Origin of the sequence: Agrobacterium sp. CNPSo 2736, assembly GCF_004005385.1 — a bacterium.
Classification (GTDB): Bacteria; Pseudomonadota; Alphaproteobacteria; order Rhizobiales; family Rhizobiaceae; genus Agrobacterium; species Agrobacterium leguminum.
Genome location: NZ_RZTX01000005.1, coordinates 225745 through 283415, shown reverse-complemented (window position 1 = coordinate 283415; position 57671 = coordinate 225745). Strand labels below are relative to the sequence as shown.

The following is a 57671-nucleotide window of genomic DNA, read 5'->3' as shown; positions in this document are numbered from 1 at the left end:
ACCTTCTTCGAAGAACTCGCCTTCCTCATCCGACACTTCGGCCGCAATCGCGGTGCCCATGATCGGGCGGCCGGACATGAAATGTTCCATGATGGAGCCGAGAATGGCGGGCTTCAGATGCTGCCATTCCGCGCCGTCCTTGGTGACGGTGATGAAATCGAAACCGAAATAAACGCCGGTCACGCCCGGAATGGTGAAGAGGCGTTCCGCCAGTGGCGAAGCCTGCGCCTGCGACGGGTTGAGAAACTCAGCCGTACCGCTTTCCAGCACCACTTTGCCCGGCAGGAACTTCAGCGTCGTCGGGTTCGGCGTGGCTTCCGTCTGAATGAACATCGTCTTCTCCTTCGAGGTCGCCGTTCACGCCCCGTAATTTAGAATTCTTCCAAAAAATACGCCCGGCGAAGCTGCACTTCAAGCCCTGACATGATAATTACATTCAAGAAATCGTCAGCCCCTAAATCTTGTCCGGGACCCGGATCAGCAGAGCGCGTCGATTTCCTCATCCGACAGCGTATCCGGCAGCACGGTGACGGGAATGGGAAAGGCTGCCCCGCGTCCGGCGATGGAAGAAACAAGCGGTCCCGGCCCTTCCTTCGTCGAGCCTGCTGCCAGAACGAGAATCGCGATGTCGCGGTCTTCCTCGATCAGCCCGTGGATCTGCTCGGTGGCGCTGCCTTCGCGGATCACCGCTTCCGGCTCGATGCCGATGGTCTCGCGCACCTTCTGGGCGATCTTGGCAAGCGTGGCTTCCGCCTCCTCACGCGCCTCGGCCCGCATGATCTGTTCGACACCCAGCCATTGCTGGAAATCGCCTTCCGGGATCATGTAGAGCAGCACCAGCCCGCCATTGGAGTTCTTGGCGCGACGACCGGCATAGTGCACGGCCCTCTCGCATTCCGGTGTGTCATCGATAACTGCAAGAAATTTGCGACGATGCCCTTCCAGACGCGACAGCCGTTTTGAAACCATTCTGCACTCCCTAGGTCCGCCGTGATCCGTAAAACCGCCCGACGGTTCGGGCGGAGATTATATCAAATCACGGCAGACGCAAACCGCCCGCCGCATTCGCGCAGCAGCGACCTGTCAGCGCAGGAAGCCGATGATGTCGCGCACCTCGTTCATCGTCTTTTCGGCGATGGCACGCGCCCGCTCGCCACCCTGTTTGAGGATGGCGTCGATATGGGTCGGGTCATCGAGAAGGCGGCGCATCTCATTGTTTACGGGAGCCAGCACATTGACCGCAAGCTCGACGAGGGCCGGCTTGAAGGCCGAGAACTGCTGTCCGCCGAATTCAGAAAGAACATCCGCCTTGGTCCTGTCGGACAGCGCGGCATAGATGCCGACGAGGTTTTCGGCCTCGGGGCGACCCTTCAGGCCTTCCACTTCGCTCGGCAGCGCATCCGGATCGGTCTTCGCCTTCTTGATCTTCTTCGAGATCGCATCGACATCGTCCATCAGGTTGATGCGCGACAGGTCGGAGGGATCGGACTTCGACATCTTCTTGGTGCCGTCCTTGAGCGACATCACGCGCGGTGCAGGACCGCCGATCAACGGCTCCACCATCGGGAAATAGGCGTGCACCGGCTCATCGCCAACGGTGATATCGAGGCCGAGGCCCGCCTTGCGGATATGATCGCCGAAATCGATATTGAATTTCTGGGCGATATCGCGGGCAAGTTCCAGGTGCTGCTTCTGGTCGTCACCGACGGGAACATGCGTGGCGCGATAGACGAGAATGTCGGCGGCCATCAGGCTCGGATAGGCGAGCAGGCCGAGCGAGACCTGCTCGGCATTCTTGCCGGACTTGTCCTTGAACTGCGTCATGCGTTCCATCCAGCCGATGCGCGCCACGCAGTTGAACACCCATGCGAGTTCCGCATGCTGCGGCACGGCCGACTGGTTGAAGACGATATGTTTTACGGGATCGATGCCCGAGGCGATGAAGGCGGCCGCAATCGAGCGGGTCTGCGCCTTCAGGTCCGAGTGAACGAGCTGGGCGGTGATGGCATGCATGTCGACGACGCAATAGATGCAGTCGTTATCTTCCTGCAGCGCCACGAATTTGCGGATCGCGCCGAGATAATTGCCGAGATGCAGATTGCCGGTCGGCTGGACGCCCGAGAAAACCAGCGGCTTGAATGCGTTCATTGTCGTCCTCGAAAAGGCTTGTGGAGGGCCCCGCCCCATGGTTGGAATTGCACGCGCGCTTATGCACCCGCAGCCCCCGGCAATCAAGCGGTTTCAGGGCCTGTCAGCCGCGCGGCTCCAGAAGATCCCAGCGATTTCCATAAGGATCGGCAAAGACCGCAACGGAACCGTAAACCTCGTGGCGCGGTTCTTCCAGAAAGCGCACGCCGCGGGCGAGCATGGTCTCATAATCGCGCTGGAAATTATCGGTATGCAGGAAAAACCCGACACGCCCGCCGGTCTGGTTACCGATGGCAAGCCTCTGTTGTTCACCGTCCGCCTCGGCAAGCAGCAGTCCTCCGCCATCGATTCCTTGCGGCTTCACCACCAGCCACCGCTTGCCGTCGCCAAGCGGCTGATCGGAAAGGCATTCGAACCCGAGAACGTCGCAATAAAACGCCTTCGCCAGATCGTAATCATCCACGACAAGCGTGACGAGCGCGATGCGGCGGTTTTCGGCAATGGACATCAGCCCACCTCCGTCTCGATGTTCTTCTTGCCGCGCTTGCGGATGGCTCGTTTGACTATGCCGATATCGGCACCGCCGGAAACGAAAGCGAGCCCGAAATAAACCAGCATGGCCGCAAAGACGAGAGCCATGATGGTGCCGGCCCGCACGAGAATGGACGAGCCGGAAGACAGTTCGAAAGTCAGCCAGGTCAGCGCATAGTGCACGAAACCGGCCATCAAGGCCGCAGCCAGCAGCAAACGCGGAATGCGGGTGAGCAGCGGAATATCCACATGCCAGTGTCCACGCCACAAAAGCATGCCGAACAGCAGGGCGGCATTGACCCAGCCGGCAGTGATTTCGGCAATGGCGATGCCCGGACCGCCAAGGCGCGGGAAGAGCGTCAGCGCCAGGGAGACGTTCACGACGACGGAAATCGCCGCGAAGATCATCGGTGTGCGCGTATCCTCGCGGGCGAAGAAGCCCGGAATAAAGGCCTTGATCAGCACAAAAGCCGGCAGGCCAAGACCATAGATGCCGAGGATTTGCGCGACGGTGACAGTGGCCGAAGGCGAGAAATTGCCGCGCTCATAAAGAAAACGAACGATAGGCTCCGCCATGACGAGAAGTGCTGCGGCAGCCGGCAATGTCAGGAACAGCACGAATTCCACCGAGCGGTTCTGCAGGCTTCCGGCCTCCACCATATGCCCGCCGCGTAACGCCCGCGCCAGCTCCGGCAAAAGCACGGTGGCCACCGCGATGCCGACCACGCCGAGCGGCAGCTGGTAGATCCGGTCCGCATAGGCAAGCGAGGAGATTACGCCTTCTCCGGCAGATGCGATATTGGTGTTGATCAAAAGATTGATCTGGGTGATGCCGCCGGTGATGGCCGCCGGCAGGGCAAGAACCAGAAGGCGCTGCACATTCTTCGTCAGCCGGGGCCTGCGGAAACCGATGCGCATGCCGGCATTGCGCACGGCGATCCACACGATGGCGAGCTGCACCACGCCCGCCGCCATCACGCCCCAGGAGAGCGCATAACCTACCTGAAGCGGATCGTAATTCTTCCACCATGCCAAAGCGAGCACGCCGATGAGGATGATGTTGAGGAATACGGGCGCGATTGCCGCTGCGAAATAACGATGCAGCGAGTTCAGCATGCCGCCCATCATCGCCGCCAGAGACATGCAGGCGAGATAGGGAAACATGATGGTGGCGAGATGGACGGTGTTTTCGAACTTCACGGGGTCTTCCAGAAAGCCCGGCGCGATCACCGTGCGCACGATGAAGGGCATCGACAGTTCCATCAGGATCGTCAGGGCCAGAAGCACGGTGAAGAGAACGCCGAAGACCTCTTCGGAAAAGCGTCTGGCGCCCTCCATGCCATTCGCCTCGATTTCCTTGGCGAAAAGCGGCACGAAAGCCGAGTTGAACGCGCCTTCGGCAAACAGGCGCCGGAAGGTGTTCGGAAAACGGAAAGCGGCGTTGAAAGCATCCGCCACCGGACCGGTGCCGACGGCGGCGGCCATCAGGGTTTCGCGCAGGAAGCCGAAAATGCGGCTGCCGAGCGTGGCGGTGCCGACGGTGGCGAACTTGCCGATCAGGCTCATAATCTCAAGCCTTTGCCGTGCGCGCGGCCGGCAGGGCCGCCACGTCTGGGTGGGCGATGATGCCGTTGGGCATACGGTCTCGCAATTCGTCTTCCTGCTCGCTCATCACCGCCTTCAGGCGCGTGGCGATGCTGGCCTGCCGGTTGTCATTCGTCACCTTCTGGCCGAAGAGGTCGGTCACATAGAAGGTATCGATGACCTTTTCGCCGAAGGTGGTGATGCGGGCGGAGTGAATATCGAGCGACAGATCGGCGATCACAGCCGTCATGTCAGCCAGAAGACCCGGCCGGTCAAGGCATTCCACTTCGATGACGGTGAACTTGTTCGACAGCCCGTTGGAGATGATGACCGAGGGCGGAATGGTGAAGGCGCTCTTCTTCTTGCGGCTTTTGGTGCGCGTGGCGATCATTTCCGGCAGGCGCTGCTTGCCGGAGAGAACCTCCTCGATCAGCTTGCCGACATTGTTGCCGCGCCGCGTCTCGTCCTCATCGATCGGAAATTCGCGGTTGATGAGGATCGTATCCAGCGCCCGCCCATCGGACGTCGTGAAGATTTGCGCATCGGCGATATTGGCGCCGGCGGCCGCACAGGCGCCGGTGATGATGGACAGCAGACGCGGATGGTCCGGCGCCAGCACGGTGATTTCGGTGATGGCATGGAAGGAATGGGTGCGCACCATGGTCGACAGCGCTTTTTCCTGCTTGTCGGCCTCGCGGATGAAGCGGGTATGGCGCACCTGGTCTTCCAGCGCCACCGTCAACAGATAGGGCTCGTAGTGCAGCTTGGTATATTTGCGCCGCGCCTTCTGGCCCCAGTCGTCGAGGGCGTCGTAAAGCGCCTGCCGGGCGATCTGCGCGCGCTCCTTGCGGGAGACCTCCGAAAAGCCGCCCGACAGCAGCAGTTCGGTCTCGTAATAGAGCGAACGCAGCAGCTGTCCCTTCCAGCCGTTCCAGACGCCCGGACCGACGGCGCGGATATCGCAGACTGTCAGGATGAGCAGCATCTTCAGCCGCTCCATGGACTGCACCTTGTCGGCGAAGTCGGTGATCGTCTTGCGGTCGTGCAGGTCGCGCGTCTGGGCGACCATGGACATCAGGAGATGTTGCTCGATCAGCCAGACGACGGTTTCGGTCTGCTTGCCGGTAAGGCGAAAACGCTGGCAGAGTTTGCGGGCCACGCGCGCGCCGGCAATCGAGTGGTCTTCCTGCCGGCCCTTTGCCACATCGTGCAACAGAACGGCGACATAAAGCGCCTCACGTTCCTCGACGCTCGGCATCAGCTGGTTGGCGAGCGGGTGGGCATCGACAGCCGTTCCCTTGTCCACTTCCGAGAGCACGCCAACGGAGCGGATCAGATGCTCATCCACCGTATAGTGATGATACATGTTGAACTGCATCATCGCGACGATCTTGCCAAATTCGGGGATGAACTTGCCGAGCACGCCTGCCTCGTTCATGCGGCGCAGGGTCAGCGCCGGATCGCGCCGAGACGTCAGAATCGACAGGAAAAGCCGGTTTGCCTCTTCGTTCTCCCGCAGCTCGTCATTGATGAGCGAAAGCGAACGCGTGACGACACGCAGCGCATCGGGATGCAGTTCCAGATTGTTGATATCGGCAATGTGGAACAGCCGGATCAGATTGACCGGGTCGTTCTTGAAGACATCCGGCTTGGCGAGCGCGATGCGGCCGCGATCCTCGACGAATTCCACCGAGCCGGGAATCTTGCGCACGCGGTGGGCGAAGCGGCTGAGGACGCCGGAAAGGCCAGGCACGTCCTTCGCCTGCCGGTCTTCAAGTGCTGCGCAAACGATGCGGGTCAGGTCACCCACATCTTTCGCCACGAGGAAATAATGCTTCATGAAACGCTCGACGGCGGAAAGGCCGGGGCGCGGCTGGTAGTTCAACGCATCGGCGATCTCGCGCTGAATGTCGAAGGAAAGGCGCTCTTCCGCCTTGCCGGTGATGAAATGCATCTGGCAGCGGACGGCCCAGAGAAAATCATCGGCCTTTTCGAACAGCCGGAGTTCAGGCCGTGACAGGACACCAAGCTTCACCAGATCGGCCGTATCGCGGACATGGTAATAATATTTGGCGATCCAGAACAGCGTGTGCAGGTCGCGCAACCCGCCCTTGCCTTCCTTGACGTTCGGCTCCACCAGATAACGCGTGTCGCCCGCCTTGCGGTGGCGCTGGTCGCGTTCGGCCAGCTTTGCGGCGATGAATTCCGGGCCGGTGCCGGTGACGACTTCCGACTCGAAACGTTTTTCGAGATCGTCGGTCAGGGATTTTTTACCGCAGATCGCCCGCACTTCCAGAATGGCGGTGCGGATCGTCATATCGGATTTGGACAGGCGGATGCATTCATCCACCGTGCGGGTGGCGTGGCCGACCTTGAAACCGAGATCCCAGAGCAGGTAGAGCACGAACTCCACGGCCTTGTGCATGTCCGGCGTATTCTTGGCCGGCAACAGGAACAGGAGGTCGATATCCGATCCCGGCGCGAGCGTGCCGCGACCGTAACCGCCGACCGCAGCAACCGCTATCTGCGGTGTATCTTTCGGATAGACATATTGGCAGGCGAGATCATAGAGGATTTCAATCAGGCGATCCTGAAGCCAGGAGATGCGTCTGGCGCAGTCGATGCCGCTGCCATCGGCTTTCAGCAGTTCCCTGGCCTTTTCCCGGCCTTCCGTGCTGGCCTTTCGAAAGATCGGCAGCAGATCGGAGCGAATATCGGCAATACGTTTGCCGTCTTCCTTGAAGATGATGTCGCATTCGCGCTTCAGTGCCGATACATCGAGAATGTCGGAAAAATCCAGGTCCTTGATGGCCATCTATGCCGGTATCCATGTCCTGTGGGAAATCCCACCACTTGCGATGGGAGTGTCCTATAGCGAGTTTTAAAGGCGATGGACAGGCAATCTATCCCCTCAAGCCTTGCCAAGTTCTTTCTTCAACGCATAGAGCGCGTCCAATGCCTCACGCGGCGTCATTTCGTCGGGGTTGAAGCCTTTCAGAGCTTCCTCCAGCTTCGACGGTCCGGCCTTGCGGGTTTCCTCGCGGCGAACCGCTATCTGGAACAGCGGCAGGTCGTCGATCAGCTGGCTCGCCGGGTTCTTGCGGTCGGCATCTTCGAGCTTCGTCAGCACTTCGCGGGCGCGCTCCACCACCGAGGCAGGCAGGCCCGCAAGCCGTGCGACCTGAATACCGTAGGAACGATCCGCAGCGCCCGGTCCGACTTCGTGCAGGAAGATGACGTCACCTTCCCACTCCTTCACCCGCATCGTGGCATTGGAAAGGCGGCCGAGTTTTTCCGACAGCACGGTCAATTCGTGGAAATGGGTGGCGAAGAGACCACGGCAACGATTGACCTCGTGCAGATGCTCCACCGCCGCCCAGGCGATGGAAAGGCCGTCAAAGGTTGCGGTGCCCCGGCCGATCTCGTCCAGAATGACCAGCGAACGATCCGTCGCCTGATTGAGAATGGCGGCGGTTTCCACCATTTCCACCATGAAGGTCGAGCGGCCGCGCGCCAGATCGTCCGATGCGCCGACACGGGAAAACAGCCGGTCGACGGTGCCGATATGGGCGGCTTCCGCCGGAACGAAGGAGCCGATCTGCGCGAGGATGGCGATCAGCGCATTCTGGCGCAGGAAGGTCGATTTACCGCCCATATTGGGGCCGGTGAGCAACCAGATCGCGCCGTTCTTGCCGCCATTGACGGCCGACAGGTCGCAATTATTAGCAATGAAAGGTCCAGCCGACTGCCGCCGCAGCGCCTGCTCCACCACCGGATGCCGCCCGCCTTTGATCGCGAAGGTCATGGAGGCATCAACGATCGGTCGGCAATAGGCCTGTTCGGTTGCGAGATAGGCGAGGCTCGAGGCGACATCGATCACCGCCAGCGCCAGCGCGCCGGCCTTGATCGCTTCCGCCTGCTGCACCACAGCCTTGACCATGCGCTCGAAGGCTTCCAGTTCCATGGTCAAAGCCTGCGCAGCGGCATTGGCGATGCGGCTTTCGAGATCGGCAAGCTCGGTGGTGGTGAAGCGCATGGCGCCTGCCATGGTCTGACGGTGGATAAAGCGCGCCTTGGCCTCGTCCGTCGCCGTCATCACATCGGCATTGCCAGCTGTCACCTCGATGAAATAACCCAGCACATTGTTGTGCTTGATCTTGAGCGACTTGATGCCGGTCTCATCGGCATATTTCAGTTGCAGCCCGGCAATCACCCGGCGTGACTGGTCGCGCAGCGCCCGCACCTCGTCGAGTTCGGGATTGGCGCCTTCTCGCAGGAAACCGCCATCACGCTTCAGAAGCGGCAGATCGTCGGCAAGCATCGAGCCGAGCATGGCTTCGAGACCGCCGGGCAAGGCTTTCAAATCCGCGAGCGCCGCCGCGAGTTCATCCGGCAACAATCCCTGATCCAGAATCGCGGCGATGCTTTCGGCCGAAGCCAGCCCCTGCCTGATGGCACCGAGATCGCGCGGGCCGCCGCGCTCCAGCGCAAGGCGGGAGAGCGCACGCGGCATATCCGCAACCTGTTTCAGCGCATCACGCAGGCCATCACACAGCGAGACGTCATCGATGAGATAGGCCACGGCATCAAGGCGGGCGTTGATCCTTTCCGGATCGGTCAAGGGCGACATCAGTCGCTCCGCCAGAAGCCGCGCGCCACCGCCTGTTACCGTGCGGTTCAGGGCATGCAGCAGCGATCCGTCTCTTTCACCGGACAGCGTCTTCACCAGTTCCAGATTGGCGCGGGTGGCCGGATCGATGAAAAGCGTGGAGGCGGCACTTTCGCGCTCCGGTGCACCGAGCGGCGGGCGCTCGGCGATCTGGGTCTTTTCGACATAGGCGACAGCAGCGGCGGCGGCCGCCATTTCCACGCGCGAAAAGGCGCCGAAACCATCCAGTGTCGAGACGTTGAAATAACGGGCAATGCGCCCTTCCGCCGTAGCGCTGTCGAAGAGGATCGCCGGCTGCGGCACCGCCACGCGGCCAAGCACATCGAAGACCGGCCGCAGTTCCTCGTCATGGAACAGGCTGTCGGCGACGATCAGTTCGCGCGGATCGATGCGCCAGATATCGGCGAGCAGCCGCGTCAGCGTGGTTTCCGCCAGACGGAAGACGCCGGTGGAAATATCGATCCAGGCGAGCGCAAACTGCGCCTCGGCACTGCCGCGAATGCGGGCAAGCGCCATGAGATAGTTGGATTCCGTCGGCGACAGCAGTTTTTCCTCGGTCAGCGTGCCGGGCGTGACAAGCCGCACCACATCACGCTTGACCACGGATTTCGATCCGCGCTTCTTGGCTTCCGCCGGATCTTCCACCTGTTCGCAGACGGCGACGCGATAACCGCGCAGGATGAGTTTCTGGAGATAATCATCTGCCGCATGGACGGGAACGCCGCACATGGGGATATCGTGCCCCATATGCTGGCCGCGTTTCGTCAGCGTGATGCCGAGAGCACGGGAAGCCTCAACCGCATCGTCGAAGAACAATTCGTAAAAATCGCCCATGCGGTAGAACAGCAGCGAACCGGGATTGTTCGCCTTGATCTCGATATATTGCTCCATCATCGGAGTGGCCGTCGCGCGGCTCTCTTCCGAGATCAGGGAAGCGGTTGTCAGAACGTCCGTCAATGGCCTGCCGATGTCATATCGTGTTGCGGAAAAGGAGCGCCGACACTAGCGGCAATCTCCACCTTAAGACAACACGCGCGGGGACGCTGCCCACAGGAACATCCCGCGCGGCTGCGCCAAAACCCGGTCAGCCGTTGATGCGCTCGGCCTCGCCGCCGTAATAGCTGATGTAACGGCCGGCGATGGACGAAACCGGCAGGACCACGAGGACGTCTGTGGTGTTGAAGGCATGGTCCACGACCGCGCCGGAACCGAACATGGCGCCAAGGCGCATATAGCCCTTGATCAGCGGCGGCATGGCGTTCAGCGCCTTGCGGGCGTTCAGCGCTTCGGCCGGGACGAGATCCATCTCATGGTAAAGCTCAGGAAGGGCGGAAGCTTCCCACTCGCCCTTGGCCACGCAATTATGGTGCAGGAAAGACAGGGCAAGAGCGTGGGCTTCCGGCTGCACGCCGGGGAAGGAGGCGCAGCCGATCATCGCGTCCATGCGGTGTTTCACGGCATAGGCCCAGTTGCCCTGCCACAGAAGCTCTACGGTGCGCTTGGTGCGATATTCGGGCAGCACGCAGGAACGGCCAAGCTCCATGAAGCGCTTGCCGGGATGGCGCGCAACGAGACCGGCGATGTCGAATTCGCTGGCGGAATAAAAACCGTTATTGGCAAGCGCGATTTCCTGCCGCAGCAGGCGATAGGTGCCGACGATCTGGTCTTCGCTGTCGCCTTCGATCGCCTTGTCGAGCACGAGCAGATGGTCGCAGACGCTGTCCCAGGCATCGATGTCGCGCTTGCGGCGCATGGCTTCCGCGGGAAGCCTCGCCTTCATTTCCTCGACGAAAACCCGGTAACGCACGGATTGCGCGGCATCGATCTCGCGTTCATTTCTGGCGAGCCGTGTTTCCAGCGTGCCGATACGGCCGAAAAGACCCTCATTGTCCTGAGCTGCCTCGGGACGAGGATTAATGACAACATTGTTTTCACAAATGTCGTGATTGAGGATTTCGGCAACCATGGGGAATCGCTCCGCCACCAAAGAATTTTCCTGTCATAAATCACTAATTGACGACAGAATAGTGACAAAATGCCGCCAGCGCGAGTCTGTCAAGTTATGATAGCGACAGGCGTTTCGCCTCCAGCAGACGGCGAATTTCCTCAACCAGCCGTCGCGGGTCGGCAGGCTTGGTCAAAACCGCACCGACACCGGCCCCAAGCAGGATTTCGGCGGTCGCGTCACTCGCATCTGCGCTGAGCACGATGACGGGAATATTTCTTTCGCCCTTCAGCATATGGAGAAGGTCGGGAAGCACATCGAGCCCCTCACCGCCCGGCATGTTGAGATCGGAGACGATGAGGTCAGGCAAGCGGGATGCGCCCGGCTCCACAGATTGCCGCAACGCCTCAAAGTCCTCGACAGCGCGGACGATGTAGCCGCTTTTTTCCAGAACGGCGCGGATGATGCGCTGATTGACGGCATCGTCTTCGGCCACGAGTATCTCGATACCGCTCGCCCCTTCCGCCACCCGCGAGGAAAATCCCACATCCGGGTGGTTGTCGTTGATGGCGTCGCGTCGCTCAATGCCGCGCAGACGGCCGCACAGGACGTCGATCAGGGATTTTTCCCGCAATGGCCGGATCAACCAGGCGTCGAAGGCCACATGCATGGTCGACGGCCGCTCTTCGGGGCTGACCAGCAGCGTGCGGCGGACATTCTGTTGCGGCCAATCCTTCAGGGCGTCCCTGAACAGCGGCGAAATGCGCCGGTCGACGATGATATCGGTAAGGTCGGCCGCTCGCGTGGCAGAACCCCTCCTCAGCTTTTCCAGATCTTCAGGCTGATGGATGAGAGTGCATTGACCGCCGAAAGCCTCGACCGCCTCCATCGTCACCGCCGCCGCCACGCCCTTCGGGGCGATGAGCAGGACATTTGTATGCCGCAGACAATGACGCCTTGCCGGATCCGCCATTTCGGCCGGGGCGCCCGCCGGGCGAAATGCCAGTTTGAAAGTGCTGCCCTTGCCCTTGCGGCTCGAAACCGTGAGGCGGCCGCCGAATTCCCGCACGATACGGGCGGAAATCGCAAGTCCAAGGCCCGTGCCGGCACTCCGCTGCGACAACGGGCCCGCCTGCTCGAATTCCCCGAAAATACGGGCCTGTTCCGCCCGGCTCATGCCCGGGCCGGTATCCTCGACGGCAATGTGCAATTCGTCGTCGGCCATGCGCGCCCGGATGACGACGCCGCCTTCCTGCGTGAATTTGACGGCATTGCCGAGGAGATTGAAGAGGACCTGACGTAGCCTCGCCGGGTCGAAATCGAGATGATCGGGCACATTCGGCGCAACGAAGGAGGTAATTTCTATGCCTTTTTCATGGGCGCGATGGGCCAGCATCTCCACGATGCTCTCGATCAGCCGGCGCAGGTTTTCCGCCCGCGGGTTGAGCCTGAAGCGGCCGGCCTCCATGGTCGAATAATCCAGCAGATCCTCGACAAGCTGCACCAGCGACTGGCCGGATTGCCGCATGCCATCGAGATAATTTCGCTGCTCCTCGTTGAGCCTCGTCTGCGACAGAAGATGGTTCATGCCCAGCATACCGGAAAGCGGCAGGCGGATTTCATGGCTTACCGTGGCAAGCAGCCGCGCCTTTTCGGCATCGGCCTTTTCGGCGCGCAGCCGGGCGTCTTCCCTTTCGGCCAGCGCAAGCCGCTCCTCGGTCACATCCCGGGCGATACTGCTGATGAGGAGACGGCTGCTTGCCAGATCGCGGGTCACGACATCATGCCAGGAAAAGATGCGCTGACCGAACGGGGTCGCGATCTCCACATCATAGGCATGGACCTTGTCGCCCGGACGGAAAGCGATGCCGATTTCCTCGCAGCTCAGCCCTTCGGGCGCCGCACAGCCGGTCATTTCACGAAAGACCCGGTTCGCCTCGACAATGCGCCGGTTCATGTCGCGGATCACGACGATATCGCCCATGGATTCCTGCATTTCGGCAATCAGCGAGCGGTTTTGCGTTTGCCGCAGCCGAAGATCGGAATCTGCAGCCCGCACGGTGGGCTGATGGAAAGATTCATCAAAGAGTGCATAGAGCAGGACACCGACGAGCACGGCGCCAAAAAAGGTCGCCAGCGCAACGGTAACCGCATAGGGCACAGCAAGCGCGATCAGGGCTGCGGAAAAAGCCCCGACCGATAACGACGCGGCGACATAGAGCGCAATTGACCTGGTATCGGTCGCATGTTCTTCATCCGCATGGTGCGTTGTTGTCTCGACACGATCCGCCGGCTGCGCCGCCGTGGCGGCCAGGCCCAGCTCATCTGAAACTTTTTGCCGAAGTCTTGCCAGTTCGCTCATAGGCAACCGCTACCACGGCAGCGGTTTTGATATGTTTGGCTGAAACCCTAAAATTTTACTTTTTAGCCGTCCGGGCGTGCAAAAACTCGTCGAGAATGACGCAGGCTGCGCCGATGGTTATGAAACTGTCAGCCAGATTGAAGACCGCGAAAGACCATGTCTGCGTATGAAACAGGATATAGTCGATGACATGTCCATAAAAAAAACGGTCGAGCAGATTGCCGGCCGCACCCGCGATGATGAAGGCAAAGCCGAGATGGGCAAAGGTGCGGTCCGCCGCCGTCTTGCGCCACAGCCACAAGACGAAGACGACGATGACGAGCCGCATGCTGACAATGAACCAGCCATGCATGTCCTCCAGCATCGAAAAGGCCACGCCGAGATTGTAGGTGCGATAAAGCGCCAGGAACGGGGCAACGGGAACCATCTCCTGCAACGGCAGATAGGCTTCGACCAGCTGCTTGACGATCTGGTCCAGCACCAGTGCGGCGACGATCAGCGCGAAAGCCGGACCGAATTTCGAGAACAGAGCCGCTTTGGCCATTACGTCACCGGTGCGAGTTCGAGGAGATGTCGCCGTGCTTCAAACAGCATGACGGCAGTTGCGATGGCGAGATTGAGGCTGTCGGCGCGGCCCTGCTGGGGAATGCGCGCCAGCTGGTCGGCCTTGCCGGCGAGTTCCGGCGGCAGGCCGGATTGTTCATTGCCCATCAGGAGCACGACCGGCTTTCCGGCATAGTCGATCTTCCGATAATCCACCGAGCCGGCCAGATGGGTGGCAACAACGCTGACCTGCGCCGATTTTTTCCAGGCCAGGAATTCCTCGACCGACGCGCGGGCGACGGGGGTGGCGAAGACCGAACCCATGGTGGCGCGCACTGTTTCCAGCGAAAACGGATCGGTGCAGTCCCCGACGAGAATGACACCCGAAGCACCCGCCGCATCCGCCGTGCGGATAATGGTGCCGAGATTGCCGGGATCACGGACCCGGTCGAGCGCGATATAGGTCTCGCCCTTTTCCGGGCGGATCTCCTTCAGCGGCTTCCATTTCTGTTCGAAAATGCCGACGACCATCTGCGGATTGTCGCGGCGGGTGATCGAGGCGATAACCTTTTCGCTGACTTCGAGCACCAGTCCGCCCGATGCGACCGTCTTCACCGCCGCCTGCTCCACCAGCGGTTTGCCCTTCGCGGCCTTGGCGTAAACCAGTGTCTTGATCGTCCAGCCGAGTTCGAGCGCGTCGATGACCAGCTTCAGGCCTTCCGCCATGAAGGTGCCGGTCTCTTCCCTGCCCTTTTTCTGGGTGAGCGCCTTGATATCCTTGATGATGGGATTGGCAAGGCTGGTCACTTCCTTGACCTGGCCAACCCGGCGCGTGGTATTTTCGCGCATATCTTTCATCATTTCGGCTCCCAGCGGCTGAACAGCGATGTGGAAAGCACACGGCCCGGCGTCTTGCCATCAAGCCCGGCCTCGCGAATGACGAGTTCGCCGGACGCGACGACGCCACCGGCGCCGCGCATGGTTTCACGCATCAGCTCATGCATCGAATAGAAGCTGGCCCTGATCGAATAGGCCGTCAGCACAAGGCCAAGCGCCTTGGGCGACAGGATTTCCCGGCAGATATCCAGCATCAGCGGCAGATGGTCGAATAATTGCCAGACTTCGCCATGGGTGCCTCGGCCGAATTTCGGCGGATCGGTGAGGATGATATCGTAGGTGCTGCCGCGGCGTTCCTCACGCTGAATGAACTTCATCGCGTCTTCGCAGATCCAGCGGATGGGCGCCTGCTCGAGCCCGGCGAGCGCCTGATTTTCCTTGGCCCAGCCAATCGCCTTCTTGGAGGCATCGACATGGGTGACTTCAGCGCCTGCGGCCGCCGCGACCAGCGACGCGACGCCGGTGTACCCGAAGAGGTTCAGCACTTTCAGCGGACGGTCGGCCGTTTCGATGGCATGTTTCAGCCATTCCCAATGCACGATCTGTTCCGGAAAGACGCCGACGTGACGAAAGGCCGTGAAGCGGCCGAGAAATTCGATGCCGAGCAGGGAAAGAGGCCAAGTTTCGCCGAGTGCCGCCTTCGGAAAGCGCCAGCGGCCCATGCCGTCTTCATCGGTATCGCCGGTAAAGACGGCGTCGGCATTCTGCCATACACGGTCGGGAACCGACGGTTGCCACAGCGCCTGCGCCTCGGGACGGACGACGCGATATTCGCCGTATTGTTCGAGCTTCAGGCCGTTACCGCTGTCAATCAGGTGAAAATCGCCAGCACCGCTCGATTCCAGAATAACCGGAACCTGTTCAGCGGGACGGTCGCCGGTGCGGGGCTTGAGCGGTCGCGCAGGCACCTGCTCAACGGCTGTCGCCGGAGTAACCTTTTCCCTCGGCGCAGGTTTTGGCGCGCTGCGGACAGCGTCCGGCTCGCGCTTTTTCGGTGCCACTTCCGCCCGTCGTGCCGGCTTTGCGGCATGAACCTGTTTTTTCTCGCTCCCGGCACGTGCACGATTGCCCGGCCGACTGTCTTTTTTCTTCAATGGAAATCTTTCCGCTTCTGCCCGCGTCTTATGGCGCAGCAAATAGCATTCCACGCGCCGCTCGCCTAGAGCCGGAACGAATGTCGGCTACATCACTTTGCCGGGAGTTGTCCGGCATTTGGAAGATGGCCTGTCGCAGCGGCTTTCTGCCGGTTCGCTTCGTCATGCCAGCGAACGGCTTCCTTCGCCTCGATACGGGCGCGTTTGCGATGTTTGCCCTGGGCGAACCATGTGGCCGCCGATCCCAGCAGAACACCGAAAATGACCGCCAGAAACAGGAATACGAAAAACGGCGCGGTGAAGGACAGAACGCCATCTTCCGGTCGAAACGGATTGAGCGCCAGCGTCACGGACTGGCGGTTGGCCACGCACAGGATGACGAGGATGATCGCCAGCGGAAGCAGGATGATGAGGTTGATGATTTTTTTCGACATCCGAGAATACTCCATCGCTGCGGGGCTCCGCTAGCTCCGTTTCCGGCGCGGGCAGTGAGGACGATTAATCGTCCTCTTCGTCACCCATGCCGGGGTTCAGGCGCTCGCGCAGTTCCTTGCCCGTCTTGAAGAAAGGCACCCATTTTTCCTCGACGAAAACCGATTCACCCGTGCGCGGGTTCCTACCGGAACGCGACGGACGGTTTTTCACCGAAAATGCGCCGAAACCACGAAGCTCGACACGATTTCCTGCCGCCAGGGCGTCGGTGATTTCATCCAGCACCGCATTGACGATGTTTTCCACGTCACGGTGATAAAGGTGCGGGTTACGCGCAGCAACGATCTGCACCAGTTCAGACTTGATCACGGTTGCCCCCTGAAAGAATTGGATTTTTAACGCGGCTCAACCTGCCAAACGGAAACAAGACCGTCAAGAAACAACTTGTCCGTACCGAGCTGGCCGGGGCCTGCGAAGGGAATTAAATCGTCATATCCCAGAAACTTCGCTATTTGCGCAACACTGAAAAGCGCAAAAGGCGAGCGGGATGACGGCGCGCGCCATTCGACGATCGGCAGATCCTTGGCAACACCGCGTGTTTCGAAATAGCTGCGAATTTCCTTTTCGCCGCCCAGGGTATCAACCAGCTTGTTGGCGAACGCCTGCCTGCCGGTGAAAATCGATCCATCCGCCAGTTTCAGCACGTCTTCGCGCGGCAGCTTGCGGCGATCGGCCACAAGGTCGACGAACCAGCCATAGCTGTCCATCACCATCGCGCGGATCATCGTCTTCGCTTCCTCCGGTGCCTCGTGGAACGGCGAAGGCTCCGCCTTCATCGGCGACGACTTGATTTCCTGCAACGAAACGCCGAGCTTTTCCATCAACGGGCCAAGCTGGGGATACTGGAAGATCACGCCGATCGAGCCGGTGATCGAGGTCTCGCCGGCAACGATGACATCGCCTGCCGATGCGATCATATAACCTGCGGAAGCGGCGAGCGTGCGCACATCCGAGACGACCGGCTTCTTTTCCGCGACGCCTCGAATGGCCTTGAAGATGCGCTCACCGCCATAGGTGGTGCCGCCTGGCGAGGAAATCGACACGATCAGCCCTTTGACATTCTCGCTCTTGGCGATCTTGTCGAGCCGCTCGAGAAGTTCGGTATTGTCGGTGATCAGGCCGGAGACCTCGACGCGGGCAATGTGGGGTTTCGCACTTTGCTGCGGTCCATCCCATAAGAACCGGTAAAGACCGAAAGCGCCGGCGACAAGCAGGAGAACGGCGGCAATCCGCCAGAAAGTCAGCTTGCGGCGCAACCGCCTGCGATCCGCTATCGCCATATTATCCATAAAAACCTCTGTCATCCGCTTTTGCGCTTCAGGCCATATGGTTCTTCTAACGCGAAGCCGCAAGGAAACAATAAGGAAACCAGAATTACGATAAAATTCGCATTTCCCTTGCACCTCTCCAGACAAAAACCATATTGGCAGGACAAAGCACTCATGCCAAAGACATTTAGATAGAGACACAAGCTTCGATTGTGCGCCAGAATGGCGCCCTAGAAGCATTCCGGACCCACTCTTATGCTCGAAAGACTCCGCGAACCCGCGCCAGCATTTTCGCTGCCCAATGACCAGAACGGCGCCTATGACACCGCGCTGCGGCATTCTGCGCGCGTGAAGCGGCTGAAAATCATTCTGCCGCTCGGCGCGGCAATCATTTCGCTCGCCTTCATCGCCGTTTCGGTTATTCGAACCTGGGCGCCCGACGAGGTTTCTCTTGAGAGCGCGCGAATTGAAGACGGCAAGATCGTGATGGAAAAACCCGCTGTTGCCGGCCGCAACGAGAAGGGGATCGATTATTCCATGAACGCCGACCGTGCGTTGCAGGACATCGCCAACCCCAATCTCATGACCCTTGAGAAGGTTCTGGCGGCAGTGCCGGTAAACGACAGCGTCGCGCAGGTGATCGCCCAGGAAGGCATTTTCGACCGGGCGACTAACAAGCTGAAGATGACCGCCCCTTTTGACATCAATCTCAGCAATGGCATACAAGCGAAGTTCCAGTCTGCGGATGTCGATCTGAAGGCCGGGAAAATGAGCAGCCAGGAGCCGGTTTCGATCAAAACAAACGACGGCTCGATTGTTGCGCAATCGATTGACATCGCCGATAATGGCAAGACAATTACATTTTCGGGGCAGGTACGGGCACGTATCGCTGCATCCAATATCAAGAATGAAGGCAAGTGAGAGCCCGGTCCAGATGATGCAAATTTCCCGTCCCGTTTCCCTTGGCAAATCCGCCGGCCTTGCAGCCGCAGGCCTTGTCTTTTCGTGTCTTGCAACTGTGGCTTTCGCCCAGAACACCACCAGCAACATGCAGGGCGTCAAGCTTTCCGGCGACCAGCCGATCGCGATTGAAAGCGACCAGCTCGAGATTCGCGATCAGGAGCGCAAGGCCTATTTCACCGGCAATGTGAAAGTGGTGCAGGGAACGACCACCCTTCAGGCCGGCAAGATGACCGTGAATTACAAGGGCGAGGGTTCTTCGCTTACCAGCGGTGACGCCAATATCGAAAAAATCTTCGTCGACAATAATGTCTATCTGACGTCCGAGACCCAGAAGGCGACGGCCGATCACGGCGAATTCGACATGGCGGCGCAGACCTTCATTCTGACCGGCAAGCAGGTCGTGCTGTCCGAAGGCACGAATGTGTTCACCGGCTGCAAGCTCACCGTTCTGATGAATACGGGACAGGCCAAGCTCGAAAGCTGCGGCGGTCCTGTCCGGATCATGCTCGATCCGAAATCGCAGAAAAAACAGTAGTCTTTCCTCGTGAAGATACCCTCGATCTCAAAGATATTCGGCGGCGGGCGCAGCCGATCCGCGGACGCGGCCTCGCCGGCGGACAAGACCCCCTATCAGGGCACGCTGATCGCGCATGGCCTGACGAAGACCTACAATACGCGCCGTGTCGTCAACGGGGTTTCGCTGGTCGTGCGCCGTGGCGAGGCCGTGGGACTTCTCGGCCCGAACGGTGCAGGCAAAACCACCTGTTTTTACATGATCACGGGCCTGGTGCCCGTGGATACCGGCAAGATCGCCATCAACGGCAATGATGTCACCACCATGCCGATGTATCGACGCGCGCGTCTCGGCGTCGGTTATCTGCCGCAGGAAGCATCGATCTTCCGGGGCTTGACGGTCGAGGAAAACATCCGCGCCGTGCTGGAAGTGCATGAGCCGGACGCTGCCAAGCGCAACCGCAAGCTCGATGAGCTGCTGGAAGAGTTTCATATCGCGCAACTGCGAAAGTCCCCTGCCGTGGCGCTTTCGGGTGGTGAGCGGCGGCGTCTGGAAATCGCGCGCGCACTCGCGACCGATCCAACCTTCATGCTGCTCGACGAACCTTTCGCGGGCGTCGATCCGATTTCGGTCAGCGATATCCAGAATCTGGTGAGACACCTGACTGCGCGTGGCATCGGCGTTCTCGTGACCGACCACAATGTCCGTGAAACGCTCGGTCTCATCGACCGCGCGTACATCATCCATGCCGGCGAGGTTCTGACGCATGGACGTCCGGACGATATCGTCAACAATCCGGATGTACGCCGTCTCTATCTCGGCAATAATTTTAGCCTTTAAACGCCTAGAGCGGGATAGCGAAAAGTGTGTGCGGTTTTCGCTTGAAATCCCGCTCTAATTATATGATCTAGATCATGATTTAAGATTTTAGGTCGTTTCGACCTAAAATCATCATGATCGGCGCGCGAAAGATTCTTCATCGCGCCCCACCCTGACGCTTGACCAAACAAGATAAAAAAGCAATTTTTGGGCCAAGTTCCGTCGTCTCAGTAAAATTTCTGGAAAATCAGGCGACGGAGAAGCTGTAAGGGGAGTTTCGCGTCCGCCATGGCATTGTCTGCCAGCCTTTTGCTGCGTCAAAACCAGTCTCTCGTAATGACACCGCAACTGATGCAGTCCATCCAGCTGCTTCAGATGACGCATTTCGAGCTGACGCAGTTCATCGCGCAGGAGGTGGAGCGCAATCCGCTGCTGGAAATTGCGGCAAACGATGGCGATTTGAGCAGCGATGCCCCGGCAGAGACCGAGAGTTTCGGTGACGCGGACGGCGAAGGCTCGGAGAGATCCGCCACGGTGACGCCCGACAGCGACGACTGGTATGGTGATCGCGCCGCAAATCTCGGCGAGCAACTGGACACCAGCTTCGAAAACGTCTTTCCCGACGATACCGAGCCCAGAAAGGCCGATGCGCCCGAACTGGCTGGCCAATGGAAATCCATGCCCGGCCAGGAGTCGGGGGAAAGTTACGATCTCGACGATTTCGTCGCGGCCAGACAGAGCCTCGGCGACCATCTCAATCAGCAACTGCCGCTCGCCATATCCGCCGCCGAGGACCGGATGATCGCCGATGCGCTGATCGGCCAGCTTGACGAGACCGGTTATATTGCGACGGATGCCGTCGACGACGTGGCCGAACGGCTGGGAGCGGCCCCATCTGCGGTCGAGCACGTTCTGAAGACACTTCAGGGCTTCGACCCACCGGGTGTATTTTCCCGTTCTTTAAGCGAATGTCTGTCGATCCAGCTTGCCCAGAAGGACCGGCTCGACCCGGCCATGCGGGCTTTCGTCGACAATCTGGAACTTCTTGCGAAACGCGACTTCGCCTCCTTGAAAAAAATCTGCGGCGTCGATGAGGAAGACCTCCTCGACATGCTGGCGGAAATCCGCACGCTCAATCCCCGCCCGGGCGCAGGCTACGATTCGATGGTGTCCGAAACCATCGTTCCCGATATTATCGTTCGCCCCTCCTCCACCGGCGGCTGGCTGGTGGAAATCAATCCCGAGACGCTGCCGCGCGTGCTCATCAACCAGAGTTATTTCGCAGAGGTGTCGAAACACAAGGCGCGTGCAGGCGAGGATCAGGATTTTCTGACTGAGTGCATGCAGACGGCACATTGGTTGACCCGCAGCCTCGACCAGCGCGCCCGGACGATCATGAAGGTGGCGACGGAAATCGTGCGCCAGCAGGACGCCTTTCTCGTCAATGGCGTGGATCATCTGCGCCCGCTCAACCTCAAGACGGTGGCCGACGCCATCAAGATGCACGAATCCACCGTCAGCCGGGTGACGTCGAAAAAATACATGCTGACGCCGCGTGGTCTGTTCGAGCTGAAATATTTCTTCAGCGTGTCGATCAGCGCCGTGGAAGGCGGCGACAGCCATTCGGCGGAAGCGGTGCGCCACCGCATCAAGGCCATGATCGCGCAGGAGGCCGCCGAGGCGGTTCTTTCAGACGATGATATCGTCGACAATCTGAAAAAGAGCGGTATCGATATCGCCCGCCGCACCGTAGCCAAATATCGCGAGGCGATGAACATCCCCTCCTCCGTGCAGAGACGTCGGGAAAAGAAGGCGCTGGCCAAGCTATCCGCCTTCTGAGCGGCGGCCGCGATCACGTTTATGGCGGTTTTTTGCCGCACCATTGACTCTTGCCACGGCAAGGGCTAGAAGCCCGCCGCACACGTAAGCAAGGTCATTTGTAACGGATTCATCTCCACCGTCCATGGGCGTAAAATTCGAATGAGGGCTTTTTAAGGTCTTCGAAACGCTTGGATGCGCGCGCGGCTTGACGTAAGCTGGTACTCGCAAATCACTACAAAAAGGAAAATTTCCATGAGTGTGCGTGTATCTGGTAAACATATGGAGATCGGTGAATCTTTCCGTCAGCGGATCGAGGACAATATAGGTCTGGCGGTTACCAAATACTTCGATGGGGGGTATTCAGGCCAGGTGACCGTGGAGAAGTCCGGATCGCGTTTTGCCGCGGACTGCAAGCTGCATCTCGATACCGGCGTTGTATTGCATGCCGCGGGTCAGGCAAATGATCCGCAGGCGAGCTTCGATGCCGCCGCAGAGCGGATCGAGAAGCGCCTGCGCCGCTACAAGCGCAAGCTTAAGGACCACCACAATGGTGCGAATGGCGTGTCGCAGGAAATCGCCTATACGGTGATGGATGCTATTCCCGATGAGGACCACGAGGTTCCTGAAGATTACGCACCCACCATCGTAGCGGAGAGTTCGAAACAGATTAAGACAATGTCCGTCGCCAGCGCCGTGATGGCGCTCGACATGACGGACGAACCGGTTCTGCTGTTCCGCAGCCCGGGCAAGGAATATCTCAACATCGTTTACCGGCGTCATGACGGCAATATTGGCTGGATCGACGCGGAAACGATCAAGAGCTGAACAGTCTGACAAGACGTGGGAGGCAGAGCGCGAAAGCGTAGCTGCCTCCTGCATCGTCTCGATGGCATGAAGGAAAAAGAGAATGGCGTTGGCAGATTTGCTGCAACAAGATGCGATTATTCCCGCCCTCAAGGTGAATTCCAAAAAGCAGTTGCTTCAGGAGCTGGCCGCAAAGGCAGCCAGAATTACCGGAGTCTCGGAACGGGAAGTTTTCGACGTCATCCTCCAGCGTGAGAAACTCGGCTCCACCGGTGTGGGCCACGGCATCGCCATTCCGCATGGCAAGCTCAACAGCATCCATCAGATCACCGGCGTCTTCGCACGTCTTGAAACACCGGTCGATTTCGAAGCGCTGGACGACCAGCCGGTCGATCTGGTTTTCCTGCTGCTCGCGCCCGAGGGCGCCGGCGCGGATCACCTGAAGGCCTTGTCCAGAATTGCACGCGCCCTGCGCGACCCTGAACTGGTCGCCAAGCTGCGCGCCACCGATTCCGACACCGCAATCTACGCTTTCCTCAATCAGGAGCAGGCGACGGCGGCCTGATCGCGGGCTAACTCCCTCAGTTTAACCGCAATAAAAAACGCGCCCTGAAGGCGCGTTTTTTATGACGTAAGACAGATGCCTTACGCGTCTTTTTCATTGAGAGACGAGGTGCCCGGCTCGGCCGATGCGGCAACTTCCGCCTTGGGGCCGCCCTTGGCGACGCCGACCATTGCCGGGCGCAGGACGCGGTCGCCGATGGTGAAACCGGCCTGAACCACCTGCAGCACGGTATTGTTCGGAACCGCCGGATTCGGAATTTCGAACATGGCCTGATGGAAATTCGGGTCGAACTTCTGGCCTTCGGCATCGATCTTCTTCACGCCGTGGCGTTCAAGCGTCGACAGCATCGAACGTTCCGTCATCTCGACGCCCTCGATCAAACCATTGAGACCGGCTTCGCCATTGGTCTTGAGTTCATCGGGAATGGCTTCAAGCGCGCGGCGAAGATTATCGGAAACGGCGAGCATATCGCGCGCGAAACCCGCGAGCGAATAGGCTTTCGCATCCTTGACATCGCGCTCCGTGCGACGACGAAGATTGTCCATTTCGGCCGCAAGGCGCAGGAACTTGTCACGCAGGTCGGCATTTTCAGCCTTCAGCAGCTCGACCGGATCGGGTTCGGCAGCGTCAATCGGCTCTTCCCCGGCGAGCGCGGGTTCGACAAACTCTTCGGCGACGTCCGCGTCAGGTCCGGGCTTTTTTGTATCGTCGGTCATGACGTTCTCCAGATTTGAATATGTTGGTTGCGCCCGATATCGAGCTTTGACGGGCAAAAATCAAGGCTTGCGGCGAAAAGCTTGCCGCATTCCCTGACCCTGCGGGTTTGTCCTATCTCTGCTTGCGGGAAAGGCGGGCCATGATCTGCGCCGTGTAGTCCACCATCGGCACGATACGGGCGTAATTCAGCCGGGTCGGGCCAATGACGCCGACCGCACCCACGACACGATTGTCCTCATCACGATAGGGCGCGACGATCAGCGACGAACCGGACAGCGAAAACAGCTTGTTTTCCGAGCCGATGAAAATCCTGACCCCCGAGCCGCTTTCCGCGAGATTGAGGATTTCAATGAGATTTTCCTTGCGCTCCAGGTCGTCGAACAGCAGGCGCACCCGATCGATATCTTCCTCACCGGCGAGACCTTCGAGCAGGTTGGAGCGACCGCGAACGATGAGACGGCCGAGCTTGCCCTCCTCATTGTCTCCCGCCCATACCGCCAGACCACGCTCCACGAGGTCCTGCGCCAATATACCAAGTTCCGATTGCAGCTCCGCCCGCTGCGTCTGAAACTGACCGCGCAACTCATGCAGCGTCTGACCGGAGAGATGGGCATTGATGAAATTCGCCGCTTCGGTCAATTGCGACGAGGAGATGCCGGCCGGCAATTCGATAATGCGGTTTTCGACCTGATTGTGGTCGCCCACCAGCACGGCGAGCGCCTTGGTGGGCTCCAGCCTTATGAATTCGACATGCTTGAGGATGACGTCGTTCTTCGCCGTCAATACGAGGCCGGCGCCGCGCGACATGCCGGACAGCATGCGGCTCGCCTCCGTCAGCAGCCCTTCCAGAGACTGTTCGTGCCCGGCGACCGGCCCGATCTGACGGTCGATAGTCGCCCTTTCCTCGGCGGGCAGATCACCCACCTGCATGAAAGCGTCAACAAAGAAGCGCAGCCCCGTCTGGGTCGGCAGGCGACCGGCGCTGATATGCGGCGAATAGATGAGGCCGAGCTCTTCGAGATCGCTCATGACATTGCGGACGGAGGCGGGTGAAAGCGACATCGGCAACAGCCGCGACAGGCTGCGCGATCCGAGCGGCTCGCCCGTATCGAGATAGCCTTCGACGATGCGCCGGAAAATTTCCCGAGACCGTTCATCCAGCAGCGATGCCTGATCTTTTGATAGCGGTGCGGAAAAACCCATTTCGTCCGTTCTTTGTCGTTCAAACCAGCTTGCATCAATATAATGCGTTGCAACGCCGCGGCAAAATGGAAATTGGCTTTGCAAAAGCCCGGACCTCGCCTTAGAAGGCAGGGACCAACATGGAGAGTGGATCATATGCGGCCTTCAGGCAGAAAAACCGACCAGATGCGCAAGGTTTCCTTCGAGCGCAATTTCTCGAAACATGCCGAAGGTTCCTGTCTCGTGAAATTCGGCGACACGCATGTGCTCGTCACCGCAAGCCTTGAAGAAAAGACGCCGCCATGGCTGCGCAACAGCGGCAAGGGCTGGGTCACCGCCGAATACGGCATGCTGCCGCGCTCCACCCATGAGCGCATGAAGCGCGAGGCCGCTTCCGGCAAGCAGGGCGGTCGCACGCAGGAAATTCAGCGCCTCATCGGCCGTTCGCTGCGCGCCGTCGTCGATCTGCAGGCGCTGGGTGAGCGCCAGATCAGCATCGACTGCGACGTGATCCAGGCCGATGGCGGCACCCGCACCGCCTCCATCACCGGCGCATGGATTGCCCTGCATGACTGCCTGAAATGGATGGAAACCCGCAACATGATCAAGGTCGAGAAGGTTCTGAAGGACCATATCGCCGCGATCTCCTGCGGCATCTTCGCCAACCAGCCGGTGATCGATCTCGATTATCTCGAGGATTCGTCGGCCGAGACCGATGCAAATTTCGTCATCACCGGCTCCGGCGGCATCGTCGAGGTTCAGGGCACGGCGGAAGGCGCGCCCTTCTCCGAGGAAGAATTCCTGACGCTGCTCGGTCTTGCCAAGGCCGGTTGCGGCGAACTGGTCGCCCTTCAGAAACAGGCAATCGCCTGAGCCGACAGGAAAGCACCATGCGCAAGCTCGATACCAGAACGATCGTCGTCGCCAGCCACAACAAGGGCAAGATCGCCGAAATCGCCGATCTGATCGGGCCTTTCGGCTTCTCCGCCAAATCGGCGGCAGAGCTGAATTTCGAAGAGCCGGATGAGACGGGTACGACCTTCGAGGAAAATGCCGCCATCAAGGCGCTTGCCTCTGCAAAGGCATCGGGTCTTCCGGCTTTGTCCGACGATTCCGGTCTGGTCATCGATGCGCTGGATGGCGCGCCGGGTGTCTATACCGCCAATTGGGCGGAAACGGCCGATGGCACGCGCGATTTCGCCATGGCGATGCAGAAGGTAGAGGATGCGCTGGCCGAGCGCGGCGCATCGAAGCCGGAAGACCGCACCGGCCGCTTCGTCAGCGTGCTGTGCCTCGCCTGGCCGGACGGGCATCTCGAATATTTCCGTGGCGAGGTGGAAGGCACGGTGGTGTGGCCGCCGCGCGGAACGAGCGGTTTCGGTTACGATCCGGTCTTCAAACCGGAGGGATACGACACCACATTCGGCGAGATGAGCGCGGATGAAAAACACGGCTGGAAACATGGCGACGCCTTCGCGCTTTCGCACCGTGCCCGGGCGTTTAAAAAATTCGTAGAAACCTGCCTGGAGGCATGAACCCGATGGTCGGGGAGCATCAACTTTCTGCCCCCGGCGCATCGCTTCTGCCGGATACGGGCGATCCCGGTTTCGGGATCTATCTGCATTGGCCCTTCTGTGCGGCCAAATGTCCCTATTGCGATTTCAACAGCCATGTCCGCCACCGGCCGGTGGATCAGGAACGGTTTACGGCTGCCTTTCTCCGTGAAATGGAACATATGCGGACGCTGAGCGGCCCGCGGGTCGTCACCAGCATCTTCATGGGCGGCGGCACGCCATCGCTGATGGACCCGCAGACGGTCGCAGCACTTCTCGATGGCGTCTCGCGCTTCTGGCATGTGCCCGATGGTATCGAGATCACCATGGAAGCCAATCCTTCCAGCGTCGAGGCGGAACGGTTTCGCGGTTACCGCGCGGCGGGCGTCAACCGTGTCTCGCTCGGCGTGCAGGCGCTGAACGACCGGGACCTGAAGTTCCTCGGCCGCCTGCATGATGTTGCCGATGCGTTGAAAGCCATCCGGCTGGCGCGGGAGATTTTTCCGCGCATGTCCTTCGATCTCATCTATGCCCGTCCGAACCAGACGGTGGCCGAATGGGACGCCGAGCTGAAAGAGGCTGTCTCCTACGCGGTCGACCATCTGTCGCTCTATCAGCTGACCATCGAGGAAGGCACGCCCTTCTACGGGCTGCACAAGGCCGGTAAGCTGATCGTGCCGGATGGCGAACATTCGGCCGTGCTTTATGAAGCGACGCAGGAAATCACCGAGCGTTACGGCATGCCTGCCTATGAGGTTTCCAACCATGCCCGGCCGGGCGCTGAAAGCCGCCACAACCTGACCTACTGGCGTTATGGCGATTATGCCGGCATCGGCCCCGGCGCGCATGGACGCCTGACGAGAGGCGCTTCCAAGCTCGCAACCGCCACCGAGCGCCACCCGGAAAACTGGCTCGAAACCGTTGAGCGGGAAGGCCACGGCATGGTCGATCAGGAGTTGCTTGGCGTCGACGAGCAGGCCGATGAATTGCTGCTGATGGGCCTTCGCCTGCGCGAAGGTATCGACCTCGCCCGCTGGAGCGATCTTTCCGGCCGCGATCTCGACCCGGAAAAGGAGGAATTCCTCCTTCAGCACGGTTTCGTGGAGAGGCTCGGCAATTCCCGCCTGCGCTGCACGCCGTCCGGCATGCTCATTCTGGACGCGGTGGTGGCCGATCTCGCCTGCTGACGCCAGCCTCCACCAGCTTTAGCCCAATAAACAAGACGACAATAAAAAAGCGGCCCGAAGGCCGCTTTTTTCATGCGTTGTTTTCGTTGATCAGGCGTTTTAACAGCTCAACCTCGTGGCCGAGCTTGGTGTCGCCGGAAATCAGTTCCTCGATCTTGCGCACGGCATGCAGAACCGTGGTGTGATCGCGACCGCCGAAACGGCGACCGATCTCGGGGAAAGACCGCGGCGTCAGCATCTTTGCCAGATACATGGCGATCTGGCGCGGCTTGACGATGACGCGGGTGCGGCGGTTGGACACCAGCTCCTGTCGCGACACGTTATAGTGCTTGGCGACGATGCGCTGAATATCCTCGATGCGTACACGCTTGGCCTCACCCGTCCCGACGAGATGCGACAGCAGCTCATCGACACGATCAACCGAGAGGTTCGGCTCGAAGGAGCGACGGAACATCAGCTGGTTGAAGGCGCCTTCCAGTTCGCGGCCGCTTGCCGTCACGCTCTTGGCCACATGGGTCAGGATTTCATCCGAAATCTCGAAGGACGGATCGTCCTGGCGTGCAGAGCCGAGGCGGCGGTTGAGCATTTCATAGCGCATATCGTAGTCGGGACCTTCGATCTCGATGGCCATGCCGCCCTGAAGACGGGAACGGACACGCGGATCGAGCGATTCCAGCTCCCACGGCGCACGGTCAGCCGCGACCACGACCTGCTTGGCGCTGTCGAGCAGCATGTTCAGCAGATGGCAGAATTCGTGCTGGATCATCTTGCCCTGCAGGAACTGCATGTCGTCGATGACGAGCAGGTCGATATTGCGCAGCGTGTCCTTCAGCGTCAGCGCATCATTGTCGCGGATCGCAGTGGCGAAACGCCACATGAAATATTCGGCCGTCAGATAGACCACGCGCGGATTGCGCGGGCTGTCGATGGCGGCATTGGCAATGGCCTGCAGAAGATGCGTCTTGCCGAGGCCGACACCCGCATGAATGAACAGCGGATTGAAGCGCACGGCGCCGGCACCGGCTTCGGCGATCGTCTTTGCCGCCGCAAGCGCGACGCGGTTGGACGAGCCTTCGACAAAGGTATCGAAGGTGAAACGTGTGTCGAGCGGCGAGCCGAACAACGGCCCGGAACCGCCCTGACGCAGGGTCGCCTGCGAAGCCGCAGGCTGCGCGGCAGGCGTCGCGGGCTGCGACGGAATGAAGGACTTGTTACGTTGAACCGCGCCGACTTCCGGAACGGGCTGCGCCCTTTCCTCGGTCTGAGCCGGACGGACCGGGCGGCTGGCCGAGCGGACCAGAATCTCCACCTTCAGCACATCCGGATCCTCGCTCTGGACGAGGTTCGTGATCAGATCCATGTAACGGTTGTTGATCCAGGACTTCAGAAAGGTCGTCGGAACGGTAAAACGGACGACGCTTTTCGAAACGGAATGGAGTTTGAGCCGTGCAAACCAGCTTGCATAGACCTCCGGACCAACCTGTGCCTTGAGCCGCGCGCTAAAACGTTCAAACAGCGCATCGTGCGTCATTGCCGATTTGTCCCCTGCCGCATCTGAGCAAGTTGCATCACGCGTCTTTGGTGCGCGGTCCCCATCAGCCACCGCACCCATCGCCAAATTCAGTTGCATATTGCCGCCTTTCAAATTGCCAATCATAGCCTGACGATCAAAGATCGATCGCCAGAGATCCCCCTCGTATATTTTTGCCTTCAGCGTTCCCCTCGAAAGAACGCAAAGGCGACTACTCGTTTGCGAGCCGGTTATCCCATTTCCCTCCCCCTCATGGAGAGGCCTGCGACACGCTAAAACGCTCCTTTCGTTACAACCTAAAGGCGCATTCTTAAGGGCAAAAAACTCCCGCCCGTTCCGGAGACCGAAACGGCACAAAAAGCTCCATGACCTGAAAAAACGGACCCCGAAAGACCCGCCAGCAAGAAGGTGAATATCGTCGATACGATCATCGAGATAATCTGTGGACTGAGATCCGCACCCCTTGTTGAAATGCATTTAGGCAGGATCGTGGGGAGAGATCAATGGCGTTTTTTCTGCAAAAACTCAGATCGGCCATTGACTCGCAAAGGCCGTTTTGCATCACCGACAAGGTGCGAAGCAGAATCGCTTATGAATCAATGAGATTCAATTTTGGCGATTTTTGAGAGCTGATTTTGGCAAAAAAATAAAAATCTTCTTGACTCAAAACTAGCCGCGACTTCCGTAGAGAAAGCCCCCGAGTTTTCCAGAGACCTCCAGCAAGCTGTTGTTTTTATTGCAAATTTCCTGTCGTCCATCTGACACGCGTTTGTCACGTTACGGCAGCAATGGTTAACGGGCAGTTAGAATCACAAAAAGCCCGGTCAAAAGACCAGGCTTTTTGAATAATTATTTGTGATTAGCCGGATTAGGCGGAAAGAGCCTTAACGCGCTGTGCGAGACGCGACACCTTGCGGGATGCGGTGTTGCCGTGCAGAACGCCCCGGGTGGCGGCGCGCTGGATCTCGGGCTGAGCTGCCTTCAGAGCTTCGGTAGCGACTGCGAGATCACCGGAAGCGATGGCTTCTTCGACCTTGCGGATGAAGCCGCGAACGCGCGAACGGCGAGCCTTGTTGACTGCGGTACGGCGAGCGATCTTGCGGGTCGCCTTTTTCGCCGAAGTTGTATTGGCCATGTATGCCTCTCTTCGAATTCAAACCAAATTCCGCAACCATAGGATCGGGTCGTTCGAAGACCTCACGTAACCCAAGAATGCGGGAGTAATTTCGGACAAGCCGGATGGCTTTCCTTAACCGTGGGCGGGCATATACCGCTAAAGCTTACGCCCGTCAACGCGCAAAACGCTTAAAAGCGCCGATATTCCGAATCCTTAGCGATTCCGGAAAGCGGGTTTGCGCTTTTCCACGAAGGCGGCCATGCCCTCCTTCTGATCCACTGTCGCAAAGAGCGACTGGAAGGATCGTCTTTCATATCTCAGTCCCTCCGCAAGCGGCACCTCGAAGGAGCGATTGACGCTTTCCTTGGCCATGAGAACGGAAGCACGCGACAGGGAAGCGATGCGGGTTGCCGCCTCCACCGCCTCGTCCATGAGATTTGCAGCCGGCACGACACGAGACACGAGACCGGCCCGCTCGGCTTCCGCGGCATCCATCATCCGCCCGGTCAGAACCAGATCCATGGCCTTCGCCTTGCCGACTGCCCGTGTCAGCCGCTGCGAGCCGCCCATGCCAGGGATGACGCCGAGGGTGATTTCCGGCTGGCCGAATTTTGCCGTCTCCGAAGCGATGATGAAATCGCACATCATCGCCAGTTCGCAGCCCCCGCCCAGCGCAAAGCCGGATACGGCAGCGATGACCGGCTTGCGGGTGGCCGCAACCTCGTCCCAGCCGCCGAGAAAATCGCCGACATAGGCGTCGACGAAATCCAGCCCCTGCATTTCCTTGATATCGGCGCCTGCTGCAAATGCCTTTTCCGAACCGGTGATAATGATCGCACCGATGGAATCATCGGCGGAAAACGAAGACAGAATGTGCCGCAGCTCTTTCAGAAGCACCGAATTGAGAGCGTTGAGCACCTTGGGGCGGTTGAGGGTGATGACACCCACCTCATCGCGTTTCTCGACCAGTATCGTTTCATAGTCCACGGCAATCTCCCCTTCCGGCACTCCGGCTCCGTTACTTCTGGCAGGCGGCGCAATAAAAGGTCGAACGACCGGCCTGCACCACCCTTTCAACCGTACCCCCGCAGCCGGGTGTCCGGCAAGGCTGGCCTTCCTGATCGTAGACCGAAAAGGAATGCTGGAAATAACCGAGCGTTCCGTCCGTCTGTATATGGTCTCGCAATGAGGAGCCGCCGGCCGCGATCGCATCCGCGATCACGTCGCGGATTTTCTCCGTCAGATCGACGAGCTGCGCTTTGGGCTTGCCACCTTTCGTCACCAGCGTTCCCGCCGCCCGCAAAGGCGAAAGCTGCGCGCGCCACAGCGCCTCGCAGACATAGATATTGCCGAGACCGGCAATGACCTTCTGGTCCAGCAGCGTGCTTTTCAGGGGCTGGCTTTTACCTTCAAACCGGCTCGCCAGATAATCCGCGCTCAGCGCATTGCCTGTCGGCTCCGGGCCGAGCTCGGCAAAGGCGGGGTAAAGGTCGAGCCTGTTGCGCTCCACCAGATGCATGAAGCCGAAGCGGCGCGGATCATTATAGATGACGCAGACGCGCTCTTCTCCTTTATCCAGATGAAAGACGACATGGTCATGCTTGCCGTCCTTGGAACGGGCATGGTGAAACGCGCCGGGAGCATCGCCGGCCTCGCCCGCTTCCGCCTCGATACGGAACGAGCCTGACATGCCGAGGTGGGAAACGATGGTCAGCCCATCCTCCAGTTCGATCAGAAGATATTTCGCCCTGCGCCCGAGCGACAGGATCGTCTTGCCTTCGATGAGCACTGCGAAATCCTGCGGGAATGGAAAGCGCAAATCGGGGCGGCCGAGATGGAGCCTGCGGACCCTTGCGCCTTCCATGGCGGGCGCAAGGCCGCGTCTGACGGTTTCGACTTCTGGCAATTCTGGCATCTGGCTTATCCGACAGTTTATCGTTAGGACCATGTGGTCTATACAGTGCACGCGAAATGTCGCGCCCAGGCGATGCGGCAACAGATAGCGTTGCCATGGCGTTTCCGCTATGGTCCGCCACGCAATAAATATGGAGACAGACGATGACCGACGCCCGTACCACTGCCCAAGGCGGCATGGAAACGTCCTATGGCTTCCACAAGGTGGACGAAGGCAAAAAGCAGGGGCTGGTCAACGAAGTCTTCCACAAGGTGGCCAAACGCTACGACATCATGAACGATGTGATGTCGGCTGGCCTGCATCGGCTGTGGAAAGACGCCATGGTCTCTTCGCTTTCGCCGCGCAAGGACGCGTCCTACAAGGTTCTGGACGTTGCGGGCGGGACTGGCGATATCGCCTTCCGCATCATCGAAGCCTCCAACCGTCTGGCGCATGCCACCGTTCTCGACATCAACGGCTCGATGCTGGCCGTCGGCGAAGAGCGCGCGGCAAAAAAGAAGCTTTCCGACAATCTGACCTTCGTGGAAGCCAATGCCGAGGAACTGCCTTTCGAGGCAAACAGTTTCGACGTCTATACGATCGCGTTCGGCATTCGCAACGTGCCGCGCATCGATGTCGCGCTGAAAGAGGCACACCGCGTGCTGAAGCGCGGCGGGCGGCTGCTGGTCCTGGAATTTTCCGAGGTCGAAATGCCGTTGCTCGACCGCGTTTATGACGCCTGGTCGTTCAACGCCATCCCGCAATTCGGCAAGATGATCACGGGTGACGCCGAGCCTTATCAATATCTGGTCGAATCGATCCGCAAATTCCCCAATCAGGAGGATTTCGCGACGATGATCCGCACCGCCGGCTTCTCCCGTGTCTCCTATACCAACTACACCGGCGGCATCGCCGCCCTGCATTCCGGCTGGAAGCTTTAAGACCATGGCCGGCAGACGCAGGAGACAAGCATAAGCATGAGTACTTTGGGCGCATATTTCCGCCTCGCAAGGGTTGGCTGGGTTCTCGTGCGCGAAGGCGTCGTGCTGGCCCTGCCTTCCGATGACCTGCCTGCTCCCGCCCAATTGTTGAAAGCGCTGCTGAAGCCATTCGCCCGCAGCAAGGCAAAAAGGGCGCAGCGCAGCGACCGTCTGGCGGTGGCTGTCGAACGGCTTGGTCCTTCCTATGTGAAGATGGGTCAGTTTCTCGCCACCCGGCCGGATGTGGTGGGCGCCGACTTCGCCGACGATCTCGCGAGCCTCCAAGACCGCATGGCCTTTTTTCCGGCGGCCGCGGCGAAAGCCAATATCGAAGGCTCGCTCGGACGTTCGGTGTCCGATCTCTACAGGGAATTCGGCGATCCTATCGCCGCCGCCTCCATTGCCCAGGTTCATCCGGCAATGGTGGATACGCCGAAGGGGCCGCGCAAGGTGGCCGTCAAGGTCATCCGCCCCGGCGTGCGCCAGCGTTTCCAGAACGATCTCGAAGCGATGTATCTGATCGCCGATCTGCAGCAGCGTTTCGTCCGCTCCGCGCGTCGCCTGCGCCCCGTCGAGGTGACACGCACGCTGGAGCAGACCACCAAGATCGAGATGGATCTGCGGCTCGAGGCCGCCGCCCTTTCCGAACTTGCGGAAAACACCAGGGACGATCCCGGGTTCCGGGTTCCCGAGGTCGATTGGGAACGCACCGGGCGCGATGTCGTCACCATGGAGTGGATCGACGGCGTCAAGATGTCGGATATCGAAGGGTTGAAGGCCGCCGGTCACGACCTGAACAAACTCGCCGACACGCTGATCCAGTCCTTCCTGCGGCACACGCTGCGCGATGGCTTCTTCCATGCCGACATGCATCCCGGCAATCTCTTCGTCGATGCTGAGGGCGAGATCGTCGCCGTCGACATGGGCATTGCCGGGCGTCTCGGCAAAAAGGAACGCCGCTTCCTTGCCGAAATTCTCTACGGCTTCATTACCCGCGATTACATGCGGGTGGCGGAAGTGCATTTCGAGGCCGGATACGTGCCGGGCCATCACGATATAGCAAGCTTCGCCCAGGCGATCCGCGCCATTGGTGAGCCGATCCACGGCCAGCCGGCCGAAACGATCTCCATGGGCAAGCTTTTGACGCTGCTATTCGAAGTGACCGAGCTTTTCGACATGGAAACGCGGCCGGAACTGGTGATGCTGCAAAAGACCATGGTGGTGGTGGAAGGCGTGTCGCGCATGCTTAATCCGCGCTTCAACATGTGGAAGGCGGCAGATCCGGTTGTCGGCGGCTGGATCAGGGACAATCTCGGCCCGAAACGCATCGTCACCGATCTGAAGGACGGCGTGAAGGCGGCTCTCAAACTTGCCGAGGCAGCGCCGGAGATCGCCGCCAAGACCGAAAAGCTGCATTCCGAGTTGATGTATATGAGCGAGAACGGCTTGCGTTTCGACGCGCAGACGGCGGAAGCCATCGGCAAGGCGGAAGCGCGCCACACCAAATGGGGACGGGCGGCACTCTGGGTCATAGCGCTGACGCTTCTTTACATCGCCATCAGGATAAGCTGAGCATCTCGGCACCGGTGAGTGCCATGTTTGTGTAATGCATTGGAGCGATAAGGGCCTGATCTCTAATCGAGACAGGTGATCGATGCGGGGTAAGGGCTGCTTTGATGCCTGCGCGGAATTGCGCCGGCGGTATAAACGGACGATGCCGGACGGGATTTGATTTTGATGGCAAAAGCGCAGGTACTGAAAGAGGCCCTTTCCTATTCTTCGTGGCCGCTGGTGTTCGTCGGCGGCCTGGTGGGGTCCTATTTCGCTTTTACGAGCAGCCATCCGATCGCGGCCTTTTTGACCGTCTATGCGGGCGCGGTTTTGAGCCTGTTTCTTCTCGAACGCTATATTCCTTACGAAATCCAATGGCTTGAGGGTGATGGCGAGACCGTGAACAGCATCGGCCACACGCTTTTGACGAAAGGGCTGGTCCAGCTAGCAGCCGCCGCAGCGGCAATCTTCCCGATGGTGACCGCCAATGTGCTGCAGCCGCTCGCCGCCATGCGGTTCGATTTGTGGCCGGATCATCTGCCGATGATCATTCAGGTCGCCCTTGCGGTGACGATTGCCGAATTCGGCCTCTACTGGTCCCATCGTATTGCGCATGAAACCGTATTCTTCTGGCGTTTCCATGCGCTGCATCACAGCGTCGTGCGGCTCTGGGTCGTCAATACGGGACGGTTCCATGTGGCCGACTCCCTGTTCAAGATCGCGCTCAGCCAGATTCCGCTCTATTTCATGGGTGCGCCGCTACAGGTTTTCTGGTGGCTCGGTGCCGTTACCGCATTCATCGGCATCTTGACCCATTGCAACGTCGATATGAAAACGGGGCCGCTCGATTACGTGTTCAGCACCCCGCGCCTACACCGCTGGCACCATTCAAAGCAGCTTCCGGAAGGAAACACCAATTACGGCGAGAATCTCGTCTTCTTCGATTTGATCTTCGGCTCCTATCATAACCCCGACAGGCCCTCTTCCACCGATATCGGTATCAAGGGTAAGATTGCGAAAGGATTCCTGCCGCAGCTCCTGCAGCCCTTCACCAAGGAAGGCGTCCGTCAGATAATCGGCAAGGACACCAAGCTCGACTGAACCGAAAAACTACAGGGCACGCGCAGTATCGATCACGATACCCAGTTCGCCCCGCAGTTTTTTGGTCAGACCGGCTGCGACAAGCTCATAGGAGCGGCGCACATAATGCTCCAGTTCTTCCTGCTCGAGCGGGGCATGATCGCCAATCGATATCCATTTGCGTTTGGCGAAATAGGGCGCCTGCCCTATGCCTTCCAGCGAGGTCAATATTTCGAAACTCTCTTCCGAGCATTTCACGACCAGCCGCCAGTCCTCCCGCTCGCCAAGCACGGCAAAAACCTTGTCGCCAACCTTGGCAACGTGGGAATCCCATTGGTCGACAAAACGCACGCCCGGCCATTTACCGAGCACCCTGTCGAAAGTCTTGCGATCGAACAGGCTCATGCGAGTTTCTCCGCGATCAGGGCCGCCAGACGTTTTGCAACTTCGACCTTGTCCAGATCCGGCCAAACGTCGATGCCATCTGCGGAAATGATCTTCACGCTGTTGCGGTCTCCGCCCATGATGCCGGTTTCCACCGAAACATCATTCGCGACGATATAATCCGCGCCTTTGCGCTCCAGCTTCGCCCGGCCGTTCTTCTCGACATCCTGCGTTTCGGCGGCGAAGCCGACCACAATCTTCGGGCGCTTTTCATGATGGCCGACGGTTTTGAGAATATCGGGATTTTCCGTCAGTTGCAGCGCTGGCGGCGCATCGCCCGGCTGCTTCTTGATCTTCTGCTCCGACGAGCCCGTCACCCGCCAGTCGGCGACGGCGGCGACCATGACGGCGATATCCGCCGGCAGTCTCGATATCACCGCATCGCGCATCTCCTCGGCGCGCTCGACATGGATCGTCGTGACCCCGGCAGGATCGGCGATGGTGACCGGGCCGGAAACCAGCGTAACCTCTGCCCCCAGCTCGGCCAGAGCCGCCGCAATGGCATGGCCCTGCTTGCCCGAGGAGCGGTTGGCGATGTAGCGCACCGGGTCAATCGGTTCATGCGTGGGACCGGAGGTCACGATGGCCGTTCTGCCCTTCAGTGGCTTTGGCCCCTCATCCAGCAGTGCGGCGACGGCTTCGACGATCTGCAGCGGCTCGGCCATACGGCCAAAACCAGCCTCGCCCTTCTCTGCCATCTCGCCGGCCATGGGTCCGATGAAAAACACGCCGTCTTTTTTCAGCGTTTCGACATTACGCAGCGTGGGCTTTGCCGCCCACATTTTTGGGTTCATCGCCGGTGCCACCAGCACCTTGCGATCCGTCGCGAGAAGAATGGTGGAAGCAAGATCGTCTGCCAGGCCATGCGCCATCTTCGCCATCAGATCGGCGGTAGTGGGCGCCACCAGCACGAGGTCGCAGTCACGCGCCAGCCTGATATGGCCGACATCCTGTTCATCCTGCCGGGAAAAGAGCTCGGTGAAGACATGGGTGGCGGACAGCGCGCCGACCGCAAGCGGCGTGACGAATTCCTGCGCACCTTTCGTCATCACAGGTGTCACCTTGGCGCCGCGCTCTTTCAGCCGACGGATGAGATCGAGGCTCTTATAGGCCGCGATGCCGCCGGAGATGATGAGGAGAATATGTTTGCCTGAAAGCGTCATGATGCCGGACCAGTTTCCCGTTTCACCGGGAAACTAAGCCCTTGGCATACAAAGTGCAATCCGGCTGATATCACGCCGCCTTGGCGACGTGATATTCCTTGATCGCGACCATCTTGATCGCCGGAAAACGCTCGGACTCATAGCGGAGCGAGAAGGCGTCCTGCGCCAGAAACACCGGATCGCCATCCAGATCGCGGGCGATATCGCCCCGCTTGACGTTGAGGAACTTGTCCATTTCAGCCGGCTGATCGGAAGAAATCCAGCGGCAGACGGAAAAGCGCGACATTTCGAAGGAGACCGGCAGGCCATATTCGCCCATCAGGCGCTCCTTCAACACGTCGAGCTGCAGCGCGCCGACAACGCCGACGATGGCCGGCGAACCGTCTTCCGGCGAGAAGAGCTGCACGACGCCTTCTTCCGCCATCTGCTGCAGGGCTTCCTTCAGCTTCTTGGCCTTCATGGCGTCTTCCAGACGCACGCGGCGGAGAATTTCCGGTGAAAAGTTCGGCACGCCCTGGAAAACCAGGTTTTCACCCTCGGTCAGCGTATCGCCGATGCGCAGCGTACCATGGTTCGGGATGCCCACCACGTCACCCGCAAAGGCCGTATCGGCAAGCTGACGCTGCGAGGCGAAGAAGAACTGCGGCGCAGTGAGGCCCATCTGTTTGCCGGTGCGAGCAAGCCGCGCCTTCATGCCGCGCTCCAGCTTGCCGGAGCAGATGCGGGCAAAGGCGATACGGTCACGATGGTTCGGGTCCATATTGGCCTGAATCTTGAAGACAAAGGCCGTCATTTTCTCTTCAGCCGCATGGACGGTGCGGGTATCGGCCACCTGATCGCGCGGCGGCGGTGCGAAATCGCCAAGCGCATTGATGAGGTCACGCACACCGAAATTGCGCAGCGCCGAACCGAAGAACACCGGCGTCATATGACCTTCGAGAAATGCCTGACGATCGAAAGGACGGCAGGCCTCCAGCGCCAGTTCCGTTTCTTCGACAAAAAGATGGCGCTCATTTTCCGGCAGACGATCGGCAACCGCCTGCGGACCGTTGACCGGCATGGCTTCCACCTGGGTATCGACGCCACGGAAGGTGCTGTCGGCAAGATTATAGGCGCCGCAGAAGGTCTTTGCCCGACCGACCGGCCAGGTGATGGGCGCGGTATCGAGCGCGAGCTTCTCTTCCACCTCATCCAGAATCTCGAAGGGGTCGCGGCTTTCGCGGTCCATCTTGTTGATGAAGGTGATGATCGGAATATCGCGCATGCGGCAGACTTCGAAGAGCTTCAGCGTGCGCGGCTCGATACCCTTGGCGGCGTCGATGACCATGATCGCCGCATCCACCGCCGTCAGCGTGCGGTAGGTGTCGTCAGCAAAGTCCTCGTGGCCGGGCGTATCGAGAATGTTGAAGACACGGTCGTTATATTCGAAGGTCATGACCGAAGTGACGACCGAAATGCCGCGCTCGCGCTCGATCTTCATCCAGTCCGAACGGGTCTGGATGCGGTCCTTCTTCGCCTTCACCTCACCGGCAAGCTGGATCGCTCCGCCGAACAGCAGCAGTTTTTCGGTAAGCGTGGTCTTACCCGCGTCCGGGTGCGCAATAATAGCAAAGGTGCGGCGGCGGGAGACCGCCTCGGCAAGTGTTTCGGCCATCTGACAAATCCTGTGGAATTGCGGGCTATCTAGCGTTTCAGGCCCACATTTGCAATTGACCTTGCCGCGATCTCGGCAAACTAATGCCGCATGACCCTTCAAAACGACAATCGCCCCCCTCTCCGGCTCGTCCGCCTCGCCAATGGCGCTGACCTCGAATTGCCGTCCTATGAGACCCGTGGCGCCGCCGGCATGGACCTGCGCGCTGCCGTACCTGCCGGTGAACCGATGAGCCTGCAACCCGGCGAACGCGCGCTGGTCCCGACCGGTTTCATCTTCGAGGTTCCGCAGGGTTATGAGGCGCAAATCCGCCCCCGCTCCGGCCTCGCAATCAAGAACGGCATCACCTGCCTCAACTCTCCCGGCACGGTGGACAGCGATTATCGCGGCGAGGTGAAAGTCATCCTCGCCAATCTTGGCCAGGACGTTTTTGTCATCGAGCGCGGTATGCGCATTGCGCAGATGGTGATCGCGCCGGTAACCCAGGTTGTTGTGAGCGAGGTGACGGAGACCTCGCAGACGGCACGGGGTACCAGCGGTTTTGGCTCCACCGGGGTTTAGCGACGCCGCTGGAACAGACGCGCGGACTGATTGTCTTTATCCGGCAATTTCGTTATGGATTTAGCGGATTTTCCGGGAAACATGATCATGACGCTGACGACCCTTTTCGCCTATGCCACTGCCCTCTTCATCGCCGCCGCCATTCCAGGCCCCGGCATGACGGCGATCGTGGCGCGGGCGCTGGGTTCGGGCTTTCGCGAAACCTTCTTCATGGGTCTCGGGCTGGTGCTGGGCGACATGATTTACCTGACCGCTGTGATCCTGGGCCTGGCCTTCGTCGCGCAGACCTTTCAGGAAGCGTTCATGGTGCTGAAATTCGCGGGCGCGGCCTATCTCCTTTATATCGCCTGGAAGCTTTGGACCGCCGGCCTGCTGCCACAGGAGCTGAAGGCCAAGAAAAGCACCAGCATGCCCATGTCCTTCCTGTCCGGCCTGCTGATCACGCTCGGCAACCCGAAAACCATGCTGTTTTATGTGGCGCTGGTGCCGACGCTGATCGATATCCGCATGATCGGCCCTTCGGAATATGCGACACTTCTCGCCATCACCTTCGTCGTGCTGATGGCGGTTCTCCTGCCTTATATCCTGCTTGCGGCCAAGGCGCGTAACCTCCTGAAAAGGCCGAGCGCCTTGACGATCCTCAACCGCACGGCGGCGGGTATTCTGGCCGGAACCGCGACCATGATCGCGATCCGCAGCACGTAAAACAAATTAGTGCATTTACGCGATTTATCGTGAAATTATTCCTGTAATCTAGGGATATTAGGACGAACGTTCGCTAGCTTGCGAAAGCTATTGCTCCTATTCTGCCGCTCAAATCTTGCGGTCTTACACAGGAGAGCATCATGCCCGAAGCCAGAAAGCCCGGACGCGGACGCGTCTATTCCTCGATTACGGAAACAATCGGCGACACGCCGATCGTGCGGCTCGACAAGCTGGCGGAAGAGAAGGGCGTGAAGGCCAACCTTCTCGCCAAGCTCGAATTTTTCAATCCCATCGCTTCCGTGAAGGACCGCATAGGCGTCGCCATGATCGAAGCTCTGGAAGCTCAGGGCAAGATCACCCCTGGCAAGACCACGCTGGTGGAGCCGACCTCCGGCAACACGGGCATCGCGCTTGCCTTCGCGGCCGCTGCGAAGGGCTACAAGCTGATCCTGACCATGCCTGAAACCATGTCGGTTGAGCGCCGGAAAATGCTGGCCCTGCTCGGCGCCGAACTGGTGTTGACCGAAGGTCCCAAGGGCATGAAGGGCGCCATCGCCAAGGCGCAGGAACTGGCCGAAACGCTGCCCGACGCCATCATTCCGCAGCAGTTCGAAAACCCTGCTAATCCCGATATTCACCGCAAGACGACGGCTGAAGAAATCTGGAACGACACCGAAGGCACGGTCGATATTCTCGTCTCGGGTATCGGCACCGGCGGCACGATCACTGGCACGGGTCAGGTGCTGAAATCCCGCAAGCCCGAGGTGAAGGTCATTGCGGTCGAACCTGCCGACAGTCCGGTTCTTTCCGGCGGCAACCCCGGCCCGCACAAGATTCAGGGCATCGGCGCCGGTTTTGCACCCGCCATCCTCGATACCGGCATTTATGACGAGATCGTCACCGTGACCAATGACGAGGCTTTCGAAACCGCACGTCTGGCGGCAAGGCTGGAAGGCGTGCCGGTCGGCATCTCCTCGGGTGCGGCGCTGGCGGCGGCAATCAAGGTCGGCGCGCGGGAAGAAAATGCCGGCAAGAACATCGTCGTCATCATTCCTTCCTTTGCGGAACGCTACCTTTCGACGGCGCTTTTCGAGGGCCTTGGACTTTAAGTCCACGCTTTCGGGCGCGGTACGATCACGCGTCAGATTAGCGAATATTCTTATGTGCCGCCGGCTCCGCTGGCGGCACAATATTTTTTAGGCAAGGCACAAAGGGCAACCTTCCAGAGCATATCCGGTTTAAACGGAATCGTTGGATGTGCTCTATCTCCCTGTTTTTACGGATTTCCGGACGCACAACCGCTTCGCACTTTACTGGATGCTCTACGCTGCCGCCGTCAGCCTTTCGCCTGCGATACGATAGGACACGGCTTCCGCCACATGGATGCGGCCGACCGTCTGTTTGCCATCCAGATCGGCCAGGGTGCGGGCAACCTTCAGAATACGGTGATAACCGCGCGCAGAGAACTTCAGCCGCTCGGCTGCATCGCGCAACAATTGCAGCCCGGACGCATCCGGCTCGGCATATTTTTCTATCAGGGTCGTCGTGCAGCGGGCATTCGTGCGAATGGCGCCAAATCCCGCTGCAGCGTAACGTTCCTGCTGCGCAAGGCGCGCCCGGGCGACACGGGCGGCAACCGCGGCACTCGGCTCTGACGCGACGGGGCGGATGAGATCGGCGGCGGAGACGGCGGGAACGTCGATGCGGATATCGATACGATCCAGCAGCGGGCCGGAAATGCGGGCCTGATAATCCGTCACACAGCGCGGGCCTCGGGCGCAGGTGAAACCCGGCTCTCCCGCCATGCCGCAGCGGCAGGGGTTCATCGCCGCAACGAGCTGAATTTCCGCCGGATAGCTGACGCGGTGATTGGCCCGCGCAATAATGCATTCGCCCGTTTCCAGCGGCTGGCGCAGTGCATCGAGCACCTGCGGCGAAAATTCCGGGAACTCATCCAGAAAAAGAACACCGTGATGGGCGAGCGAAGCCTCACCCGGCTTGGCGCGAAGCCCCCCGCCGATCAGCGCCGCCATGGTGGCGGAATGGTGCGGGGTGCGGAACGGCCTGCGGTCCGAGAGCTTGCCGCCGGACAATTGGCCAGCGATGGAATGAACCATCGAAACTTCCAGCAATTCCGCAGCCTCTAGCGGCGGCAGGATGGACGGCAGGCGGGCTGCGAGCATGGATTTGCCGGAGCCGGGCGGGCCGACCATAAGCAGATTGTGGCCGCCGGCGGCCGCCACCTCCAGCGCACGCCGGGCGCTTTCCTGTCCTTTGATATCCGCTAAATCCGGCAGATTGACCGGGTTGGCGCGAATGGCGGGCGTCGGGCGCGAGAGAAGCTGGGTGCCGCGAAAATGATTGGCCAGCGCAATCAGGCTGCGCGGGGCGAGAATATCGATACCGGCGCCGGCCCAAGCCGCTTCCGGCCCGCTTTCAGCCGGGCAGATCAGCCCCTTGCCAAGCGCATTGGCGCCGATCGCCGCCGGCAGGGCGCCCGAAACCATACCGATGGTGCCATCGAGATTGAGTTCGCCGAGAACCACATAACGTCCCAGCATTTCCGCCGGTATCGCGCCCAAAGCGGCCATGAGGCCCAGCGCAATGGGAAGATCGAAATGCGATCCTTCCTTGGGCAGATCGGCGGGCGCGAGATTGACCGTGACTTTTTTTGCCGGCAGCGCCAGACCCGAGGCATGCAGCGCGGCCTGCACCCGCTCGCGGCTTTCGGCCACCGCCTTGTCGGGCAGGCCGACAATCTGGATGCCCACCTTTCCCGGTGCGACCATGACCTGCACCTCGACGGGCACACCCTCTATGCCCTGAAATGCGACCGTATTGACCCTTGCCACCATGGCCTGCCCCCGCAAACCGGCCGCATCAACAGAACTTCACGCCCCATCACGGCCACCCGCAAGCAACGTGCCACAGGGCAAAGAATAAAACAAGAACATCCAGCGAACAATTTCTCGCTGGCGATGTATTTTAGTTGTGTCTAGTTGTACTCGCGGAACAAAGCTGGATCGGCGTAAGCTCGCCTCAGAAATCCTGCGCTTCGCGCTTTTTCTCGATCGCATCCCACAACAGGCTTGCGACATCAGCACCACCGAATTTCCGCACTTCGCGAATGCCGGTCGGCGAGGTGACGTTGATTTCCGTCATATAGTCGCCAATCACATCGATGCCGACGAAAAGGAAACCACGTTCCCGCAAGGCAGGGCCGATGCGGCGGCAGATTTCCTTCTCGCGCGCCGTCAGTTCCGTCGGTTCCGGCCGGCCGCCGGCATGCATGTTGGAGCGGGCGTCGTTTTCCGCCGGCACGCGGTTGATTGCGCCAACCGGCTCGCCATCTACCAGGAGGATGCGCTTGTCGCCCTTGCGGACGTCAGGCAGATATTGTTGGGCGATGTAAGGTTCGCGGAACATCTGACCGAACATCTCCAGCAGCGAGGAGAAATTGCGGTCGTCGCGCGCGGAATGGAAGACGCCGGCGCCACCATTGCCGTAAAGCGGCTTGAGGATGATATCGCCCATTTCATTGCGGAAGCGGGCGATTTCCTCGACGTCCTTGGTGATCAGCGTCTTCGGCATCAGATCGGCGAATTCGGTGACGAAAATCTTTTCCGGCGAGTTGCGGACCCAGGCGGGATCGTTGACCACCAGCGTTTTCGGATGAATGCGTTCCAGCAGATGGGTCGAGGTAATGTAAGCCATGTCGAATGGCGGATCCTGACGCAGATGGATGACATCCATGGTCGACAGATCGACGCGCTCCGGTTCGGAGAGCGAGAAATGGTCGCCCTTGATATCACGCAGTTCCATCTGCTCGACAGTGGCGTAAATCTTGCCATCGCGCATGGAAAGGCGCTCGGGGGTATAGTGGAACAGCCGGTATCCGCGGGCCTGCGCCTCAAGGCTCATGGCGAAGGTGGAGTCACCGGCGATATTGATGCCGGAGACATGATCCATCTGGATCGCGACGTTCTTGATCTTCGCCATGCGCATGTTCCTCTTGCAGCATGCGGACGCTTTGCCGGCCCGCGGTGCCCATTGCCTCGCCTTTTCAAGCTTCCCTGCAGGACCGATAGAAACCCGGAAATGCTTCAGAAAACCCTGAAGATGTAGGGCAGCGACCATTCAAAGGCAACTGCTGCAAGCGGTGGTTTGTGTGAGTTTTATTGAACCTTCACAATTCCGTCGGCGGAGCCATGCAGGCCCCGCCGACTGGAATGTTTTATGGGTTCAGGCCGCCAGCTTATAGGAACGGCCGGCAAACAGCTTGTTCTTGACGCGATAGGCAAGCGCCAGCGCCTTGGGGAACGGACGGCGCATGAAAGCGACCTTTCGGACATAATCATCCACCCGCCAGGTGGCCCATGTTCCCGCAGGGAAATAGGCGACATCGCCGACCCGCAGGATGCTGATGGAACCGTCTTCCGCGGTCACATGCACTTCGCCTTCGAGAATATACACGGTTTCATCCCAGCCGAAGAACCAGCGGAATTCCCCCGCCGTGCAATCCCACATGGCGGTGCTGGAAGCACGGTCGCCGCTTCTGGAATGATCCGCCGCGCGCGCCTGGGGGTTGCCGGAAATGATCCATTCCGGATTGATGGGGGCCGGCTGAAGCCGCAGATCGGTGCAGGATGCGCTGACAACGGCCTCGTCTTTTGACCGGCGCAAATAGGCCGGCAATATCGGCACCGTGCGGATCGCCATGGTTGCTGCGGCAGCGAACATCATTTTGAAGGACATATTAGAAAACCCCCGTGAAATATTGGAGGTCTTCTATCATCGGGATCGTAACGAAGCAGTTTTGACAATCGGCGCAATTTTAGTCATCGCGCCGATTTCTGCGAAGCACTCAGGCCGTCGCCATTTGCGTGGGCTGCGTCGCCAGCTGCTCCGCTTTGCCGGCAATGCGCTTGCCGGTTTCGCTGGAGAAGAAATGCAGTTTTTCCGGCGCTATCGTGACGGAGAGCGCAGACGGAACCTCGACATCCGGCGGGAAAGCAACTGTCAGGCTCTGGTCGCCGATCATGCCGTGGATAAGGCGCTGTGACCCCAGTTCCTCGATGTAGTCGACCCGAAGCGGGAAGCCCTGCTCACCTGCCGTAGCGAGGCGGAAATCTTCCGCCCGCATGCCCACCGTCACGGGGCCGGAGGCAGGTGCGAAACCGTTGAGCGCAAAGAGCGACGGACCGATGGCGAGGCTATCGCCATGCAATTCGGCGTTCAGCAGGTTCATGGCGGGAGAGCCGATGAAACTCGCAACGAAGGTTGAGGCAGGGGTGTGATAGACATCGAGCGGCGCGCCGATCTGTTCGATACGGCCGCCATTCAACACCACAAGGCGATCGGCCAGCGTCATGGCTTCCAGCTGATCGTGGGTGACGTAGATCGAGGTGGTGCCGAGGCGCTTTTGCAGGCGCTTGATTTCGCCGCGCATGGAAACGCGCAGCTTGGCATCGAGATTGGACAAAGGCTCGTCGAACAGGAAGGCCGCCGGCTTGCGCACGATGGCGCGACCCATGGCGACGCGCTGCCGCTGGCCGCCGGAAAGGGCGCGCGGCTTGCGATCCAGATAGGGTTCGAGCTGCAGCATACGCGCCGCTTCGGCCACACGCGCATCGATCTCAGTCTTCGGCGTCTTGCGGTTCTTCAACCCGTATTCCAGGTTCTGGCGCACCGACATATGCGGATAAAGCGCATAGTTCTGAAACACCATGGCGATATCCCGGTCCGCCGGATCGGCCTGATTGACCACCCGGTCACCGATCTTCACCGTGCCTTCGGAAATATCCTCAAGCCCTGCGACCATGCGCAGAAGCGTGGATTTGCCGCATCCGGAAGGGCCGACCAGAACGATGAACTCGCCGTCCCTGATGTCGATATCGACGTGGTGCACGGCGCGCACGCCGCCATGATAATCCTTGCAGACCTGACTGATTTCTATCGCGGCCATTTCGGTCTCCTTATTTATCGCTTTCGGTCAGGCCCTTGATGAACCAGCGCTGGAAAATGACGACGATCAGCACCGGCGGCAGCATGGCCAGCACGGCGAGCGCGAAAGCTTCGTTGTAATCGGGAATTTGCGAACCGACCCAGACCTGCAGGATCGACTTGATGCCGCGCATCAGCGTGAAGAAGCCCTCATCCGTCGTCATCAGCATGGGCCAGAGATACTGGTTCCAGCCGTAAACGAACATGATGATGAAGATCGCCGCCATCATGGTGCGGGACAGGGGGATGAGAACGTCGATGAAGAACTTCACCGGCCCTGCGCCGTCAATGCGGGCAGCCTCCAGCAACTCCTCCGGCACGGATTTGAAAAACTGCCGGAAATAGAAGGTGCCTGTCGCCGAAGCGAGAAGCGGCACGATGAGGCCGGTATAGGAGTTCAGAAGGCCAAGTTTGCTCATCACCTCGTAGGAGGGCATGATACGCACTTCGAGCGGCAGAAGCAGCGTGGTGAAAATGATCCAGAAGGCGAGCGTCGCAAAACGAAAGCGGAAATAGACGATCGCATAGGCCGCCGTCATCGACAGGACGATCTTGCCGACGGCAAAACCGATGCCGAGGATCAGCGAATTCAACACCATGTTGAGACCCGTGATCTGCCCGGTGAAGCCGCCCTTCTGGGTCAGGACCTTTTCATAAGTCTCGATGAAATTGTCACCGGGAACCATCGTCAGACCGCTGCGGTGGATTTCCGCAGCGGTGTGGGTGGAGGTCATGAAGGCCACGATGACCGGTAATATCAGGAACAGCGCGCCGATGATCAGCACCAGATGATCGAGGGGTTTTGTCTTGTACATGGTCTTTTCCCTCAATTGTAATGGATGCGCTTTTCGATGAAGCGGAACTGGATGATGGTGAGAACGAAGACGACCAGCATCAGGATGACGGACTGGGCAGAAGAGCCACCGATGTCATTGCCGCGGAAACCGTCGAGAAACACCTTGTAGACCAGCGTGATCGGATTGTTGGCCGCCTTGTCCTTCACCATCACGTCGATGACGCCGAATGTGTCGAAGAGCGCATAGGTGATGTTGATGATCAGCAGGAAGAAGGCCGTGGGCGCCAGAAGCGGCATGATCACCGTCCAGAACCGGCGAAAGCCCGAGCGGCAGTCGATGGCGGCGGCTTCCCGCACCGAGACCGGCACGCCCTGAAGACCCGAAAGGAAGAAGATGAAGTTGTAAGGGATCTGCTTCCAGACCGCGACGACGATCATGGCGAAGGCCGTATCGAAATAATTGAGGCCGACCTTCATGTCCCAGCCGAGGAATGCGGCCATCTTGACGAAGGGGCCGATATGCTGGTCGAAAAACATCATTCCGATGAGACCGGCGACCGGCGGCGCGATGGCATAGACGGAAATCAACAGCGTCTTGTATGTCGAGCTGCCACGAATGACCGCGTCGGCCTTGACGGCGAGCAGCAGGCCGAGCGCCAGCGAAAAGAAGGTGACCATCACGGTGAAGACAACCGTGAATTTGGCGATGCTGAGATATTCGGGGCTGAAGATCGCATCCGAATAGTTGGCAAGTCCGACGAAGGAAGCGCCGAAGCCGAACGGGTCTTCGATATAGAAGGACGAATGTATGGCCTGAACCGATGGCCAGTAGAAGAAGATGAAAATCACCGCAAGCTGCGGCGCCAGAAACAGGTACGGTACGTAGGACGAGGAGAACTGCACGCGCTTCATGCCGGCGTCGGCAGGTTTGGCTGGCTTTCCAGCCTTTGCGGACCAGCCGGACAAAAACCGGCGCGGTTGAGACGATGTATAGGCCACGCTTGCGCTTCCTTATCCGAGAGCGAGCCTCCCTTCCGTGGGAAAGGAGGCTCGGCAATGGTCATTGGTTTCGAAACAGACGATCAGCCGGCCGTCTTGGCGAAACGGGCGAGCAGGTCGTTGCCTTCCTTCTCGATGATCTCGAAAGCAGCCTTCGGCGTAACTTCGCCGGAGAAGATGCGGTTATATTCGCGTTCCATGACGGCGCGGATCTGCGGGTAGAAGCCGAGGCGGTAGCCCTTCGACCATTCGCCGCCCGGCAGCGAGAGCTGCTGGATACCGACTTCCGCGACCGGCTTTTCCTTGTAGTAGCCTTCAGCCTTGGCCTTTTCGTAAGCCGCCTTGGTGATGGCGACGTAACCGGTTGCCTTGTGGTAGAAGACCTGGATTTCCGGCGAGGTCAGGAACTGGAAGAAGTCGGCCACGCACTTGTTTTCGGCTTCAGACTTGCCAGACATTGCAAAGAGCGCAGCGCCGCCGATGAAGGAGTTGGTGCCGGCACCCTTGATGGAGCCCCAGTAAGGAAGGAAGGTTGCCGAGAACGGCATGGTCGCCGTCTTCTGCAGGCCGCCGAAGGAGCCCGAGGAACCGATCCAGAAGGCGACCTTGCCTTCTTCAAACGGCTTCTGGTTGTCGTTCCAGCCGGCGCCGTAATAGGCGAACAGGCCCTTGTCTTTCCAGTCCTTCAGCTTGTCGAACATCATGACGAGGTTCGGGTCGGTGACCTTGAGCTTGGTGTCGGTGACGCTGTCGTAACCGTTGTTGTTGGTGGCGAACTGGATGTTGTTGCGGGAGAAGAAGTTCTCCGTGAACTGCCAGGTCAGCTGCGACTGAACGAGCGGAATGTAGCCGGCTTCCTTCAGCTTCGGCGCAACCTGCTCGAACTCTTCCCAGGTCTTCGGGGCTTCGACGCCGGCCTTCTTCAGGGCTTCGTCATTGACGTACATGATGGGAGCGGAGGAGTTGAACGGCATGCCGACAAACTTGCCGTCAGCGGCAGCGTAGAAATAACGCACGCCGTTGATGAAGGCGTCGCGGTCGAACTTGTAACCGGCCTTGTTGATGAGGTCTTCGGCGGGAATGACAGCGCCCTTGGCGTTGATGATGGTGGCGGCGCCAGCATCGAAAACCTGGAGGATGTTCGGCTGTTCGCCGGAGCGGAAAGCAGCGATGCCGCTGGCCAGGGCTTCTTCGTAGGAGCCCTTGGAAACCGGCGTCAGAGCGCATTCTTTCTGGGCTTCGTTGAACTTCTGGGCGACTTCGTTGATGACTTCGCCATTGCGGCCGCCCATGCCGTGCCACCAGGTGATGTTGGTAGCAGCCATGGAAGACGTCGCCGAAATGCTGACGGCCACTGCGGCCATGGAAATCTTCTTCAACATTACTAAATCCTCTCCACCATTTATTGGGATGAGGATGCGAATAGAGACGTTCCATGACGCCTCTTTGACAGTTCCATGTCAGATTTATTACAGCGACTGACGAAAATCTCAGTCGGCCATGCGCTTTATGGGCCGAGCCGGATTTCCGACCACCGTAACCCCCGGCGGCACATTGCGCGTCACCACCGAACCGGCGCCGACAATCGCTCCGTCACCGATGGTGATGCCAGCCAGAAGGATCGCTCCGCCGCCGATCCAGACATCACGGCCGATCGTGACGGGCTTTGCGATTTCAATGCCTTGCGCGCGCGGCACCGGGTCCAGATGGTGTTCCGCACAATAGATCTGCACCGCAGGCCCCAGCATCGCGCCGTCGCCTATCGTAACTTTCGCGGAATCGAGAATGGTGCAGCCGGCATTGAGATAAACATTTTTGCCCAGCGTGATGTTGAAACCGTAAGCGCAATGAAACGGCGCTTCGATAAATGCCCCTTCTCCAACAGAAGCGAAAAGAGCCCGTAGCAAGGGGGCCATTGCCCCGCGCCCATCCGGCGGCATCGTATTGTGCTGGTGGACTGCCCCTCGTGCCCGCCAGCGCAATATATCCAGCTCAGCATCCATGCAGCTGTACCACTCGCCCGCAGCCATTTTTTCCCGCTCGGTGGACATTTTTTCCCTCCCCTCAAAAGGCATCGATAAAATGCTGCGGCAGGCGTCGCGGCAAAACGGCGATGATATCGAAACGCAGCGAAAACCGCGCGGCATCCTTGCGGCGGGCGAGCCATAGATCGGCAGCGGCCCGAATACGCTGCTGCGAATGGAAACCGACCGCATCCACGGCACCTTCGCCGGACGTTCGCGCCTTGACCTCGACGATGGCGACGAGGTCGTTCTTGCGGGCGATGAGATCGATTTCGCCCAGCCGGGTGCGATAACGAATGGCGAGGATGCGATATCCCTTCAGCAGCAGATAAAGAGCCGCCCAATATTCCGCGGCATGGCCGCGTCGCTCGGCCTTGCGCCTTTTATTGCTTCGCCCGTCAGCGGCCATCCGTTTCCTTCATGTCCAGCAGCCTTTGATAAAGCTCCTTGCGCGGCAGGCCCGTCAGCTTTGCGGCTTCGCCTGCCGCCTTGGCGGCGGGCATGGTGGCGACGAGATCCTTCAGCAGTTTCTCGACATCCTCGATATCGGGAATCTCGTCATAGGAGGGCGGCTCCACCAGAAGCACGATCTCACCCTTCACCACACGGTCGCCATCGTAATAATCCGCAAGCTCGCCCAGCGTGCCGCGCCGGAACTCCTCGAAGGTCTTGGTCAGTTCGCGGCAGACCACGGCGCGGCGGTCGCGGCCGAGCACTTCGGACGCGACCTTGACGGAAGCGCCGATGCGATGCGGCGATTCAAAGAAGATCAATGTGGCCGGGATTTTCGCGAGTTCGGCAAAACGGTCGCGCTTGCCGCGATCCTTTACCGGCAGGAAGCCCGCAAACAGGAAAGCGTCGCTCGGCATTCCCGAACCCACGAGGGCGGCGAGCGGTGCGGATGCTCCCGGCACCGGCACGACACGGTGCCCGGCCTCGAGCGCGAGTTGGCCGAGGCGGTAACCGGGATCGGAAACGAGCGGCGTTCCGGCATCCGAGACCAGCGCCACGGATTTTCCCGCCTCGAGCGCCGCAATGAGCTTCGGCCCCGCTTCGTTGGCATTGTGCTCATGATAGGTGAGCGGGCGGGTGCGGATGCCATAACGTTCGAGCAGGATGCGGGTGACGCGGGTATCCTCGCAGGCGAGAACATCGGCCGAGGCCAGCGTTTCCAACGCGCGGATGGTTATATCGCCAAGATTGCCGATGGGCGTGGCCACGAGATAAAGCGCCGGCTCCAGCGGCCGCGCCGGAATGGTGGCAGTGCCGATCCTGAAGCTCTTGGTCGCCTCTCTCATGTCGCTGTTCGATATATCTTCCGTCACTCGGCTTCCAATCATTCTGGCCGATCCTGTCTGGCCGGCCGCTCTGGTTTACCCCTCTTTATGGGCAATAGAAAACAGGCGAACAAGGTCCATAAGCGGTGCCAGCCTGTGGATCATGCTGTATAGCAGCAAAATGACCCGCGGCAGATGCACTCGGCTCTTGCATTTCCTGCAATAACTCTGCCATTTTGCCCGTCCACATTATCCGGCTTTCTGGCCGGTGAAGACTCTTCTTGCCGATCCGGCGGTGGCCGGTTCGCAACGGTTGAAAGCGGTAGCGTCCATGCGTATTACTCTTGAGCGGTCGAACCTTCTGAAATCGCTGAACCACGTCCACCGGGTCGTCGAGCGTCGCAACACGATCCCGATCCTGTCCAACGTCCTGCTGCGCGCCTCCGGCGCCAATCTGGACATGAAAGCGACCGACCTCGATCTCGAAATCACCGAAGCGACGCCGGCCATGGTGGAGCAGGCAGGCGCCACCACCGTGCCGGCGCACCTGCTTTATGAAATCGTGCGCAAGCTGCCGGACGGTTCCGAAGTGCTTCTGGCCACCAATCCGGACGGCTCCTCGATGACGGTCGCCTCTGGCCGTTCGAAATTCTCGCTGCAATGCCTGCCGGAAGCGGACTTCCCGGACCTGACGGCCGGCACCTTCAGCCACACCTTCAAACTGAAGGCGACCGACCTGAAGATGCTGATCGACCGGACGCAATTTGCGATCTCGACCGAAGAAACGCGCTATTACCTGAACGGCATCTTCTTCCATACCATCGAAAGCAATGGCGAGCTGAAGCTGCGCGCCGTCGCGACCGATGGTCACCGCCTGGCGCGCGCCGATGTGGATGCGCCTTCCGGCTCCGAAGGCATGCCGGGCATCATCATTCCGCGCAAGACCGTCGGCGAGTTGCAGAAGCTGATGGACAACCCGGAACTGGAAGTCACGGTTGAAGTTTCGGATGCGAAAATCCGCCTGACCATCGGCTCGGTCGTTCTGACCTCGAAGCTGATCGACGGCACCTTCCCGGATTATCAGCGCGTGATCCCGACCGGCAACGACAAGGAAATGCGGGTCGATTGCCAGACCTTCGCGCAGGCTGTCGACCGCGTCTCGACCATTTCCTCCGAGCGCGGCCGCGCCGTGAAGCTGGCGCTGACAGAGGGGCAATTGACGCTAACCGTCAACAATCCGGATTCGGGAAGTGCTACGGAAGAAGTCGCCGTTGGGTACGACAATGATTCGATGGAAATCGGCTTCAACGCCAAATATCTGCTCGACATTACCTCGCAGCTTTCCGGCGACGACGCGATTTTCCTGCTGGCCGACGCCGGCTCGCCGACGCTCGTTCGCGACACCGCTGGCGATGATGCGTTATATGTTTTGATGCCGATGCGCGTTTGAAAACGCGAATTTCTCATCGGTTTCATCCAAAACGCCGGGGAACTGCTTCACCGGCGTTTTTTGATTCGGCCGAAGAAGGTTTCACGTCGGAAGTGAATTTTTCCAGTTACGACATTTTGCCTTGTTTTTGCGCCAAATGGGATCAACATTGCGTAACAGTTTTTTGACAATGACCAAAAGCATCTGAGGGAACTATGGCACTTAACCTGAAGCAACGGCTTGAACAGAAATTTGAAGAAGAAATCCGCTTTTTCAAGGGCATGGTCAGCCAGCCGAAAAAAGTCGGGGCCATTGTGCCGACATCGTCGATCACGGCGAAAAAAATGGCGAGTGTCATCAATCCCCATTCCGGCCTGCCGGTTCTCGAACTCGGCCCGGGCACGGGCGTCATCACCAAGGCCATTCTGGCGCGCGGCATCAAGCCGGAAAACCTGACCGCCATCGAATATTCGACCGATTTCTACAATCAGCTGCTCATGAGCTATCCGGGCGTCAATTTCGTCAATGGCGACGCCTTCGATCTCGATGCGACGCTTGGCGAACACAAGGGCCAGATGTTCGACAGCGTCGTTTCCGCCGTGCCGATGCTGAATTTCCCCATGGCCGCCCGTATCAAGCTTCTCGACGAATTGCTGAAGCGCGTGCCCCATGGCCGGCCCGTCGTGCAGATATCCTACGGCCCGATTTCCCCCATCGTCGCGCAGCCGCATCTCTACCACATCCGCCATTTCGATTTCATCGTGCGCAATATTCCGCCGGCGCAATTGTGGACCTATACGCGGGCCTGATATTCGACAGAGTGCCGGAACCCGTCATTTCCCGGTCGTGACGAACGGTTAGGGTGTCGATTTGCCCTTTCCGTCGCCCTTGAGGACCGATTGCCATGCACGCGCTCTACATCACCCACCCCCAGGTCAAGATCGATCCGGCTGTTCCCGTCCCCGAATGGGGGCTTTCGGACAGGGGTGCCGAGCGGACGCGTGAGGCAAGCCGCCTGCCCTGGGCACGGTCATTGCGCCGCATCGTTTCCAGCGCCGAGACCAAGGCGATCGAAACCGCCCGCATCCTGGCTGAAACCTCCGGGGCGGAAATGGACATCGTCGAGGCGATGCACGAAAATGATCGGTCCGCCACCGGTTTCCTGCCGCCGCCGGAATTCGAAAAGGCGGCGGACTGGTTCTTCGCCCATCCCGAAGAAAGCTTTCACGGCTGGGAGCGTGCAATCGACGCTCAGACAAGGATCGTCGGGGCAGTCAAAGCCATTCTTGACCGGCACGACCCGCAGCAGCCGATCGCCTTTGTCGGCCATGGTGGCGTGGGTACGCTTCTGAAATGCCATATCGAAGGCCGCGGCATCAGCCGCAGCAAGGACCAGCCGCCCGGCGGCGGCAATCTCTTTCGCTTCTCCATCGCCGACTTTTCACTTGCAGCCGCGTCCCCCACATGCGACTGGACGGCAATGGAAACATGGCAGGGATAAGACAATGACCGCGCGCGAAAAACTCATCGTCGGGCTGGATGTTCCGACTGTGCTGCAGGCCGAAGACATCGTGTCGAAAATCGGCGACGAGGTTCTGTTCTACAAGATCGGTTATCAGCTGGTCTTTGCCGGCGGTCTCGAATTCGCGCGCGACCTTGTCCAGAGCGGCAAGAAGGTCTTTCTCGACATGAAACTGCTCGACATCGACAACACCGTCGCCTCCGGTGTCGAAAACATCGCCCGCATGGGTATGTCGATGCTGACGCTGCATGCCTATCCCAAGGCGATGCGCGCTGCCGTCAAGGCCGCCGAAGGCTCCGGTCTCTGCCTGCTGGGCGTCACCGTGCTGACCTCGATGGACGACGTCGATCTCGCCGAGGCGGGTTATGCCTCTGACGCCCGTTCGCTGGTGCTGCGCCGGGCGGAGCAGGCACGCGAGGCGGGCATGGGCGGCATCGTCTGTTCGGCGGAAGAATCGACCGCCGTGCGCGAAATCCTCGGCCCGGACCTTGCCGTCGTCACCCCCGGCATTCGCCCGGCAGGCGCAGATCTCGGCGATCAGAAGCGGGTGATGACACCCTACGACGCCATCAAGGCCGGATCGAGCCATCTGGTGGTCGCCCGCCCGATCGTCAGGGCGGAAGACCCGAAAGCGGCGGCCCGCGCCATTCTTGACGACATGCTGCGCGCCAGCTTTCCGGCCAATCAGTAACGACAATCGGAGGAGATGAAATGGCAAAGGGATATTGGATCGCCCGGGTCGATGTGCGCGATAGTGAGCGTTACAAGGACTATGTCACGACGGCTAAGCCCGCTTTCGAGCGGTTCGGCGCCAATTTCCTGGCACGTGGCGGCGCACTGACCGAGCTGGAGGGCAAGGCGCGTGCGCGCAACGTCGTCATCGAGTTCCCCTCGGTGCAGCACGCCATCGACTGCTATAATTCTCCCGAATATCAGGCCGCGGCCAAAATCCGCCAGGAAGTCGCGGATGCGGAGATGATGATCGTCGAAGGAATTTGACGACCGTCAACGCATTTTCCAAACCGGCTTTTGGCCTCGCGACAACATCTCTTCACGCGCGCGCGGCTTTGGGCTAAGAGACAGAAAAACGCTTTATCGACAGCTTCTGAGGAGCCTCCCATGACCTTGGCCAACCTTCCCCCCCTCGTCACCGTTTTCGGCGGTTCGGGTTTTGTCGGGCGGCATGTCGTGCGGATACTTGCGAAGCGCGGTTATCGCATCCGCGTCGCCGTGCGCCGCCCGGATCTCGCCGGTTTCCTGCAGCCGCTCGGCAATGTCGGCCAGATTTCCTTCGCCCAGGCGAACCTGCGCTATCGCGATTCCATCGTCAAAGCCGTGGAAGACGCCGACCATGTGGTCAACTGCGTCGGCATCCTGACCGAAAGCGGCCGCAACACCTTTGACGCCGTACAGGAATTCGGCGCGAAAGCCATTGCCGAGGCGGCCCGCGACGCCGGTGCGACGCTAACGCATATCTCCGCCATCGGCGCGGATGCCAGTTCGTCGACCGGTTATGGCCGCACCAAGGGCCGCGCCGAGGCCGCCATTCATTCCATTCTGCCTGGCGCCGTGATCCTGCGCCCGTCGATCATTTTTGGGCCGGAAGACGATTTCTTCAACAAGTTCGCGAAGATGGCCCGCAGCATGCCGTTCCTGCCGCTGATCGGCGGCGGAAAAACCAGGTTCCAGCCGGTCTATGTCGAGGATGTCGCGGAAGCCGTCGCCCGCAGCGTCGATGGCAAGCTGAAGCCCGGCGCCATTTACGAACTCGGTGGTCAGGACGTTATGACGTTCCGCGACTGTCTTGAGGCGGTTCTTGCTGCGACGTACCGCCAGCGTCCTTTCGTGGACCTGCCTTTCGGTATCGCCTCGACGATCGCCAAGATCACTTCGCTAGTACCGCTGATTAAGCCGCCGCTTACGGTCGATCAGGTGACCATGCTGAAAAAGGACAATGTCGTTTCCGCTGACGCCGAAAAGAACGGCCTGACGCTGGAAGGCATCGGCATCACCCCCGTTCGCGTCGCGTCCATTCTGCCTTCCTACATGGTGCAATACCGCCCGCACGGCCAGTTCTCCAATGCCGGAAAAGCGGCCTGAAGCCCACCTTCAGCTTCATCGATCATAAACGAAAGCGGGAGCCATTCCCGCTTTTTGTTTTTGCGCAATTCAATTGCAACCAAACCGCTATTCGTGCATTTTCCCCTCAACTGCAGGCGAGGTATTGAATGAACCAGGGCTGTTTTGCAAAGCCGGGTAAAAGTTAACGGCCGTCGGGCCTCCACAGGCAAGCGTGGCACAAGCGCAACTGTGGAAAAGACTTCGTATTAACCCGGTATTCAACAAGCTGCTTTATTGATATTCGCCACATTCCAAACATATCCCGACCACTCAATTCACACACGGCGGCATGATCCGCGCGAACGAACGTCTGAAAGGCAATCATAAAATGGGCAGATCTATCGCACTCTTTTTTGCGTGTGCGGCTTTGGTGGTTCTGGCGGGTTCTTTCATGGCGCCGGGAACGGTTGCAGCGGGTAAGAGCGGTTGCGCTCCCGCCTATGGCGTCGACCCCTGCGCAACGGCTTCGATCAGCACCAACTGATTGGCCTTTAAAAGTTTCAAAGAAAAAGCGCCGCCGGTTCTCCGGGGCGCTTTTTCTTTTTCTGTTCGTTCGTCGCGAACGGAGATTATTCCCGCCCCTGGTTCAACCCAGAACCAGAAGCGCGATCAGGCCCAGCGAACCGATGGCGATGCGCCACCAGGCGAAGGGTGCAAAGCCCCGCCGCGATACGAAATCCAGCAGGGAGCGAACGACGAAGAGGCCCGAGACGAAAGCGGCGATGAAACCCACGGCGATCAGTGCGCCATCATCGAAGCTCAGCGCATCGCGGTTCTTGTAAAGATCGAGCGTGAAAGCGCCGAGCATGGTCGGCATTGCCAGGAAGAACGAAAATTCGGCGGCGGAGCGCTTGTCCGTTCCCATCAGCAACGACCCGACGATTGTGGCGCCGGACCGCGACGTGCCGGGAATCATCGCAAGGCACTGGAAGAGGCCGATCTTGAAGGCGAGCGACGGCGGATAATCCATGATGTCGGTATATTTCGGCTTCAGCGGCATGCGGTCGACGCCGAGCAGAATGACGCCGCCGATGATCAGTACCACGCAGATGAGCATCGGCGTTTCAAACAGTACTGTCTTGATGAAGTCATGCGCCAAAGCGCCGATTATCGCCGCCGGCAGGAAAGCAAGAGCGACGGCCAGCACGAAGCGGCGCGCTTT

General features: G+C 59.6%; 56 protein-coding genes (2 of these 56 only partly in view). 21 read left to right on the top strand and 35 right to left on the bottom strand.

The genetic code is table 11. From position 1 onward, the window contains the following. The 15 genes from EM858_RS11560 to sppA all read right to left on the bottom strand — a co-directional run. Positions 1-333, bottom strand: the 5' portion of a protein-coding gene (locus EM858_RS11560) for a NifU family protein (RefSeq protein WP_059759355.1). 231 nt of this gene lie to the left of the window's left edge; only the first 333 of its 564 coding nucleotides appear in the window; it begins with the start codon at positions 331-333; its stop codon lies beyond the left edge, outside the window. 144 nt (positions 334-477) lie between these two features. Beyond that, on the bottom strand, positions 478-969 hold the full coding sequence (locus EM858_RS11555) for a universal stress protein (protein WP_003503758.1): 492 nt from the start codon (positions 967-969) through the stop codon (positions 478-480). Between the two features lie 114 nt (positions 970-1083). After that, positions 1084-2148, bottom strand: coding sequence for a tryptophan--tRNA ligase (trpS, locus tag EM858_RS11550; RefSeq protein WP_080818064.1), 1065 nt, complete (start codon positions 2146-2148; stop codon positions 1084-1086). 103 nt (positions 2149-2251) lie between these two features. Further along, on the bottom strand, positions 2252-2656 hold the full coding sequence (locus EM858_RS11545) for a VOC family protein (protein ID WP_127756771.1): 405 nt from the start codon (positions 2654-2656) through the stop codon (positions 2252-2254). After that, positions 2656-4245, bottom strand: a complete 1590-nt coding sequence (gene murJ, locus EM858_RS11540) for a murein biosynthesis integral membrane protein MurJ (protein WP_127756770.1) — start codon at positions 4243-4245, stop codon at positions 2656-2658. Before murJ ends, EM858_RS11545 begins: the two co-directional genes overlap by 1 nt. Positions 4246-4249: 4 nt before the next feature. Beyond that, positions 4250-7078, bottom strand: a complete 2829-nt coding sequence (locus tag EM858_RS11535; protein WP_080818069.1) for a [protein-PII] uridylyltransferase — start codon at positions 7076-7078, stop codon at positions 4250-4252. Between the two features lie 96 nt (positions 7079-7174). Then, positions 7175-9889, bottom strand: a complete 2715-nt coding sequence (mutS, locus tag EM858_RS11530) for a DNA mismatch repair protein MutS (RefSeq protein ID WP_164865408.1) — start codon at positions 9887-9889, stop codon at positions 7175-7177. 127 nt (positions 9890-10016) lie between these two features. Then, entirely contained in the window at positions 10017-10898 is an 882-nt protein-coding gene (locus EM858_RS11525) for a GNAT family N-acetyltransferase (protein WP_003520073.1), read from the bottom strand. 94 nt (positions 10899-10992) lie between these two features. Then, positions 10993-13239, bottom strand: coding sequence for an ATP-binding protein (locus EM858_RS11520; RefSeq protein WP_127756769.1), 2247 nt, complete (start codon positions 13237-13239; stop codon positions 10993-10995). 55 nt (positions 13240-13294) lie between these two features. Then, positions 13295-13783, bottom strand: a complete 489-nt coding sequence (gene lspA / locus EM858_RS11515; RefSeq protein WP_003520075.1) for a signal peptidase II — start codon at positions 13781-13783, stop codon at positions 13295-13297. Then, positions 13783-14643 carry an RNA methyltransferase gene (locus EM858_RS11510; protein WP_127756768.1) on the bottom strand — a complete coding sequence of 287 codons (861 nt, stop codon included), beginning with the start codon at positions 14641-14643 and terminating at the stop codon, positions 13783-13785. The genes lspA and EM858_RS11510 overlap by 1 nt, the downstream gene beginning before the upstream one ends. Then, on the bottom strand, positions 14640-15773 hold the full coding sequence (locus tag EM858_RS11505; protein ID WP_127756767.1) for a class I SAM-dependent methyltransferase: 1134 nt from the start codon (positions 15771-15773) through the stop codon (positions 14640-14642). The genes EM858_RS11510 and EM858_RS11505 overlap by 4 nt, the downstream gene beginning before the upstream one ends. A gap of 92 nt (positions 15774-15865) precedes the next feature. Further along, on the bottom strand, positions 15866-16207 hold the full coding sequence (locus tag EM858_RS11500; RefSeq protein WP_003520079.1) for a LapA family protein: 342 nt from the start codon (positions 16205-16207) through the stop codon (positions 15866-15868). Positions 16208-16271: 64 nt separating this feature from the next. Continuing rightward, on the bottom strand, positions 16272-16598 hold the full coding sequence (locus EM858_RS11495; protein WP_219256707.1) for an integration host factor subunit beta: 327 nt from the start codon (positions 16596-16598) through the stop codon (positions 16272-16274). A gap of 2 nt (positions 16599-16600) precedes the next feature. After that, positions 16601-17554 carry a signal peptide peptidase SppA gene (gene sppA, locus EM858_RS11490; RefSeq protein WP_127756826.1) on the bottom strand — a complete coding sequence of 318 codons (954 nt, stop codon included), beginning with the start codon at positions 17552-17554 and terminating at the stop codon, positions 16601-16603. 234 nt (positions 17555-17788) lie between these two features. Here sppA and lptC point away from each other — a divergent pair, with 234 nt between their 5' ends. The 6 genes from lptC to ptsN all read left to right on the top strand — a co-directional run bounded on the left by lptC (position 17789) and on the right by ptsN (position 23019). After that, positions 17789-18454, top strand: a complete 666-nt coding sequence (gene lptC, locus EM858_RS11485) for an LPS export ABC transporter periplasmic protein LptC (RefSeq protein ID WP_059759327.1) — start codon at positions 17789-17791, stop codon at positions 18452-18454. A gap of 16 nt (positions 18455-18470) precedes the next feature. Beyond that, positions 18471-19031, top strand: coding sequence for an LptA/OstA family protein (locus EM858_RS11480; RefSeq protein ID WP_170318979.1), 561 nt, complete (start codon positions 18471-18473; stop codon positions 19029-19031). Between the two features lie 33 nt (positions 19032-19064). Then, positions 19065-19850: an LPS export ABC transporter ATP-binding protein gene (gene lptB, locus EM858_RS11475; RefSeq protein WP_035236624.1), complete on the top strand. Its 786-nt coding sequence runs from the start codon at positions 19065-19067 to the stop codon at positions 19848-19850. A 267-nt stretch (positions 19851-20117) separates the two neighbouring features. Continuing rightward, entirely contained in the window at positions 20118-21668 is a 1551-nt protein-coding gene (rpoN, locus tag EM858_RS11470; protein ID WP_127756765.1) for an RNA polymerase factor sigma-54, read from the top strand. 234 nt (positions 21669-21902) lie between these two features. Beyond that, the gene (gene raiA / locus EM858_RS11465; protein ID WP_003520085.1) at positions 21903-22475 is read left to right on the top strand and encodes a ribosome-associated translation inhibitor RaiA; all 573 of its coding nucleotides are present in this window, start codon (positions 21903-21905) and stop codon (positions 22473-22475) included. An 82-nt stretch (positions 22476-22557) separates the two neighbouring features. Further along, a complete protein-coding gene (ptsN, locus tag EM858_RS11460; RefSeq protein WP_003503792.1) occupies positions 22558-23019 on the top strand; it encodes a PTS IIA-like nitrogen regulatory protein PtsN in 462 nt (153 codons plus the stop codon). A gap of 80 nt (positions 23020-23099) precedes the next feature. Here ptsN and grpE read toward each other — a convergent pair whose 3' ends face one another. Continuing rightward, on the bottom strand, positions 23100-23735 hold the full coding sequence (gene grpE, locus EM858_RS11455; RefSeq protein WP_080852756.1) for a nucleotide exchange factor GrpE: 636 nt from the start codon (positions 23733-23735) through the stop codon (positions 23100-23102). 112 nt (positions 23736-23847) lie between these two features. After that, the gene (hrcA, locus tag EM858_RS11450; RefSeq protein WP_020811203.1) at positions 23848-24939 is read right to left on the bottom strand and encodes a heat-inducible transcriptional repressor HrcA; all 1092 of its coding nucleotides are present in this window, start codon (positions 24937-24939) and stop codon (positions 23848-23850) included. Positions 24940-25074: 135 nt separating this feature from the next. Between hrcA and rph the strand changes: the two genes are divergently transcribed. Genes rph through hemW form a run of 3 tightly spaced genes read left to right on the top strand, consistent with a single transcriptional unit; the run spans position 25075 to position 27658 of the window. Next, on the top strand, positions 25075-25791 hold the full coding sequence (gene rph / locus EM858_RS11445; protein WP_080818085.1) for a ribonuclease PH: 717 nt from the start codon (positions 25075-25077) through the stop codon (positions 25789-25791). 17 nt (positions 25792-25808) lie between these two features. Continuing rightward, a complete protein-coding gene (gene rdgB / locus EM858_RS11440) occupies positions 25809-26453 on the top strand; it encodes an RdgB/HAM1 family non-canonical purine NTP pyrophosphatase (protein WP_003520089.1) in 645 nt (214 codons plus the stop codon). A 5-nt stretch (positions 26454-26458) separates the two neighbouring features. Next, on the top strand, positions 26459-27658 hold the full coding sequence (gene hemW / locus EM858_RS11435; protein ID WP_059759503.1) for a radical SAM family heme chaperone HemW: 1200 nt from the start codon (positions 26459-26461) through the stop codon (positions 27656-27658). Between the two features lie 70 nt (positions 27659-27728). Here the strand turns inward: hemW and dnaA are convergent, their stop codons facing one another. The 4 genes from dnaA to mutM all read right to left on the bottom strand — a co-directional run bounded on the left by dnaA (position 27729) and on the right by mutM (position 32221). After that, the gene (gene dnaA / locus EM858_RS11430; protein WP_003520091.1) at positions 27729-29189 is read right to left on the bottom strand and encodes a chromosomal replication initiator protein DnaA; all 1461 of its coding nucleotides are present in this window, start codon (positions 29187-29189) and stop codon (positions 27729-27731) included. 868 nt (positions 29190-30057) lie between these two features. Next, complete coding sequence (gene rpsT / locus EM858_RS11425; RefSeq protein ID WP_003493474.1) at positions 30058-30324, bottom strand: 30S ribosomal protein S20; 267 nt, start codon at positions 30322-30324, stop codon at positions 30058-30060. Between the two features lie 195 nt (positions 30325-30519). Further along, on the bottom strand, positions 30520-31293 hold the full coding sequence (locus EM858_RS11420) for an enoyl-CoA hydratase (protein ID WP_127756764.1): 774 nt from the start codon (positions 31291-31293) through the stop codon (positions 30520-30522). A 31-nt stretch (positions 31294-31324) separates the two neighbouring features. Continuing rightward, on the bottom strand, positions 31325-32221 hold the full coding sequence (gene mutM, locus EM858_RS11415; RefSeq protein ID WP_127756763.1) for a bifunctional DNA-formamidopyrimidine glycosylase/DNA-(apurinic or apyrimidinic site) lyase: 897 nt from the start codon (positions 32219-32221) through the stop codon (positions 31325-31327). Between the two features lie 143 nt (positions 32222-32364). On the opposite strand from mutM, the gene ubiE reads away from it, so the two are divergent. The 3 genes from ubiE to EM858_RS11400 all read left to right on the top strand — a co-directional run bounded on the left by ubiE (position 32365) and on the right by EM858_RS11400 (position 35832). Then, on the top strand, positions 32365-33141 hold the full coding sequence (gene ubiE, locus EM858_RS11410; RefSeq protein ID WP_127756762.1) for a bifunctional demethylmenaquinone methyltransferase/2-methoxy-6-polyprenyl-1,4-benzoquinol methylase UbiE: 777 nt from the start codon (positions 32365-32367) through the stop codon (positions 33139-33141). A gap of 36 nt (positions 33142-33177) precedes the next feature. After that, the gene (gene ubiB, locus EM858_RS11405) at positions 33178-34752 is read left to right on the top strand and encodes a 2-polyprenylphenol 6-hydroxylase (RefSeq protein WP_080818093.1); all 1575 of its coding nucleotides are present in this window, start codon (positions 33178-33180) and stop codon (positions 34750-34752) included. Positions 34753-34917: 165 nt separating this feature from the next. Next, a complete protein-coding gene (locus tag EM858_RS11400; protein ID WP_127756761.1) occupies positions 34918-35832 on the top strand; it encodes a sterol desaturase family protein in 915 nt (304 codons plus the stop codon). A 9-nt stretch (positions 35833-35841) separates the two neighbouring features. On the opposite strand, the gene EM858_RS11395 is transcribed toward EM858_RS11400, so the two are convergent. The 3 genes from EM858_RS11395 to EM858_RS11385 all read right to left on the bottom strand — a co-directional run bounded on the left by EM858_RS11395 (position 35842) and on the right by EM858_RS11385 (position 39072). Continuing rightward, entirely contained in the window at positions 35842-36216 is a 375-nt protein-coding gene (locus EM858_RS11395; protein WP_080818102.1) for an MmcQ/YjbR family DNA-binding protein, read from the bottom strand. Further along, complete coding sequence (coaBC, locus tag EM858_RS11390) at positions 36213-37418, bottom strand: bifunctional phosphopantothenoylcysteine decarboxylase/phosphopantothenate--cysteine ligase CoaBC (protein WP_127756760.1); 1206 nt, start codon at positions 37416-37418, stop codon at positions 36213-36215. The genes EM858_RS11395 and coaBC overlap by 4 nt, the downstream gene beginning before the upstream one ends. A 70-nt stretch (positions 37419-37488) precedes the next feature. After that, entirely contained in the window at positions 37489-39072 is a 1584-nt protein-coding gene (locus EM858_RS11385; protein WP_003520100.1) for a peptide chain release factor 3, read from the bottom strand. Positions 39073-39162: 90 nt separating this feature from the next. Between EM858_RS11385 and dut the strand changes: the two genes are divergently transcribed. The 3 genes from dut to cysK all read left to right on the top strand — a co-directional run bounded on the left by dut (position 39163) and on the right by cysK (position 41447). After that, positions 39163-39633, top strand: coding sequence for a dUTP diphosphatase (gene dut, locus EM858_RS11380; protein WP_127756759.1), 471 nt, complete (start codon positions 39163-39165; stop codon positions 39631-39633). 87 nt (positions 39634-39720) lie between these two features. Continuing rightward, positions 39721-40338, top strand: coding sequence for a LysE family translocator (locus tag EM858_RS11375; RefSeq protein ID WP_003520102.1), 618 nt, complete (start codon positions 39721-39723; stop codon positions 40336-40338). A gap of 140 nt (positions 40339-40478) precedes the next feature. Further along, entirely contained in the window at positions 40479-41447 is a 969-nt protein-coding gene (gene cysK / locus EM858_RS11370; RefSeq protein WP_127756758.1) for a cysteine synthase A, read from the top strand. Between the two features lie 213 nt (positions 41448-41660). Here cysK and EM858_RS11365 read toward each other — a convergent pair whose 3' ends face one another. From EM858_RS11365 to rsmI, 10 genes are all read right to left on the bottom strand, one after another. Continuing rightward, the gene (locus EM858_RS11365) at positions 41661-43193 is read right to left on the bottom strand and encodes a YifB family Mg chelatase-like AAA ATPase (RefSeq protein WP_127756757.1); all 1533 of its coding nucleotides are present in this window, start codon (positions 43191-43193) and stop codon (positions 41661-41663) included. Between the two features lie 184 nt (positions 43194-43377). Further along, on the bottom strand, positions 43378-44337 hold the full coding sequence (gene gshB / locus EM858_RS11360; protein WP_003503823.1) for a glutathione synthase: 960 nt from the start codon (positions 44335-44337) through the stop codon (positions 43378-43380). A gap of 243 nt (positions 44338-44580) precedes the next feature. Beyond that, entirely contained in the window at positions 44581-45093 is a 513-nt protein-coding gene (locus EM858_RS11355) for a cupin domain-containing protein (protein ID WP_080818111.1), read from the bottom strand. Between the two features lie 109 nt (positions 45094-45202). Continuing rightward, complete coding sequence (locus EM858_RS11350) at positions 45203-46303, bottom strand: sn-glycerol-3-phosphate import ATP-binding protein UgpC (RefSeq protein WP_127756756.1); 1101 nt, start codon at positions 46301-46303, stop codon at positions 45203-45205. Between the two features lie 10 nt (positions 46304-46313). Then, positions 46314-47156: a sn-glycerol-3-phosphate ABC transporter permease UgpE gene (gene ugpE / locus EM858_RS11345; protein WP_003520108.1), complete on the bottom strand. Its 843-nt coding sequence runs from the start codon at positions 47154-47156 to the stop codon at positions 46314-46316. 11 nt (positions 47157-47167) lie between these two features. Further along, entirely contained in the window at positions 47168-48136 is a 969-nt protein-coding gene (locus tag EM858_RS11340) for an ABC transporter permease subunit (protein ID WP_174024117.1), read from the bottom strand. An 83-nt stretch (positions 48137-48219) separates the two neighbouring features. Further along, on the bottom strand, positions 48220-49518 hold the full coding sequence (locus tag EM858_RS11335) for an extracellular solute-binding protein (protein ID WP_080818117.1): 1299 nt from the start codon (positions 49516-49518) through the stop codon (positions 48220-48222). Positions 49519-49626: 108 nt separating this feature from the next. Then, a complete protein-coding gene (locus EM858_RS11330; protein ID WP_127756755.1) occupies positions 49627-50187 on the bottom strand; it encodes a sugar O-acetyltransferase in 561 nt (186 codons plus the stop codon). A gap of 13 nt (positions 50188-50200) precedes the next feature. Next, positions 50201-50569, bottom strand: a complete 369-nt coding sequence (locus tag EM858_RS11325) for a YraN family protein (protein WP_080818122.1) — start codon at positions 50567-50569, stop codon at positions 50201-50203. Then, positions 50559-51500 carry a 16S rRNA (cytidine(1402)-2'-O)-methyltransferase gene (gene rsmI, locus EM858_RS11320; protein WP_127756754.1) on the bottom strand — a complete coding sequence of 314 codons (942 nt, stop codon included), beginning with the start codon at positions 51498-51500 and terminating at the stop codon, positions 50559-50561. Before rsmI ends, EM858_RS11325 begins: the two co-directional genes overlap by 11 nt. A gap of 268 nt (positions 51501-51768) precedes the next feature. Between rsmI and dnaN the strand changes: the two genes are divergently transcribed. From dnaN to EM858_RS11290, 6 genes are all read left to right on the top strand, one after another. Next, on the top strand, positions 51769-52887 hold the full coding sequence (dnaN, locus tag EM858_RS11315; protein WP_127756753.1) for a DNA polymerase III subunit beta: 1119 nt from the start codon (positions 51769-51771) through the stop codon (positions 52885-52887). 194 nt (positions 52888-53081) lie between these two features. After that, a complete protein-coding gene (pmtA, locus tag EM858_RS11310) occupies positions 53082-53675 on the top strand; it encodes a phospholipid N-methyltransferase PmtA (protein WP_127756752.1) in 594 nt (197 codons plus the stop codon). 95 nt (positions 53676-53770) lie between these two features. Then, positions 53771-54367: a histidine phosphatase family protein gene (locus EM858_RS11305; RefSeq protein ID WP_127756751.1), complete on the top strand. Its 597-nt coding sequence runs from the start codon at positions 53771-53773 to the stop codon at positions 54365-54367. Positions 54368-54371: 4 nt separating this feature from the next. After that, the gene (gene pyrF / locus EM858_RS11300) at positions 54372-55079 is read left to right on the top strand and encodes an orotidine-5'-phosphate decarboxylase (RefSeq protein ID WP_127756750.1); all 708 of its coding nucleotides are present in this window, start codon (positions 54372-54374) and stop codon (positions 55077-55079) included. Between the two features lie 20 nt (positions 55080-55099). Beyond that, on the top strand, positions 55100-55387 hold the full coding sequence (locus tag EM858_RS11295) for a DUF1330 domain-containing protein (protein ID WP_003520118.1): 288 nt from the start codon (positions 55100-55102) through the stop codon (positions 55385-55387). A 120-nt stretch (positions 55388-55507) separates the two neighbouring features. After that, complete coding sequence (locus EM858_RS11290; protein ID WP_127756749.1) at positions 55508-56488, top strand: complex I NDUFA9 subunit family protein; 981 nt, start codon at positions 55508-55510, stop codon at positions 56486-56488. A gap of 607 nt (positions 56489-57095) precedes the next feature. On the opposite strand, the gene EM858_RS11275 is transcribed toward EM858_RS11290, so the two are convergent. Next, positions 57096-57671: the 3' portion of an undecaprenyl-diphosphate phosphatase gene (locus EM858_RS11275; protein WP_080852772.1), read on the bottom strand. The gene runs 231 nt beyond the window's last position; only the last 576 of its 807 coding nucleotides appear in the window; the start codon falls outside the window, past its right edge; it ends in the stop codon at positions 57096-57098.

Excerpts from the sequence above, each read along its gene's own strand:
- EM858_RS11555 (WP_003503758.1), bottom strand. The coding sequence starts at position 969 with ATGGTTTCAAAACGGCTGTCGCGTCTGGAAGGGCATCGTCGCAAATTT.
- trpS (WP_080818064.1), bottom strand. The coding sequence starts at position 2,148 with ATGAACGCATTCAAGCCGCTGGTTTTCTCGGGCGTCCAGCCGACCGGC.
- EM858_RS11545 (WP_127756771.1), bottom strand. The coding sequence starts at position 2,656 with ATGTCCATTGCCGAAAACCGCCGCATCGCGCTCGTCACGCTTGTCGTG.
- murJ (WP_127756770.1), bottom strand. The coding sequence starts at position 4,245 with ATGAGCCTGATCGGCAAGTTCGCCACCGTCGGCACCGCCACGCTCGGC.
- EM858_RS11535 (WP_080818069.1), bottom strand. The coding sequence starts at position 7,078 with ATGGCCATCAAGGACCTGGATTTTTCCGACATTCTCGATGTATCGGCA.
- EM858_RS11525 (WP_003520073.1), bottom strand. The coding sequence starts at position 10,898 with ATGGTTGCCGAAATCCTCAATCACGACATTTGTGAAAACAATGTTGTC.
- EM858_RS11520 (WP_127756769.1), bottom strand. The coding sequence starts at position 13,239 with ATGAGCGAACTGGCAAGACTTCGGCAAAAAGTTTCAGATGAGCTGGGC.
- lspA (WP_003520075.1), bottom strand. The coding sequence starts at position 13,783 with ATGGCCAAAGCGGCTCTGTTCTCGAAATTCGGTCCGGCTTTCGCGCTG.
- EM858_RS11510 (WP_127756768.1), bottom strand. The coding sequence starts at position 14,643 with ATGATGAAAGATATGCGCGAAAATACCACGCGCCGGGTTGGCCAGGTC.
- EM858_RS11500 (WP_003520079.1), bottom strand. The coding sequence starts at position 16,207 with ATGTCGAAAAAAATCATCAACCTCATCATCCTGCTTCCGCTGGCGATC.
- sppA (WP_127756826.1), bottom strand. The coding sequence starts at position 17,554 with ATGGATAATATGGCGATAGCGGATCGCAGGCGGTTGCGCCGCAAGCTG.
- lptC (WP_059759327.1), top strand. The coding sequence starts at position 17,789 with ATGCTCGAAAGACTCCGCGAACCCGCGCCAGCATTTTCGCTGCCCAAT.
- EM858_RS11480 (WP_170318979.1), top strand. The coding sequence starts at position 18,471 with ATGCAAATTTCCCGTCCCGTTTCCCTTGGCAAATCCGCCGGCCTTGCA.
- rpoN (WP_127756765.1), top strand. The coding sequence starts at position 20,118 with ATGGCATTGTCTGCCAGCCTTTTGCTGCGTCAAAACCAGTCTCTCGTA.
- raiA (WP_003520085.1), top strand. The coding sequence starts at position 21,903 with ATGAGTGTGCGTGTATCTGGTAAACATATGGAGATCGGTGAATCTTTC.
- ptsN (WP_003503792.1), top strand. The coding sequence starts at position 22,558 with ATGGCGTTGGCAGATTTGCTGCAACAAGATGCGATTATTCCCGCCCTC.
- grpE (WP_080852756.1), bottom strand. The coding sequence starts at position 23,735 with ATGACCGACGATACAAAAAAGCCCGGACCTGACGCGGACGTCGCCGAA.
- hrcA (WP_020811203.1), bottom strand. The coding sequence starts at position 24,939 with ATGGGTTTTTCCGCACCGCTATCAAAAGATCAGGCATCGCTGCTGGAT.
- rph (WP_080818085.1), top strand. The coding sequence starts at position 25,075 with ATGCGGCCTTCAGGCAGAAAAACCGACCAGATGCGCAAGGTTTCCTTC.
- rdgB (WP_003520089.1), top strand. The coding sequence starts at position 25,809 with ATGCGCAAGCTCGATACCAGAACGATCGTCGTCGCCAGCCACAACAAG.
- hemW (WP_059759503.1), top strand. The coding sequence starts at position 26,459 with ATGGTCGGGGAGCATCAACTTTCTGCCCCCGGCGCATCGCTTCTGCCG.
- dnaA (WP_003520091.1), bottom strand. The coding sequence starts at position 29,189 with ATGACGCACGATGCGCTGTTTGAACGTTTTAGCGCGCGGCTCAAGGCA.
- rpsT (WP_003493474.1), bottom strand. The coding sequence starts at position 30,324 with ATGGCCAATACAACTTCGGCGAAAAAGGCGACCCGCAAGATCGCTCGC.
- mutM (WP_127756763.1), bottom strand. The coding sequence starts at position 32,221 with ATGCCAGAATTGCCAGAAGTCGAAACCGTCAGACGCGGCCTTGCGCCC.
- ubiE (WP_127756762.1), top strand. The coding sequence starts at position 32,365 with ATGACCGACGCCCGTACCACTGCCCAAGGCGGCATGGAAACGTCCTAT.
- ubiB (WP_080818093.1), top strand. The coding sequence starts at position 33,178 with ATGAGTACTTTGGGCGCATATTTCCGCCTCGCAAGGGTTGGCTGGGTT.
- EM858_RS11400 (WP_127756761.1), top strand. The coding sequence starts at position 34,918 with ATGGCAAAAGCGCAGGTACTGAAAGAGGCCCTTTCCTATTCTTCGTGG.
- EM858_RS11395 (WP_080818102.1), bottom strand. The coding sequence starts at position 36,216 with ATGAGCCTGTTCGATCGCAAGACTTTCGACAGGGTGCTCGGTAAATGG.
- coaBC (WP_127756760.1), bottom strand. The coding sequence starts at position 37,418 with ATGACGCTTTCAGGCAAACATATTCTCCTCATCATCTCCGGCGGCATC.
- EM858_RS11385 (WP_003520100.1), bottom strand. The coding sequence starts at position 39,072 with ATGGCCGAAACACTTGCCGAGGCGGTCTCCCGCCGCCGCACCTTTGCT.
- dut (WP_127756759.1), top strand. The coding sequence starts at position 39,163 with ATGACCCTTCAAAACGACAATCGCCCCCCTCTCCGGCTCGTCCGCCTC.
- EM858_RS11375 (WP_003520102.1), top strand. The coding sequence starts at position 39,721 with ATGACGCTGACGACCCTTTTCGCCTATGCCACTGCCCTCTTCATCGCC.
- cysK (WP_127756758.1), top strand. The coding sequence starts at position 40,479 with ATGCCCGAAGCCAGAAAGCCCGGACGCGGACGCGTCTATTCCTCGATT.
- EM858_RS11365 (WP_127756757.1), bottom strand. The coding sequence starts at position 43,193 with ATGGTGGCAAGGGTCAATACGGTCGCATTTCAGGGCATAGAGGGTGTG.
- gshB (WP_003503823.1), bottom strand. The coding sequence starts at position 44,337 with ATGGCGAAGATCAAGAACGTCGCGATCCAGATGGATCATGTCTCCGGC.
- EM858_RS11355 (WP_080818111.1), bottom strand. The coding sequence starts at position 45,093 with ATGTCCTTCAAAATGATGTTCGCTGCCGCAGCAACCATGGCGATCCGC.
- EM858_RS11350 (WP_127756756.1), bottom strand. The coding sequence starts at position 46,303 with ATGGCCGCGATAGAAATCAGTCAGGTCTGCAAGGATTATCATGGCGGC.
- ugpE (WP_003520108.1), bottom strand. The coding sequence starts at position 47,156 with ATGTACAAGACAAAACCCCTCGATCATCTGGTGCTGATCATCGGCGCG.
- EM858_RS11335 (WP_080818117.1), bottom strand. The coding sequence starts at position 49,518 with ATGTTGAAGAAGATTTCCATGGCCGCAGTGGCCGTCAGCATTTCGGCG.
- EM858_RS11330 (WP_127756755.1), bottom strand. The coding sequence starts at position 50,187 with ATGTCCACCGAGCGGGAAAAAATGGCTGCGGGCGAGTGGTACAGCTGC.
- EM858_RS11325 (WP_080818122.1), bottom strand. The coding sequence starts at position 50,569 with ATGGCCGCTGACGGGCGAAGCAATAAAAGGCGCAAGGCCGAGCGACGC.
- rsmI (WP_127756754.1), bottom strand. The coding sequence starts at position 51,500 with ATGATTGGAAGCCGAGTGACGGAAGATATATCGAACAGCGACATGAGA.
- dnaN (WP_127756753.1), top strand. The coding sequence starts at position 51,769 with ATGCGTATTACTCTTGAGCGGTCGAACCTTCTGAAATCGCTGAACCAC.
- pmtA (WP_127756752.1), top strand. The coding sequence starts at position 53,082 with ATGGCACTTAACCTGAAGCAACGGCTTGAACAGAAATTTGAAGAAGAA.
- EM858_RS11305 (WP_127756751.1), top strand. The coding sequence starts at position 53,771 with ATGCACGCGCTCTACATCACCCACCCCCAGGTCAAGATCGATCCGGCT.
- pyrF (WP_127756750.1), top strand. The coding sequence starts at position 54,372 with ATGACCGCGCGCGAAAAACTCATCGTCGGGCTGGATGTTCCGACTGTG.
- EM858_RS11295 (WP_003520118.1), top strand. The coding sequence starts at position 55,100 with ATGGCAAAGGGATATTGGATCGCCCGGGTCGATGTGCGCGATAGTGAG.
- EM858_RS11290 (WP_127756749.1), top strand. The coding sequence starts at position 55,508 with ATGACCTTGGCCAACCTTCCCCCCCTCGTCACCGTTTTCGGCGGTTCG.